This is a genomic window from Streptomyces sp. NPDC091682, from assembly GCF_044756625.1.
Lineage (GTDB): Bacteria > Actinomycetota > Actinomycetes > Streptomycetales > Streptomycetaceae > Streptomyces.
The window spans coordinates 228,991-284,666 of the sequence record NZ_JBIVTH010000007.1; the positions used below are offsets into that span (position 1 = coordinate 228,991).

A 55,676-nucleotide genomic window follows, 5' to 3' on the forward strand; every position below is an offset into this window, starting at 1 on the left:
GAGGGCGACGTCGTCTCCATCGACGGCTCCACCGGCAAGGTCTACCTCGGTGAGGTACCCGTCGTACCGTCCCCGGTCGTCGAGTACTTCGAGGGCCGCATGCACGCCGGCGCCGACGACGCCGACGAGCTCGTCGCCGCCGTGCACCGGATCATGGCCTACGCGGACCGCGTCCGCCGCCTGCGGGTGCGCGCCAACGCCGACAACGCCGAGGACGCGCTGCGCGCCCGCCGCTTCGGCGCCCAGGGCATCGGCCTGTGCCGCACCGAGCACATGTTCCTCGGCGAGCGCCGTGAACTGGTGGAGCGACTGATCCTCGCGGACACCGACGGCGAGCGCGAGGAGGCACTCAGTGCCCTCCTGCCGCTGCAGAAGAAGGACTTCGTCGAGCTGTTCGAGGCGATGGACGGCCTGCCCGTCACCGTCCGCCTCCTGGACCCGCCGCTGCACGAGTTCCTGCCCGACATCACCGAGCTGTCGGTGCGCGTCGCCCTTGCCGAGTCCCGCAAGGACCACAACGAGAACGACCTGCGCCTGCTCCAGGCCGTGCACAAGCTGCACGAGCAGAACCCGATGCTGGGTCTGCGCGGCGTCCGCCTCGGCCTGGTCATCCCCGGCCTGTTCAAGATGCAGGTCCGGGCGATCGCCGAGGCCGCCGCCGAGCGCAAGAACGCCAAGGGCGACCCGCGCGCCGAGATCATGGTCCCGCTCGTGGGCACCGTCCAGGAGCTGGAGATCGTCCGCGACGAGGCCGACGCGGTCATCGCCGAGGTCGAGGCCGCGACCGGCACCAACCTCAAGCTGACCATCGGCACGATGATCGAGCTGCCGCGCGCCGCGCTGACCGCCGACCAGATCGCCGAGGCCGCGCAGTTCTTCTCCTTCGGCACGAACGACCTGACCCAGACGGTGTGGGGCTTCTCCCGCGACGACGTCGAGGCCAGCTTCTTCACCGCCTATCTGGAGAAGGGCATCTTCGGGGTCTCGCCCTTCGAGACCATCGACAAGGACGGCGTCGGCTCGCTGGTCCGGCACGCGGCCAAGCTGGGCCGGGCCACCCGTCCCGACCTCAAGCTCGGCGTCTGCGGCGAGCACGGCGGCGACCCCGAGTCCGTCCACTTCTTCCACGAGGTCGGCCTCGACTACGTCTCCTGCTCGCCCTTCCGGATTCCGGTGGCGCGCCTTGAGGCCGGCCGTGCGGCCGCCGAGGCGAAGGGCAGCGACAGCCGCTGACCCACGGGCCGCCAAGGCCCCATAGACCGCGCCTGTCCCCGGGTTCCCTGACTGCCCGGGGGCGGGCGCGCCTCTTTTTGTTTGTTCAACAAATCTTTACGCCAGCAGGCGGTGGACGGATCCCCACCCGTCCACCGCCGCTGTCATTCTGCCGGGCACGTCGGCGCTTCCCGGTGCGACCGACCGCCAGGCCCCGCAAAGCCCCCCACGGCCTTCGCGGAGCGTTTCGGTCGCACCGGAGTGTGCCCGGCGGAGTACAGGATTTCGGTTGTCACGCCCCCGCCGAAAGGGGTTTCAACTGTGGCCGAAAGGGCGTGGTGACAACGTGTGACGGCGTGCATACTCATGGGGCGGGGGGATTGCGGTTGCACAGGTGGGGGTTCGGTGCTGCGTATCCATTTCACTGGAGTGGACCTGGCACGCGTACGGATGGCAGGGCGTCCCGATGCGTTGTGGGAAACGATTCTGAGCTTTCACCGCTTAAGGGACCGGCGCGATGCCCGGTTGTTCGGTGAATGGCGTACGGAAACCCGGAGCAGGTTGAATAGTGAAACACGCACGCTCGGTATGCTCATACCGAGTCGTGGTTATTTCCCCGATTTCTTGACCCCTGTGGAGGGGCAGTACGGGTGGGACGTGGGCCTCGACGCGCTGCGCGGGATCCGCTCCGAGCGCATGCGGCGCGAGCTGCAGCTGCTGGGCGCCGGTGCGCCGATGACGCCGCGGCTACGGGAGTTCATGGACGGCGGCGACAAGCAGCTGCCACGGCTCATGGGCGAGCTCCGCGCGTACCACCGGGCCGCCGTGGAGCCGTACTGGACGCACATACAGGCCCAGATAGAAGCCGAGCGCGCGGCGCGCGGCCGGGCCCTGCTGGACGGCGGTGCGGACGAACTGCTGGACTCGCTGCCGCCGATGCTGCGCTGGCGGGCTCCGGTGCTGGAGTGCGACTACCCGGTGGACCGCGACGTACGGCTGCGGGGGCGCGGGCTGCTGCTCCAGCCGTCCTTCTTCTGCCGGCGCACCGCGGTGACCCTGCACGATCCGGAGCTACCGCCCGTGCTCGTCTACCCGGCCGCCGCGCAGCTGGCCTCGGCGCCCGCGGGCGGCGAGGCGGCCCGGCCCGTGGAGGAGCAGCGCCAGCGCACCCTGGGCAAGCTGGTCGGGCACACCCGCTCGGTCGTGCTGCGGGCCATAGGGGACGGAGCGACCACCAGCGAGCTGGCCCGCCGGGCCGGGGTCTCGCTGGCCTCCGCGAGCCAGCACGCCTGTGTGATGCGGGAGGCGGGGCTGGTAACCACGCTGCGGCGGGGGAACGCGGTGCTGCACACGGTGACGCCGTTGGGGGCCGCGCTGCTGAAGGGTGGGGCGGTGGCCTCGTGAACGCGGCCGCCGCACCCCTGCGGGGTTGCCCGTGGGGGTGCGGCCGGTCGTGCGGGTGCCGGTCCGTTGCGGGGGCGCTGCCCGGAGGCCCCCGCGCCTCAAACGCCCCCGGCTACCGCCGGGAGGTGCCCCCCTGGCGGGGCTGGAAGGGTGGGGGCTCAGGTGCGGAAGGGGCCCGTCACCTCGTAGGTGATGCCGCCGGACGAGCTGCCGCTCGTACCGCGCTGGCTGGAGAAGTAGAGCCGGTTGCCGGCGGGCGAGAAGGCCGGGCCGGTGATCTCGGAGGAGGACTGGCCGGTGAACCGCAGGAAGGGCGCCACCACGTCGTCCGGCGTGATCACGCAGATCTCCATGTTGCCGCCGTCCTCGGCGACGTACAGGTCGCCGTACGAGGACCCGGTGACGTTGTCGACGCCGGTCAGCGGGGCCGCGCCGCCGGGCACGAGCGAGTCGTCGTAGGCCAGCTCGTAGGTGTTGTTCGTGAGGTTCAGCTGCCAGACCCGGTTGTCGCCCTTGGTGGTGAACCAGACCGTGTCGTTGGCGTAGTGGCAGCCCTCGCCGCCGTTGAACTTCTTCGACCCGGAGACCTGGCTGCGGGTCGCCGTCGGGGAGCCGTCGGGGTCCGGGATGTTCTGCCAGGTGAAGGAGCCGGAGGTGGCGGTGCCGGCCTTGAGGACCTGGAGCGTGCCGGAGGAGAGGTTGCCCCAGGTGGTCGGGACGAAGCGGTAGAAGCAGCCGCTCGTCTCGTCCTCGGTCAGGTAGATCACCTGGCGCACCGGGTCGGCGGCGGCCGCCTCGTGCTTGAACCGGCCCATCGCAGGCCGCTGCACGGCCGCGTTCACCCCGTACGGGTCTGTCTCGTAGACGTAGCCGAGGCTGACCTCCTCGCAGGACAGCCAGGTGTTCCAGGGGGTCTTGCCGCCCGCGCAGTTCTGCCGGGTGTTGGACAGGATGCGGTAGGCGCCGGTGACGGTGCCGGAGGAGTTGAACTTGACGGCGCTCGCACCGCCGGAGGGGTTGATCTCCGAGTTGGACACGTAGATCCAGCCCGAGCCGTCGACGAAACACGCACCGCCGTCGGGGGCGTCGTGCCAGGTGTACGAGGTGCCGCTGACGGTCTGGCCCGAGCGGGCGATGACCCGGCTGGTGAAGCCGCTGGGGAGCATGATGCCGTTGGCGTCGGCCGCGCCGAGCGCCCCGTAGGGTCCGGCACCCGGCTGGGCGGGGGCGGCGTAGGCGGCCCCGTGCATCAACGTGCCGCCGAAGGCGGCGGCCGACGAACCGATCACTGCGCCGCGCAGGAAGGTACGACGTTCCACGGTCACTCCTGTGGGAGGAAGGCCCCGCGGCCGGTCGGACGCGGGGTCGCACGCGTGGAGGAACCTAGGAGGTGCCAGTTGCCGCGGCGCCAACTCCCCGTGACGCACGAGCGACCGCTCAACGTGCAATCCGCCGGCCACGGCGTGGCGCGGCGCACCACGGCACTTTCCGCGAAGAAACTTCCGGGAGAGCGATGAGTTTCCCGGGGACCCGAGGTCTACCTCTCGAAAGCACCGAGCAGCACGCACCGAGCCGCACGCACCGAGCGCTACACACGAGAGAAGAGGGACCTCGATGTCCGCCACCATGATCTTCGTCAACCTGCCGGTCAAGGACCTGGACGCCAGCAAGGCCTTCTGGAGCAAGCTGGGCTACTCCTTCAACGCCCAGTTCACCGACGAGAACTGTGCCTCGATGGTCATCAGCGACACCATCGTCGCGATGCTCCTGACCGAGGCCCGCTACAAGGACTTCACCCACAAGGAGATCGCGGACGCAACGAAGACGTCCGAGGTGCTGCTCTGTCTGAGCGCCGAGAGCCGCACCGCGGTCGACGAGCTGGTGGACGGGGCCCTGGCGGCCGGCGCCACCGAGCCCCGGCCGGCCCAGGACCACGGCGTCATGTACGGCCGTGCCTTCGACGACCTCGACGGTCACACCTGGGAGATCATGTGGATGGACCCGTCGATGGTCCAGGGCTGACGACGTCACCCGCACGGGGTCACGAGGTCACGGCGGTCCGCACCGGGTAGGTCCGGACCACCGTCTCCTCGTCGTCCAGGCAGCGCCCCGACTCCAGGTCGAAGCGCTGCTTCAGCAGCGGCGAAGCCACGAAGGGCCGGCCCCCCGCCGTCCCCACCAGCCCGCGCGAGAGCACGTGCGCCCCGGTGAAGGGGTCCTGGTTGCCGATGGCGTACGGGCGCCCCGCGCGGTCGACGAACACCGCGGCCTGGCTCCCGTCGGGCAGCAGCGCCGCCACCCCGCGCCCGGGGATGAGCGAGGACAGCTCGCACACCGTCAGCCAGCCCTGCGCAACCTGCAGTTCCACGGTCATCGGACGGCTCCTCCTATGGTCAGGACGGCCAGGTCGGGCTTGACCTGGTCGCGCTCGGGAACGAACTTCACGGTCGGGTCGGGGGCGCCGGGCGCATTGACGAAGGACACGAACCGGCGCAGCCGCTCCGGGTCCTGGAGGGTCTCGGCCCATTCGTCCCGGTAGTGCGCCACGTGGTCGGCCATCAGGGCCTCCAGCTCCGCGCACAGCCCCAGCGAGTCGTGCACGACCACGTCCCGCAGGTGGTCCAGGCCCCCCTCCAGCCGCTCCAGCCAGGTGGAGGTCCGCTCCAGCCGGTCGGCGGTGCGGATGTAGAACATCAGGAACCGGTCGATCAGCCGGACCAGTTCCGCGTCCGACAGGTCCTGGGCCAGCAGGTCGGCGTGGCGCGGGGTGGCGCCGCCGTTGCCGCCGACGTACAGGTTCCAGCCACTCGCCGTCGCGATGACGCCAAAGTCCTTGCTCTGCGCCTCCGCGCACTCGCGGGCGCAGCCCGAGACCGCCGACTTGAGTTTGTGCGGGGCGCGCAGCCCCCGGTAGCGGAGCTCCAGGTCGATGGCCATCCGGACGCTGTCCTGGACCCCGTAGCGGCACCAGGTCTGCCCCACGCAGGACTTCACCGTGCGCAGGGCCTTCCCGTAGGCGTGTCCGGACTCGAACCCGGCGTCGACGAGCCGGGCCCAGATCCGCGGGAGCTGGTCCACGCTCGCGCCGAAGAGGTCGATCCGCTGGCCGCCGGTGATCTTCGTGTAGAGGCCGAAGTCGCGGGCCACCTCGCCGATCACGATCAGCTTGTCGGGGGTGATCTCACCGCCGGGGATGCGCGGGACGACCGAGTAGGAGCCGTTGCGCTGCATGTTCGCGAGGAAGTGGTCGTTGGTGTCCTGGAGGGCGGCCTGTTCCCCGTCCAGGACGTAGCCGCTCGCGCCGAGGGTCGGGGCGAGCGAGGCGATGATCGAGCCGATGGTGGGCTTGCAGACCTCGCAGCCGTCGCCGCCGCGGGCCTCCGGGCGGCCGTGGCCGTCGAGGATCTCCTCGTACGAGGTGAGCCGGCGGGTGCGGACGATCTCGTAGAGCTCGGCCCGGGTGAAGGGGAAGCAGCCGCACAGCCCCTTGTCGGTGGCGGCGGGCAGCAGTTGCCCGATCACCTTGACGCAAGAGCCGCAGCCGGTGCCCGCCTTGGTGCACTTCTTGACCTCGGCCAGGGTGGAGCAGGCGGCGATGGCCTTCTTGGTGACGTTGTGGCAGGAGCAGATCACCGCGTGGTCGGGGAGCGCGGACGGGCCGAGCGCGACCGGGGCGCCGACCCCGGCGGGCAGCACCAGCTGCTCGGGGGCCAAGGGCGGGACGCTTCCGGTGAGCGGGCGCAGCAGCCCGTAGGAGTCCGCGTCGCCGACCAACACCCCGCCGAGGAGGACGCCGTCGGGGGAGACGACCAGCTTCTTGTAGACCCCGGAGCGTGAGTCGGACCAGACGACGTCGAGGCTGTCCGGGGCGGCCCCGTGGGCGTCGCCGAAGGAGGCCACGTCCACGCCGAGGAGCTTGAGCTTGGTGGAGAGGTCGGCTCCGGTGAATTCCTTCGCACGGCCCAGCAGGTCGTCGGCGGCCGTCTCGGCCATCTCGTAGCCGGGGGCGACCAGGCCGTAGACCCGGCCGTCGACGGCGAGGGCGCACTCGCCGATGGCGTAGACGTGCGCGTCGGAGGTGCGGCAGCGGGCGTCGACCGCGATGCCGCCGCGCTCGCCGACGTCCAGTCCGGCGTCGCGGGCCAGCTGGTCGCGGGGGCGGACGCCGGCGGAGAAGACGACAAGGTCGGTGTCGACGGTGGAGCCGTCGGAGAGTCGCATTCCGCTGACGTGGCCGTCCGCGCCGGTCACCACCTCCTGGGTGCCGACGCCGGTGTGGACGGTCAGCCCCATGGACTCGATGGTGCGCAGCAGGGCCGCGCCGCCGCCCTCGTCGACCTGTACGGGCATCAGGCGCGGGGCGAACTCGACGATGCGGGTGGCCAGGCCCAGCCCCTGGAGGGCGCCGGCGGCCTCCAGGCCGAGGAGACCGCCGCCGACGACCGCGCCGGAGCTCCTGGTCTTCGCGTACTCCTCGATCGCGAGCAGGTCCTCGATCGTGCGGTAGACGAAGCAGCCGGGGGCGTCCTTGCCCGGGACCGGAGGCACGAAGGGATAGCTGCCGGTGGCCAGCACGAGGACGTCGTACGGGAACACCTGACCGGACCGGGAGGTGACGGTGCGGGCGGCCCGGTCGATGTGCTCGGCGGGGTCGTCGAGGTGGAGGGCGATGCCGTGCTCCGCCATGAACCCGGCGGGCGTCATGGACAGGTCCTCGGCGGTGCTGCCGGAGAAGTACGAGGTCAGGTGCACGCGGTCGTAGGCGGGCCGGGGCTCTTCGCAGAGCACGGTGATCCGGTGCGTGGCGGTGGCCCCGCGCTCGGCGAGTGCCTCGAGGTAACGCTGGCCGACCATGCCGTGCCCGATGAGCACGATCGTGGGCAGGGGCTCGGACATGTCAGTGGCCTCCGTCGTCGGTGAGCAGGTGGAACAGGTCGTGCGGTGGTTCCTCGCCCTCCCAGGTGCGGGCGAGCGCCCCCACGGTGGAGAGCTCGCCGAGCAGGACCCCGCCGACGAGGCGGTCGCCCCGCAGGACGACCTTGCGGTAGGTGCGGCGGGTGGCGTCGGCGAGGCGGACCACGTCGTCGCCGGGCAGGGGGGTGGTCTCGCCGAAGGCGGCGAGATCGAGGGAGCCCTTCGCGCCCGGCAGGGTGAGACGGGTGAGGGCGCGGGTGCCGGTGTAGGGGGTGGGCCGGCCGGTGAGGGTGGCGGCCAAGGCGTCGGCCTGCTCCAGGGCGGGGCCGGCCAGGCCGTACACCTGGCCGGCGTGCTCGGCGCAGTCGCCGATGGCGTGGATGCGGGGGTCGCCGGTACGGAGGTGGTCGTCGACGACGATGCCCTTGCGGACCTCCAGTCCGGCGGCCTGGGCGAGGCCCGTGCGGGGGCGTACGCCGCAGGCCAGCACGACGATGTCGGCTGCCATCCTGTACCCGTCGGCGAGATCGACCCCGGTGACCTTGCGCGGAGTGCCCCCGCCCCGCTGCAGCCCCGGCAGCGGTGCGGACGAGGTCGTAAGCCCGCGGACCCGGCATTCCGTGTGGATCTCGACGCCGAGCGAGGTCAGGTGCGCGTGCAGCAGGGCGGAGGCGTCCGCGTCCAGCTGGCGCTCCATCAGCCGCTCGCCCTGCTGGGCGAGGACCACCTGCGCCCCCCGGGAGGCGAGGGCACGGGCCGCCGAGACGCCCAGCAGGCCCCCGCCGATCACCACCACGCGGACCCCGGGCCGCACGGCCGCCGACAGCGCCAGGCAGTCTTCCATCGTGCGGAAGGCGTGCACCCCGTCCGGGAGGTCCCGCCCCCCGGGTGCGAACAGTCCGCGCAGCGGCGGGAGCACCGCGTTCGAACCGGTGGCCAGCACCAGCGTTTCGTACGGGGCCACCGAGCCGTCGTCACAGTGCACGACCCGCTCCGCACGGTCCACGCGCACCGCCCGCACCCCGCGCCGCAGCGCCGGGCCGGGTGCCGGCAGGGCGGTCACCTCCGGGGCGTACCGGCCCGCGAGGACCTCGGCGAGCAGGACCCGGTTGTACGGCGCGTGGCTCTCCTCGCCGAGGACGGTCACGGCCGCGGCCGGGCCGAGCCGCTGCGCGAGCCGCAGGCCCGCGAGGCCGCCGCCGATCACCACCACACGCTGGTCCGAGGTCATGCCACGAGCGTGCGGGGCCGCTGTTTCCCCACGGCATCGCCTCTGTTACCCGGACGGAACGCCGACCTCAGCGCCCGGGTTAAGGGTCAGTGAGGCCTTCCTCAAGGCGGCCTTAAAGGTCGTCAGGGCCGTCACCTGCGCCCTTAGCGTGATCCGTATGCGGAATGCGGTGGTGCGGGTCAGGGGCGGGATGCTGGGCGGTGCGGGGGTGGTGGTCCTGCTCTGGGCGGCGCAGGTGCGGCCCTCGGCCCGGCCCGACGCACTGTTCGCCACCGCCGCGCACCTGTCCGGTCTGCTCGCCGGGTACGGGGTGCTGGTGCTGGTGTTCCTGATGGCCCGGGTGCCCGCCGTCGAGCACGGGGTCGGCGCCGACCGGCTCGCCCGCTGGCACGCCCTCGGCGGCCGGTACGTCCTGCTGCTCGTCTTCGGGCACGGGCTGTTCGCCCTGCTCGGATACGCCGTGCACGAGGGGATCGACGTGGTCTCCGCCGCCTCGGAGCTGCTCGGCTACCCCGCGCTCGCCGCCGCCGCGACCGGGACCGTCCTCCTGGCCGCGGTCGGCGTGACCTCCGCCCGGGCGGTACGCCGCCGGGTGCCGCACGAAACCTGGCGCGGGGTGCACCTGCTTGTCCACCTCGCCGTCGTCCTCGCCTTCGGGCACCAGCTGGCCGGGCCCGATCTGGCCGCGGTCGCCTGGTTCTGGGCGCTCGCCCACACCGTGGTCGCCGTCCTGCTGCTCTGGTACCGCGCCGTGGTTCCCGTACGGCAGGCCCTGCGGCACGCGCTGCGGGTCGCGGACGTCCGGGGCGAGGGGCCCGGGGTGGTATCCGTCGTCATCTACGGACAGCACCTCGCGGAACTGCGCGCGGAGCCGGGCCAGTTCCTGCGCTGGCGGTTCCTCCAGCGGGGGCTGTGGCACACCGCCCTGCCGTTCTCGCTGTCCGCGCCCGTCCGCGGGAACGCCCTGCGGATCACCGTGAAGGGGCTCGGCGGCCACTCCCGCCGGGTCCGCCGGCTGCGCCCGGGGACGCGGGTGCTGGCCACCGGGCCGTTCGGCGCGCTCACCGCCGCCCGGCGCACCCGCCCCAAGGTGCTGCTGATCGCGGGCGGGGTCGGGATCACCCCGATGCGGGCCCTGTTCGAGACGCTGCCCGGGGGGCCGGGGGACATCACCCTGCTCTACCGGGCCGGGGGCGAGGAGCACCTCGTGCTGCGGGCCGAGCTGGAGGCCATCGCCGCCGAGCGGCAGGCCGGTCTGCACTACCTGCTCGGGCCGTCCGGCGGGGCCTACGATCCGCTGGCCCCGCAGGCGCTGGCCGCGCTGGTGCCCGACCTGGCCGAGCACGACGTGTACCTGTGCGGGCCGCCGGGGATGGCCGAGGCGACCCGGGCCGCGCTGCTGCGGGCCGGGGTGCCGGCCGGCCGCATCCATGCGGAGTGCTTCAGCTTCTGAGCCGGGCGCCCACGGCCCGCGATCCCCGTGTTTCCCCGTGTTCCCCGCGTTCCCCGAGGAGTCACCGCCCCATGCGTCACCCGCTGCACGTCGCCCTGTCCGTACCCGTCGGCGCCGAGGCTCCTGCGGCAGCCGCGGTGGCCGTGGCCCGGCACCGCAAGCCGCGGCGCCCCTCGCCGGTGCGGGCCGCACTGGCCGTGCTGACCTCCGTACCGCCCGCGCAGCGGTTGGCGGCGGGGCTGGGGGCGGTCAGCGTGCTGGCCGCGACCGTGTTGACGGCGGCCGTGGACCCGGCCGCTCCGGTGGCCCCGGACCGGGTCCCGGCCCGGCAAAGCTCAACCTTTGCGCAAGTTTCAGGGAATTGAATGGTCACTGCACCGACAGCTCCATAGGGTCGGTTCGTGCCTGACATATCAACGACGATGATCATCGTCCTGTGCGTGGCCGCGGCTGCGGCCGGCTGGATCGATGCGGTGGTGGGCGGCGGCGGCCTGCTACTCCTGCCCGCGCTCCTCCTCGGCCTGCCGAACGCCCACCCCGCCACCGTCCTCGGTACCAACAAGGCCGTGGCCATCGTCGGCACCGCCGGGGCGGCCGTGACGTACGCCCGCAAGGCCCCGGTCAACGTGAAGCTGGCCGTCCGCATCGGCCTGGCCGCGCTCGCCGGCTCGATGGGCGGCGCGGCGCTCGCGGGCGGCATCAGCAAGGACGCCCTCCGCCCGCTGATCATGGTGGTCCTCGTGATCGTCGCGGGCGTGGTGATCTTCAAGCCGGGCTTCGGCACCGCGCCCTCCGCCGCGCCCGTCAGCCGGCAGCGGGTACTGCTCGCCATCGGGCTCGCGGGCCTGGGCATCGGCTTCTACGACGGCCTCATCGGGCCCGGCACCGGCACCTTCCTGGTGCTCGCGCTCACGGCACTGCTCCACCTCGACCTGGTCACCGCCTCCGCCACCGCCAAGATCGTGAACTGCTGCACCAACGCCGGGGCGCTCGCGATGTTCGCCTACCAGGGCATGGTGCTGTGGCAGCTGGCCGCGCTGATGGCGGTGTTCAACCTGGCCGGCGGCATGATCGGGGCCGGTATGGCGCTCAAGAAGGGCAGCGGCTTCGTCCGCGGCGTGCTGCTGACGGTGGTGGGCGCGCTGGTGCTCAAGCTCGGCTTCGAGCAGTGGGGCTAGGAGCCGCTAGGAACCGTCCCGCCGGCCAGGAACTACCGGGGCCGTACACCTAGTACGTCCCGGTGAGGTGCGCGAAGACCACCACGTTGCCGCGGTAGCCCGTGCGGGGCGAGAAGCCGCCGCCGCAGGTGATCACCCGCAGCTCGGCGCGCGCCGAAGGCCCGTACACGCGGGTGTCGGGGAAGGCCTTGGCGTCGTAGACCTCGACCGCGTGCACCGTGAACACCGCCGTACGGCCGTCCGCGCGCGGGATCTCGATGGCGGCCCCGCGGCGCAGCGCGCCCAGATGGTAGAAGACCCCCGGCCCGGCGGCGTCGTCCACGTGCCCGGCGATGACGGCGGTGCCGGTGGCGCCCGGGGTGGTGCCGTCGCGGTACCAGCCGGCCAGGTCGCGCCGGTCCGGCGGCGGCACTTCGAGACTGCCGCGCGGATCCAGGCCGAGCCCGGTCAGCGGGGCGTCGACCCGGATGGAGGGGATCCGGATCCGGGCCGGCGGGGAACCGGGGAGCGGGGCGATCCCGGGGCCCACCACGCCGGCGGCGGTCAGTGACTCGGCGGGGGAGGGCAGCGGCGGTCCGACGGGCTCACGCGAACCGCTGGTCACGAGCCAGATGCCGACACAGGCGGCGAGCGCGACGAGTCCGCCGTGGCGGGCGGTGGGGGTGCGGGGGAACCGGTTCCGCGCGCCACCGAAATCGCCACCCATGCGTACCCCCTCGGCTTCCGTTTCGGGGTGACTGGCCGTCGCCCGGCCCCGCGAACGGGGGGACCTCGCGGGGCGGGCGACGGGGGACGGTACCGGTCGGACCGCAGCCGGAGCCGCGGTGGGCGTCCGTCAGCTCCGCGTGCCGCTCGCCCGGCGACGCAGGAGCCAGGTACCGCCGACGGCGGCAGCGGCCAGAACGGCCGCCCCCGCCGCGATCTTGGCGGGGTCGGTGGTGGTGGTCGTGCCACCGCCCACCCCGGTGTTGACGTGGCCCTGCGGGCCGCGCTCGGTGACGATCAGGTTGCCGGTGGCGAACTTGCCGTTCGCGCAGGTCGCGCCGATGGCGTAGGTGCCGCCGCGGGTGCCCCGGGCGATCTGGAACTGGCCCACGACGACCTCCTTGTGGGTGCCGGGGACCAGCTTGAACCGGCCGCCGCCCACCGTGGTGGCATCGCCGTCCGCATGGCTGCCACTGCCGCAGGCGGTGGTGTTCACGGTGACGGTGGCGCCGGGGGCGGCGGACTTGGGCCACACCTCCAGCGGCGCGAAGTCCCCGGGTGCGAAGCCCGCCACGCCGAGGTCCGCGGCGGCGACCGCGCCGGCGACCGGCCCGGTGAACGCGGCGGCGGTCAGCGCGGTCGCGGTCAACAGGTGTGCGGTACGTCGGCGCATGGGGACTCTCCTGGAGACACGGGGTCGTGCTTCCGAGGAAACCCGGCCCGCCCGCCGCGCGCCTGCTGATGCTCCGTCAGGTGTGCCTGTCTGAGGCCCGACCGGGGGTCGTCTTCGCAGCTCAACGCATGTACCGCGGTCATCGGAGGACCCCGCGCCGTCCGGGTGACTCCGGTGGTGCGTACGGTGGTGGGCGCGGGGAGGCCGGGGCGTCCGGCCCGGCCCGCGCACCGTCGCGCCATTGCTGAGGGAGGGCCCCGTGACATCGGTCGAACGGCTACCGGACCCGAGCGATCCGCTCCCGTTCTTCGTCTACGGGACCCTGCGCCCGGGCGAGGTCAACCACGACCTCTTCCTGCGCGGCCGCACGGCCTCGGAGGAGCCGGCCGTCCTCCCGGACGCCGCGCTCTTCGACGGCCCCGGCTATCCGTACGCGGTCCACCGTCCTGGCGCGGCGGTCGTCGGCGAGCTGATCACGGCGGCGCCGGGCGCGTACGGGAAGCTGCTGGCCGCGCTGGACCAGCTGGAGGAGTACGGGGGCCCGGGCCGCCCGGGGAACGTCTACGACCGGATCGCCCGCCCGGCCCTGCGCCCCGACGGCACCACGGTCCGGGCCTGGGTCTACCTGGCGGCCCCGCTGATCGCCCGCGACCTGCGGGAATCGGGCACCGAGATCCCCGGTGGCGACTGGTTCAAGCGCCGGTGACCTGCGGCTACGGCTACAGGCCCTCGGCGCCGCGGTTGCGCAGCCGCTGGCCGTACTGCTGGAGCACCCACAGCTCCTCCTGGACGGCCGCCAGTTGTTCCGGTGGAGCCTGCGGGCCCAGCCGTGACAGCGTGCCCTGGATCTCGTGGACCCGGCGGTCGACGGCGCGCAGCCGCACCTGGACCAGCTGGACCCCCGCGTACATCTCGTCCACCGTCTTCGCGTGGATGGCCTCGACCGCCAGCTCCGTGACGAGCGCGCGCACGGTGTCGTTCGGGGCGGCCTCGCGGACGCGCGCCAGGTAGTCCTCCGTGCCGAGCGAGGCGCCGCCCGCGTCCAGGATCGCCTGGCGCACGGCCGCGTAGGGCGGGGCGGTGAACTCGTCCATCCCGTACGCGTCGAAGGCGGGGGAGACCAGGGCGGGCCGTTGGAGGGCGAGCTTCAGCAGCTCGCGCTCGGTGCGGTGGGCCGGGCTGCGCAGGTTCAGCGCGGGGCCCCCGGCCGGCTGGGCCGGGGGCGCGGGGACGTCCTCGTAGGACGGGCGGCCCCGCTGCGGCTTCCCGCCGGGCCGGCCGCCCTGCGGTCCGTCGCCCTGGCCGCGCTCGCGGGCCCAGCGCGCCAGCTGTGCGACCCGCTTGACCACGAACTGCTCGTCGCGGATGCCCAGCATGCCCGCCAGCTGGACCGCCGACTCGTGCTGGATCGCGATGTTCTTGATGTTGGCGACGACGGGCGCGGCCTCGTCCAGGGCGGCCGCCCGGCCCGCCGGGTTCTCCAGGTTGTGCCGGGCGACGATGTGCCGCAGCGCGAACTCGAACAGCGGCGTACGGGCCTCCACCAGGCCGGCCACGGCCGCGTCGCCCTGCGCGAGGCGCAGGTCGCAGGGGTCCATGCCGCCGGGGGCGATGGTGATCGAGGTCTCCGCGGCGAACTTCTGGTCGTCCTCGAAGGCCCGCAGGGCGGCCTTCTGGCCGGCCGCGTCGCCGTCGAAGGTGAAGATCACCTCGGCGGTGGCGTTGTCCATCAGCAGCCGGCGCAGGATCTTGATGTGGTCCCCGCCGAAGGCGGTGCCGCAGGTCGCGATCGCGGTGGTGACCCCGGCCAGGTGGCAGGCCATCACGTCCGTGTAGCCCTCGACGACCACGGCCCGGGAGGTCTTCGCGATCTCCTTCTTCGCCAGGTCGATGCCGTACAGCACCTGGGACTTCTTGTAGATCGCGGTCTCGGGGGTGTTCAGGTACTTCGGGCCGTTGTCGTCGTCGCGCAGCTTGCGCGCGCCGAAGCCGACCACCTCGCCGCTGATGTCGCGGATCGGCCACATCAGCCGGCCGCGGAAGCGGTCGATCGGCTTGCCGCTGCGGCTGTCCTGGGCGAGCCCGGAGGTGATCAGCTCCTTGTCGGTGAAGCCCTTGCCGCGCAGGAAGCGGGTCAGGTGGTCCCACCCGGCCGGGCTGTAGCCCACGCTGAAGTGCGCGGCCGCGGCCTGGTCGAAGCCGCGCTCCGCCAGGAACTTGCGGCCGATCTCGGCCTCGGGGCCGCCCAGCTGCTCGACGTAGAACTGGGCGGCGGCCTTGTGCGCCTCGACCAACCGGATGCGGTCGCCGCGGCCGCTGGTGCCTGCGGTGTAGCCGCCCTCCTCGTACCGCAGGGTGATGCCGGCCAGGCCGGCCAGGCGCTCGACCGCCTCCGAGAAGGAGAGGTGGTCGATCTTCATGACGAAGTCGAGGGTGTCCCCGCCCGCCTGGCAGCCGAAGCAGTGGTAGAGCCCCTTGCTGGGGCTGACCTGGAAGGACGGGGACTTCTCGTCGTGGAAGGGGCACAGGCCCTTGAGGTTGCCGCCGCCCGCGTTCCGTAGCTGGAGGTACTCGGAGACCACGGCGTCGATCGGGACCGCGTCCCGTACCGCCTTCACGTCGTCGTCGTTGATCCGTCCTGCCACCCGTGAAGTCTACGGCCGGGCGCCGGCAATCCGGTCAGGCCCCCTCGGCCCGCACCAGGGAGTCAAGCGGAATGGATGGGTCCGCCAAGGCTTCGCGGTCGACCGGGGTCTTCGACCTGATCAGGGCCTGGATGTGCTCGGTGACGTCCCACACGTTCACGTTCATCCCGGCCAGGACCCGCCCCTGTGACAGCCAGAAGGCGATGAACTCCCGCTTGCCCACGTCACCGCGGATCAGCACCTGGTCGTAGCCGCCGGCCGGCGCGTACCCCGAGTACTCCAGGCCCACGTCGTACTGGTCCGAGAAGAAGTACGGCACCCGGTCGTAGCCGACCTCCTGGCCCAGCATGGCCCGCGCGGCGGCCGGCCCGCCGTTCAGCGCGTTGGCCCAGTGCTCCACCCGCAGCCGGGTCCCGAGCACCGGGTGGTGGGCGGCGGCCACGTCCCCGACCGCGTAGACGTCCGGGTCGGAGGTGCGCAGGGAGGAGTCCACCGCGATCCCGCCGCCGTGCTCCCGGTCGACCAGGGCCAGCCCGGCGGTCTCGGCGAGCGCGGTCCGCGGGGCGGCCCCGATCGCGGAGAGCACCGCGTGCGCCGGGTGCTCCTCCCCGTCGTCCGTACGGGCGGCCAGCACCATCCCGTCGTGGCCCACGATCTCGGTCAGCCGCGCCCCGAAGTGGAACCGCACCCCGTGATCGGCGTGCAGGTCCGCGAAGAGCCGGCCGATCTCCGGGCCGAGCACCGCGTGCAGCGGGGTGGCCTCCGGCTCGACGACGGTGACCTCGGCACCGTAGCCGCGGGCCGCGGCGGCCACCTCCAGCCCGATCCATCCGGCGCCGGCGATGAGCAGGTGCCCGTTGTCCCGGCCGAGCCCGGCCAGTACGCCCTTCAGCCGTTCGGCGTGCGCGAGGCGCCGCAGGTGGTGCACCCCGGCCAGGCCGGTTCCGGGGACGTCCAGGCGGCGCGGCTCGGCGCCGGTGGCCAGCAGCAGCTTGTCGTAGTGCAGGACGGCGCCGTCGCCGAGGACCACCTTCTTGGCGTCCCGGTCGAGGTGGACGGCGGGTTGGCCGAGGTGCAACTCGATGTCGGCGGCCGCGTACCAGGACGGCTCGTGGACGAAGACGCTCTCCCGGTCGTCCTTGCCGGTCAGGTAGCCCTTGGACAGCGGGGGGCGTTCGTAGGGATGGTCGCGCTCGTCGCCGATCAGGATCACCCGCCCCGTGAACCCCTCAGACCTCAGCGTTTCGGCCGCCTTCGCCCCGGCGAGCCCTGCTCCGACGATGACGAACGTCCGGTGTGCGTCGACCACCTGATGCCTCCTCATAACCTCGCCGCCACATGCGAGCACATGCGAGCGTCCCGCACCGAGCCTGCCGCGTGAAGGGGGAGTGGCTCGATCAGCTCACCTTTCGGCGCGTCGGCCGCGCCGGGTGAGGCGTGCGTGAAGGGAACGGGCGGATGCGTCCGTGAGGCACGCGATCTGGTCGATGACCGCCCTCTTCCTGGCCTTGTCGTCCGGGGCCGCGTCGAAGATCGCCCGGAACTGCGGGTCCAGCCCCTCGGGCGCGCGGGCGCTCAGCGCCTCCGCGAGTTCGGCCAGGACGATGCGCTGGTCGGCGCGGATCCGTTCCTGCTCGTCGCGCTGCATCACGTACAGATTGGCGACGGCCTTGAGGACCGCGCACTCGTTGCGCGCCTCGCGCGGGATCACCAGTTCGGCACCGTACCGGGTGAGGCGGCCGGAGCCGTACGCCTCACGGGTGGCACCCTCTGCGGCCAGGCAGAACCGGCCGATTAGCTGGCTCGTCGCGTCCTTCAACCGGGACTGGGCGAGCGCCGAACCGTCGTACCCGTGCGGCCACCAATCCTGCTCCATCAAACGGTCGAGGGCGGCCCGCAGCTCCTCGGGCGCGGTGTCGGCGGGGACGTACCGGCCGATGGCCACCTGCCAGATCGCCGTGCGCTCGGGTTCGGCGTAGAGCATGTTGGGGTCGAGGTGGCCGGCGTGCAGGCCGTCCTCGAAGTCGTGGACGGAGTACGCGACGTCGTCCGCCCAGTCCATGACCTGGGCCTCGAAGCACTTGCGGTCCGCGGGCGCGCCGCGGCGCAGCCAGGCGAAGACCGGTAGGTCGTCCTCGTACGCGCCGAACTTCACCGAGTCGGGGTCGGTGGGGTGGTCCCCGCGCGCCCACGGGTACTTGGTGGCGGCGTCCAGGCAGGCCCGGGTGAGGTTGAGGCCGACGCTGACGAGCTCCCCGCTCGCCGGATCGGGCACGAACCGCTTGGGCTCCAGACGGGTCAGCAGGCGCAGCGACTGGGCGTTGCCCTCGAAGCCGCCGCAGTCCTTGGCGAACTCGTTGAGCGCCTCCTCGCCGTTGTGGCCGAAGGGCGGGTGGCCCATGTCGTGGGAGAGGCAGGCGGCTTCGACGAGGTCGGGGTCGCAGCCGAGCGCGGCGCCGAGCTCCCGTCCGACCTGGGCGCACTCCAACGAGTGGGTGAGGCGGGTGCGGGGGCTCGCGTCCCAGTCGTAGGAACGGCTGCCGGGCGTGACGACCTGGGTCTTCCCGGCGAGGCGGCGCAGCGCCGCCGAGTGCAGCACTCGGGCGCGGTCGCGCTGGAAGGCGGTCCGACCGGGCCGTTTGTCGGGCTCGGCGGCCCAGCGTTCGGTGTCGGCCGCGTCGTAGCGGCCGTGGTGGTCGTCGGTGAGGGCGTGCGTGGTGCCTTCCATGCAAAGACGGTAACCGGAACAACTGACAAACCGGGATCAGGCGGAGACGAGTTCCGGCCGCACCAGGTCGAGGGGGAGCGCGCGGGCCTCGTCGTACCGGTGCAGCAGCAGCCGGGCCAGCGCCGGGTGATCGCCCAGCGGGGCGGCGGCGGGGCCGGGCGCGGCCGCGGCGGCCTGGGTGGCGAACCGGCCGGGCGCGGCGAAGTACGAGGCCACGGCGATCCGGTGGTGACCACGGGCGGCGAGGGCCCGGACCGCCTCGGGCGCGTTCGGCGCGGCGGCGGAGGCGTAGGCGGGGGTCACCGGGACGCCGCCGAGGCGTTCGCTGAGCAGGGCGGCGGTGCGGCGGGTGTCGGCCGCCGAGTCGGGGTCGCGGGAACCGGCGGCGGCCAGCACGACGGCCGAACCGGGGGCCGGGGTCCAGCCGGTCTCCAGGAGCCGCTCGTAAAGGGCCTCGACGAGCAGCGGGTGCGGGCCCAGCGGGGCGGCGACGCGGGTGAGCAGGTGGCCGGCACGGGCGGCGGCCGCGGGGAGGTCACGCTTGACGTGGTACCCGCGGCCGAGCAGCAGCGGGACGAGCACGGCCGAGCCGGACAGCCCGCTCAGGGTGTCGTCGAGCAGCGGCTCGTTCAGCTCGACGTGGCCGAGCCGGACGTCGAGCCGGGGGCGGAGTTCGCGGACCCGTTCGAGGAGGGCGAGGGCGGTGTGCAGGGCGCGCGGGTCACGACTGCCGTGGGCCACGGCGACGAGGGTGGGCTGCATGGGCGGACTCCGGGTCGGCGCAGGCCGCTGAGCTGGGTGCCCAGCTGGAGGGTGATGCGGCCGAGCAGCTCGGCCGTACTGTCGAAGGGGAGGGCGGGAAACTCGGGAGGGTGCACCGGCTCCGTCATGAACCGATCCTCCGCGCCGGAGGTTGCCGGTGCGTTGCGCGGGGATGACGGGTCTTTGCCGTGTGCTCACATCGCGGCCGGCGCGACTGTTCGGAGCCGGCGCGGCCGGCGGCGTACCTGCCGCAGATCGGGTTCCGGGCGAACCGCGCGGCCCCGGTACGCGTCCTGACCAGCGGACGAGCAGTCGAGACACCAGGGGATGGATGATGCGCCGACCGCGCCTGCCGAGAGTCGAGTGGAGCCGGGCGGTGGCGGCGCTGCGCAGCGTACGGACCCGGCGGCGGGCGGTGCAGGCCGTCATGGCGGGCTGCGTACTGGCGCTGCTGCCCTCGGCGTGGATGCACGCGGTGGCCGCCGACCGGCTGCGGACCACGGCGGGCGCGCCCTCCGCCGAGGTGGCCGTGGTGTTCGGCGCGGGCCTCCTCGGGAGCAGGCCCACCCCCTACCTGGCCGACCGGCTCGATGCCGCGGCCGAGCTGTACCGCACCGGCAAGGTCAAGGTCGTCCTCGTCACCGGGGACAACGGCCGGCACGACTACGACGAGCCCGACGCGATGCGCAGCTACCTCACCGCGCACGGGGTGCCGGACGAGCGGATCGTCAGCGACTACGCGGGCTTCGATACCTGGGACTCCTGCGTGCGGGCCAAGGAGATCTTCGGCGTGGAACGGGCCCTGCTGGTCACCCAGGGCTTCCACATCCGCCGTGCCGTCGCCCTGTGCCAGGCGGCGGGCCTGGAGTCGTACGGCGTCGGGGTGGCCGACGTGCACGACGCCACCTGGTACTACGGCGAGACCCGCGAGGTCTTCGCGGCGGGCAAGGCGGCGCTGGACGCGGCCTTCAAGCCCGCACCGCGCTTCCTGGGACCGAAGGAGGAGGGGGTGTCGCGGGCGCTGGCCGCTCTGGCAGACTGACGACCCCGCCGCATATGCCGATTAGTCATATGCCGTTCCGTCCGTACGAGAGCATCAGGGGTGTGGAACCGTGGCTGTTGTGGATCTGAGCGGCAAGGTCGTCGTCATCACCGGGGGAGCCCGGGGCCTGGGCGCCGCGGCCGCGCAAGCCGTCGTGGACGGTGGCGGCCGGGTACTGATCACCGACGCCGAACTCGCCGTCGACGGCGGCTGGACCGCGGGCCTGACGGTGAAGCACCTGACCGGCCAGTGACCCGCCCCGCCCCCCGGCCGCGCCGGGCCTCACCGCAGCCGTCCGGCGGCGCTGAGGCGGAGCACCCGGACCCGTAACGCGCCGCGGCGGCCGACGTAACACCGGCGACCCACCCTGGACCGCATGCACACCGCCGGCTCCGCCACCGACACGCACTGCCCGTACTGCGCCCTGCAGTGCGGGATGAGGCTGCGCCCCGAACCGGGCGGCGCCACCGTGGCGGTGGAGGAGCGGGCCGACTTCCCCGTCAACCGGGGCGCGCTGTGCGGCAAGGGCCGCACCGCCCCCGCCGTGCTCTCCTCCCGGGTACGCCTGACCGAGCCGCTCGTCCGCACCCACGCCGGGCGGCTGGAGCCGGCCACCTGGGAGGAGGCCCTCGACGCCGTCGCCGAGGGCCTCGCCCGCACCGGCCGCACGCACGGCCCCGACGCCGTCGGGGTGTTCGGCGGCGGCGGGCTCACCAACGAGAAGGCCTACGCGCTCGGCAAGTTCGCCCGCATCGCCCTGCGCACCTCGCAGATCGACTACAACGGCCGCTTCTGCATGTCCTCGGCCGCCGCCGCCCACCAGCGGGCCTTCGGACTCGACCGCGGCCTGCCCTTCCCGCTGGCGGACGTCCCGCGCACCGGTTGCGTGATCCTCGTCGGCTCGAACCTGGCCGAGACTATGCCGCCCGCCCTGCGCTACCTCACCGAGCTCAAGGCGAACGGCGGCACCCTCATCGTCATCGATCCGCGCCGCACCCGCACCGCCGAACAGGCCGACCTGCACCTCGCCCCGCGCCCCGGCACCGACCTCGCCCTCGCGCTCGGCCTGCTGCACCTGATCGTCGCGGAAGGCCGGACCGACGAGGAGTTCATCGCCGCCCGCACCACCGGCTGGCAGGAGGCCCGGGCCGCCGCGATGGCCCACTGGCCGGAGCTGGTGGAACGCATCACCGGGATACCGGTCCCCAGGCTCCGCGAGGCCGTGGCGATGTTCTGCGCCCCGGAATCCGCCATGGTCCTCACCGCCCGGGGCCCCGAGCAGCAGTCCAAGGGCACCGACACCGTCGGCGCCTGGATCAACCTGTGCCTGGCCACCGGCCGGGCCGGCCGACCGCTGTCCGGCTACGGCTGCCTCACCGGGCAGGGCAACGGCCAGGGCGGCCGCGAGCACGGCCAGAAGGCCGACCAGCTCCCCGGCTACCGCAAGCTCACCGACCCGGCCGCCCGTGCCCACGTCGCCGGGGTCTGGGGCGTCGACCCCGACGGCCTCCCCGGCCCGGGCCGCAGTGCCTACGAACTCCTCGACGCCCTCGGCAGGGACGTGAAGGCCCTGCTGCTGATGGGCTCGAACCCGGTGGTGTCCGCCCCCGGCGCCGCCCACGTCGAGGACCGCATCCGCTCCCTGGACTTCCTCGCGGTCGCCGACGTCGTCCTCTCCGAGACCGCGGCCCTCGCGGACGTGGTCCTCCCGGTCACCCAGTGGGCGGAGGAGACCGGCACCACCACCAACCTGGAGGGCCGCGTCCTGCTGCGCCGCCGGGCACTGACCCCACCGCCGGGGGTCCGCAGCGACCTGGACGTGCTGCACGGACTCGCCGCCCGCCTGGGCGTGGAGAAGGGCTTCCCCACCGAGCCGGAGGAGGTCTTCGAGGAACTGCGCCGCGCCTCGGCCGGCGGCCCCGCGGACTACTCGGGCATCACCTACGCCCGGATCGAGGCCGAACAGGGCGTCTTCTGGCCCTGCCCCGCAAGCCCTGAAGGCGGCGAAGGCTCCGGCGGCGAAGGCTCCCCGGGCACCAAACGCCTCTTCCTGGACCGCTTCGCCACCGACGACGGCCGGGCCCGCTTCGTCCCCGTCTCCCACCGGGACGCCGCCGAGGTCCCCGACGCGGACTACCCGCTGCTGCTCACCACCGGCCGGGTCGTCGCCCAGTACCAGTCCGGAGCCCAGACCCGCCGGGTGGACGAGCTCAACGCGGCGGCCCCCGGCCCCTTCGTGGAACTCCATCCGCGGCTGGCCGCCCGGATCGGCGCGGTCGACGGCAGCCCCCTCGCCGTGACCTCCCGCCGCGGCCGGGCCGTCGCCCCGGCCCGCATCACCGACACCATCCGGGCGGACACGGTCTTCATGCCCTTCCACTGGCCGGGCGAGGGCCGCGCCAACACCCTCACCAACCCGGCCCTGGACCCCACGTCCCGCATGCCGGAGTTCAAGGTCTGCGCGGTCCGCGTCGAGCCGGCCTGATCAGGCACCGTTCGCGAAGGTCGGGCGCAGGGCCTCCACCAGCCGGGCCAGGAACACCTCTTCGCCCGGGGCGGCCAGCTCGGGGTACTCCGCCTCGAAGTGCTCCCACTCGGCGCCCACGTAGCCCTCGGGGGCGATGTGCACGATGTCCAGCAGCTCCACGTCCCGGTTCGGCTGCGGGTTTTCGCCCGCCTGCCGGAACACCTCCTGGAGCAGGGCGTTCGGCAGTCGGTGCCGTTCGGCGAGCAGGACCGCGTCGTACAGGTCCTTGCCCTGCGGGTGCCGGTCGCTGATGAGCCACAGCACCTTCCAGGCCAGCGACAGCGCCGCAGTCGCGGCGAGGACCACCGCCCCGCAGGCGAGTTCGGCCGGCTCCGGCGGTACCGGGAGGCGCTCGTTGAAGACGAAGTCCAGCTGGACCTGCCCGTCCGGCAAGCCGGGTACGGACCACGGCAGCACCATGCGCCGCCCCGGCACCCGGTCGTACGTCCAGATCTCCTCCGACACCGCTCCCGAGGCCTTGATCCCGGCCCGCCCGTCGGCCGCCGCCGCGATGCCGTCCAGCATCCGGCCGGTCCGGCCGTCCTCCATCCGCCACGTTTCGGGGACCACCACGAAGTCCAGGTCGCCGGGCTCCCGGGCCTGCTCCCCGAACCAGTCGGCGAGCAGCACGCTGCCCCGCAGCACCAGCGAGTCCGCCCACTCGGACTCCGAGACCGCCAGCAGGACCGCTTCCATGGCCGCGCGCCGCGCCCGCACCCAGGCGAGGGTCCGCTCGGGGGAGTCGAAGACCGGGTCACCGGCCCGGTAGCCCTGGAAGTTGTGCCGCAGCGACGGGTCGAAGACCGCCCGCTGACGCACGTCGTCCCCGACGACCGGACGCAGCGTCCGCGGTAGGTGCCGGGCCGCGCGCGTCTCCTCGTCCAGGGGCTCGCTCGGCAGGTGCGTGCTGTTGATGCCGAACTCCCGCCACGAGCTCATCGCGCACCTTCCCCGAGGCTCTTCTCCAGCAGCGCCAGCTTACGGTCCTCGTACCGGCGCCCGGTCGGTGTCGGCGGCGCCGGGTCCCGGACGTCCCGCTCCCCGGTCATGCCGTCACCCCTTCGTCGATCCACCCGTCGTCCACCGACAGGTCGCTGTCGTACAGCACGAACTCCCGCTCCTGCGAACGGATCCTGTACCCGGCGGCGCCGAGCGCCGCGACCAGCGCGTCGCACGCCGCCCCCGCCTGCGCCGCCGTGCCGCGCCACCGCTGGGTCACGAACCGCTCGTGCACGCCCCCGGCCAGGACCCGGCGGGCGTTCCAGGACAGGTGGGCCCCGTGCGGGACGACCAGGGCCTCCAAGGCCGCGCGGTCGAAGTCCGCGGGCAGCAGCAGCTTCAGATGGTGCTCGAAGTAGCCGCCGCCCGGTCCGGGCGGGTCCGCGGTCCACGGGACCGTCTCCACCTTGACCCGGACCGGGTCGAAGCCGGCCGCCCGTAGTCGCGGCACCAGCAGCTCGTGGCCCGTGCGGTCCGGCAGGGTCAGCATCGGCTGGGACACCATCCGGCCGCGGGCCAGCAGGATGTGCGTGACCTTCAACTCCCGTGCCCCGGCCCACGCGTCGAGGCGCGCCAACTCCGCTGCGTCCGCGCAGCGCACCGTCACATGGGTCTCGTACTCCGACATGGAGTCGATCATCTCGGACATGCGTCCGATCCGCATCGGGGTTCCCGCCGGGGGGTAACCATCGGTCACGCACCGGACTCAGAAAGTGCTCGCACGCCCCTCGTGGCCGCGATGTGTCGTACCCCACACTGGGGTGCGGTGCCCCCGTCCTCGGAGCCCTGGAGGTCGCCCCCGTGCAGACCCGGACCCTGACCGTGAACGTGAGCGAGTCCTCGGAGGCCAAGGCCGTGGACGAAGAGCCCGAGGTACTGGAGCTGATCGAGCCGGTGCCCGTGCAGCGCAGGCGCAGCAGCGGCGACAGCGGAGGCGGAGCGGGCCCGTCCGCCGACTTGTTCCGGCAGTACCTCCGCGAAATAGGCAGGATTCCGCTGCTCACCGCCGCCGAGGAGGTGGACCTCGCGCGCCGCGTCGAAGCCGGCCTGTTCGCCGAGGAGAAACTCGGCAACACCCCCGATCTCGACTCCCAGCTCGCCCTCGACCTCGACAAGCTCGTCGTCATGGGGCGGATGGCCAAGCGCCGGCTCATCGAGTCGAACCTGCGGCTCGTCGTCTCCGTCGCCAAGCGGTACGTGGGCCGCGGACTCACCATGCTCGACCTCGTGCAGGAGGGGAACCTCGGGCTGATCCGCGCCGTCGAGAAGTTCGACTACGCCCGCGGGTACAAGTTCTCCACCTACGCCACCTGGTGGATCCGGCAGGCGATGTCACGGGCCCTCGCCGACCAGGCCCGGACCATTCGGGTGCCCGTCCACGTCGTCGAACTGATCAACCGGGTCGTCCGCGTACAGCGTCGGATGCTCCAGGAGCGCGGGTACGAGCCCACGGCCGAAGAGGTCGCCGTCCAGCTGGAGTTGACCCCCGAACGGGTCCTGGAGGTGCTCCGCCTCGCGCAAGAGCCGGTCTCCCTGCACGCCCCGGTGGGCGAGGAGGACGACGTCGCGCTCGGCGACCTCATCGAGGACGGGGACGCCGCCTCCCCCGTGGAATCGGCCGCCTTCTTCCTGCTGCGCGAGCACCTGGAAGCCGTCCTGTCGACCCTCGGCGAGCGCGAGCGCAAGGTCGTGCAGCTGCGGTACGGCCTCGCCGACGGGCGGCCCCGTACCCTGGAGGAAATCGGGCGGATCTTCGGCGTGACGCGCGAGCGGATCCGCCAGATCGAGTCCAAGACCCTCAACAAACTGCGCGACCACGCCTTCGCCGACCAGCTCCGCGGCTACCTGGACTGACGGACCAACGGAAAAGGGGGCGCCCCGCCAGGCGCCCCCACCCGTTGCCCCGGCTCCGGCTACGGCTGCGCGGGTTCGTGCGGGTCGGCCAGGCTCCGGCTCATCCAGACGTCGTCGACGTAGGCCCCGTCCAGCAGGAACTCCTCGGGCAGGACTCCGACCACCGCGAACCCGCACCGCCGGTAGAGCTGCTGGGCCGGCTCGTTGTGGCCGAGCACGCGCAGGTTCATCCGGCGGGCGCCACCGGCCCGCGCGGCGGCGCAGGCGGCCTCGACGAGGGCCTGCCCGACCCCGCTGCCGCGGGCGGACTCGCGGACCGCCAGTCCCTGGACGTGACGGACGTGCCGATTGGTTTCGAGGGGGCTCGCCGGGGCCTGGGCGACGTACCCGACGATCTCCTGCCCGCGTTCCGCGACGAGGAAGCCCTCCACCGGGTGCCGCTCGTCGAAGACGGCCGCGTCGGCCGCGCGCTCGGGGCCGGGTTCGCTCACGCGCGACCACACCGAGCGGGCCAGCTCCAGTATTTCGGGTTCGTCCTCCGCCCGAGCGGGGCGTACCACCACGTCCGTTGCCATGCCGTCATGCTAACGACGGCGCAGGGGCACCCGAGTGCGTCCCGCACCCGAATGCCCCTCGCCGCCGCCGTCCCCCGGGCCGCCTAGTCGACCTCGGCCACCGCCTGCGCGAACTGCGCCGCGTACAGCCGTGCGTACGCGCCGCCCGAGGCCAACAGCTCCTCGTGCGTGCCCTGCTCCACGATCGATCCGCTCTCCATCACCAGGATCACGTCCGCGTCGCGGATCGTGGACAGCCGGTGCGCGATCACGAAGGACGTGCGGCCGCGCGCGAGGCGCGCCATCGCCTTCTGGATCAGCACCTCGGTACGGGTGTCCACCGAGCTCGTGGCCTCGTCGAGCACCAGGATCACCGGCTCCGACAAGAACGCCCGGGCGATGGTGATCAGCTGCTTCTCGCCCGCGCTGACCCCCGCGCCCTCGTCGTCCAGCACGGTGTCGTAACCGTCCGGCAGGGTGCGGACGAACCGGTCCGCGTGGGCGGCCCGCGCCGCCTCCTCGATCTCGGCGCGCGTGACCTCGCGCGAAGCGCCGTAGGCGATGTTCTCCGCGATGGTGCCGCCGAACAGCCAGGTGTCCTGCAGCACCATGCCGATGCCGTCGCGCAGTTCCTCGCGGGTCATCTTCGCGATGTCCACCCCGTCGAGGGCGATCTCCCCGCCCGTGACCTCGTAGAACCGCATCAGCAGATTGACCAGCGTGGTCTTGCCGGCGCCGGTCGGGCCGACGATCGCGACCGTCTGGCCCGGCTCGACCGTGAGCGAGAGGTTCTCGATCAGCGGCTTGTCCGGCTCGTATCGGAAGGCCACCTTGTCGAAGGTGACCTGACCGCGCAGCTCCTGCGGACGCTCCGGAACCACCGCGTCCGGCTCCTGCTCCGGCGCGTCGAGCAGCTCGTACACCCGCTCCGCCGAGGCGACACCGGACTGCACGAGGTTCGCCATCGAGGCGACCTGCGTCAGCGGCATCGAGAACTGCCGCGAGTACTGGATGAAGGCCTGCACGTCACCGATCGACAGGGTGCCGGAGGCGACCCGGAGCCCGCCGACGACGGCTATCAGCACGTAGTTGATGTTCGAGATGAAGAACATCACCGGCTGCATGATGCCGCTGACCAGCTGCGACGTGAAGGAGGCCCGGTAGAGCGCCTCGTTCTGCTCGGCGAAGACGGCAGCGGACTCCTTCTGCCGGCCGAAGACCTTGACCAGGCTGTGGCCCGAGTACATCTCCTCGATGTGGGCGTTGAGCGCGCCGGTCGCCTTCCACTGCGCCACGAACTGCGGCTGCGACTTCTTGCCGATCTTCGCGGCGACGAAGACCGACAGCGGTACGGTCACCAGCGCGACGAGCGCCAGCAGCGGAGAGATCCAGAACATCATCACGAGCACGCCGACGATGGTCAGCAGCGAGTTCAGCAACTGGCCCATCGTCTGCTGGAGCGTCTGGCCGATGTTGTCGATGTCGTTCGTGGCCCGGCTCAGCACCTCGCCGCGCTTCTGCTGGTCGAAGTAGGACAGCGGCAGCCGCGACAGCTTCGCCTGGAGCTCCTCGCGCATCCGGTAGACGGTGCCGTTCATGACGTGGTTCGACAGCCGGGTCGCGACCAGCATCAGCAGGCCGGCCAGGGTGAAGACCACCAGCGCCCAGATCGCGACGACCCCGACGGCGCCGAAGTCGATGCCCTGCCCCGGGGTGAAGTCGGTACCGGCGAGCATGTCCGCCATGCCGTCCTGGCCCCGGGCGCGCAGCCCGTCCAGCGCCTGCTGCTTGGTGGTCCCGGCCGGCATCTGGCGGCCGACGATCCCCGCGAACACCAGGTCGGTGGCCTCGCCCAGGATCTTCGGGCCCACCACCGCGCAGCCGACGCTGCCGACGACGGCCGCGACCATGCCCCAGATCTTGGCCCGGTCGTACGCGAGCTGGCGCAGCAGCCGCTTGCCCGAACCCTTGAAGTCCATGGACCGCTGGGCCGGCCCCATCATCATCCGTCCTCCGGGCCCGCTCATGCGGCCTCCGCCTCCGTCAGCTGGGAGAGCACGATCTCCCGGTAGGTCTCGTTGCCGGCCATCAGCTCGTGGTGGCGCCCCTCGCCCACGACCTGGCCCTCGTCCAGGACGATGATCCGGTCGGCGTCGCGGATCGTGGAGACCCGCTGGGCGACGATGACCACGGTCGCGTCCTCGGTCTCGCGGGCGAGCGCCGCGCGCAGCGCCGCGTCCGTCGCGTAGTCCAGGGCCGAGAAGGAGTCGTCGAAGAGGTAGATCTCCGGGCGCTGCACGAGCGTGCGGGCGATGGCCAGACGCTGGCGCTGGCCGCCGGAGACATTGGTTCCGCCCTGACTGACGGGGGCCTCCAGGCCGCCCTCCAGCGCGGAGACGAACTCCTTGGCCTGGGCCACCTCCAGCGCCTGCCAGAGCTCTTCGTCACTCGCGTCCGGGCGCCCGTAGCGCAGGTTGGAGGCGATGGTCCCGGAGAACAGGTACGGCTTCTGCGGCACCATGCCGACCGTCTTGGCCAGCAGCTCCGGGTCGAGCGCGCGGACGTCCTCCCCGTCGACGAGGACCTCGCCGCCGGTCGCGTCGAACAGGCGCGGGACCAGGCCCAGCAGGGTGGACTTGCCGCTTCCGGTGGAGCCGATGACCGCCGTGGTCTCGCCGGGTCGGGCCACCAGGTCCACGCCGCGCAGGACCGGAGCCTCGGCGCCCGGGTAGCGGAAGTCGGCGCCGCGCAGCTCCAGGCGGCCGCGGCGGGCGAGTTCGCGCACCGGGTCCTCGGGCGGGACCACGCTGGACTCGGTGTCCAGGACCTCCTGGATGCGTTCCCCGCAGACCTCGGCGCGCGGCACCATCATGAACATGAAGGTGGCCATCATCACGGCCATGACGATCTGCATCAGGTAGGCCAGGAAGGCCGTCAGCTGGCCGATCTCCATGCCGCCGCTGTCGACGCGCATCGCACCGAACCAGATGACGGCGACGCTGGAGATGTTCACGACCACGATGACCGTGGGGAACATGTACGCGAGGAGCTTGCCGGCGGACAGCGAGACGCCGGTCAGGTCGGCGTTGGCCTCGCGGAAGCGGTCCTTCTCGTAGTCGTCGCGGACGAAGGCGCGGATCACCCGGTTGCCGGTGATCTGCTCGCGCAGGACCCGGTTCACGGTGTCCAGGCGCACCTGCATCTGGCGGAACAGCGGCCGCGTCTTGAAGACGATCGCGCCGACCGAGATCCCGAGCACCGGGACGACGGCGAGCAGTACGCCCGACAGCTTCACGTCGAGCGAGAGCGCCATGGCGATGCCGCCGACGCACATGATCGGGGCCGAGACCATCAGGGTGAAGGTCATGAGCACCAGCATCTGGACCTGTTGGACGTCATTCGTCGTACGGGTGATCAGCGACGGGGCGCCGAACTGGCCCAGCTCCCGCGCCGAGAAGCTCTGCACGCGGTCGAAGATCGCGGCGCGGACGTCCCGGCCGAAGGCCGCGGCCGTGCGGGCGCCGTAGTAGACGGCCCCGACGTTGCAGACGAGCTGGACGAGGGAGACACCGAGCATCAGCGCGCCGAAGCGCAGGATGTAGCCGGTGTCACCGTTGACGACACCGTTGTCGATGATGTCGGCGTTGAGCGTGGGCAGGTAGAGGCTGGCGCTGGTCTGCAGCAGTTGCAGCAGGACCAGCACCGCGATGGGTTTCCGGTACGTACCCAGATGGGTCCGCAGAAGTCGTATGAGCACGCGTAGGCTCCGGTCGGCATGATCGAGGGGGTTCAACCCATCTTGGGCCAACCGGCCCCGTGATCCCCACCGGATTTCGCAAAGGCCGGTCAAAAGGACCAGCCCGCCCCGACCCGCGTACTAGGACACCTCTAGGACACCCCTAGAACGCCCCGGGGTGGATCTGCTCCCGCGTCGCGACGTACTGCTGGCGCACTCCCTGCCACGCCGGGAACTCCTCGCCCGGCTCGAAGACCTGGGCCGCGGGGGCCGGCCAGACCGGCGGGGTGTGCGGGGCCAGGGTGCCCTGCGCCACACCGAGCGTCCAGGCCGCCTGGCGCGCCGCGCCCAGCGCCGCGTAGTCGGCCGGCGCCGGTACGACGACCTGCGTGCCGAACAGTCCCGGGGCCGCGGCCTGCACGGCGGGCAGCTCGGCCGCCGCGCCCAGCAGGAACACCCGGCGGATCTCGACCCCGCGCGAGCGCAGCACGTCCAGCGCGTCCACCAGCCCGCACAGCATGCCCTCGAAGGCGGCCCGGGCCAGGTGCTCCGGCTTCATCGAGTCCCGGCGCAGCCCGGACAGGGTGCCGGCGGCGTGCGGCAGGTTCGGGGTCCGCTCACCCTCCAGGTACGGCAGGAGCACGAGGCCGTGCGCGCCCGGCGTCGACTTCAGCGCGAGCTCGGACAGCCCCTCCAGATCGGTGCCGAGCAGTTCGGCGGTGCCGCGCAGCGCCCGCACGGCATTGGAGGTGTTCACCACGGGCAGGTGCATGCCGCTGGCGTCGGCCAGCGAGGTGACCAGTCCGCCCGGCTCCGACACCGCCTCGTGGTGCACGGCCATCACCGAACCGGAGGCACCGAGGGAGACCACCGCGTCGCCGGGGCCCAGCCCCAGCCCGAGCGCGGCGGCCATCGTTTCGCCGGTGCCGGCGGAGATCAGCAGCCCCTCGGGCGTGGTCCCGGCGGCATCGGCCGGGCCGAGCACCTCGGGCAGCAGGGCCCGGTGCCCGAGCGCCAGCTCGACCAGGTCGGGGCGCCAGGTGCCGGTGGCCGCCGACCAGTACCCGGTACCGGAGGCGCCGCCGCGGTCGGTGGTCCGCCGGGCCGGGCGGCCCAGCAGCTGCCAGACGAGCCAGTCGTGCGGGGACATCAGCACGGCGATCCGGCGGGCGGCCTCGGGCTCGTTGCGGGCCAGCCAGGCCAGCTTCGCGACCGGCTGCGCGGAGTGCGGGACCGAGCCCACCGCCTCGACCCAGCCGTGCCGACCGCCGTAGGCGTCGATGAGGTCGGCGGCGGCGACCTGGCCGCGCTTGTCGTTGCCGACGAGCGCGGGCCGCACCAGAGCGCCCTGCGGGTCCAGCGGCAGCAGGCCGTGCTGCTGGGCGGAGACCCCTATGGCCTGGACCCCTTCGAGGAGCCCGCCGCCGGCGGCCTCGCCGAGCGAGAGCAGCCAGGCCTGCGGGTCGGTCTCGTAGGGATTCGCGCCGTCCGGTTCACCCGAGGGCTGTGGGTGGGGTGCGTACCCCTGGCGCAGCACGGCGCCGGTCTCGGTGTCACAGACGACGATGCGTGTGAACGCGGAAGAGCTGTCCAGCCCGGCGACTATCCCCATGCCGTGAATTCTGCCGCACGCGGGGCCGGACTCGACCGGTCCGGAGCCCCCGGAACCTCATGGATCCCGTGAGCCCCGGCGCGCGGACCCGTGGTGCTCAGGTGTTGCTGGTGCCCCAGTCGTCCTCGCCGGCGCCGCCGGCCCGGCCGCGCAGCCCCCGTACCCGCCCGGAGAGCGAGTCCGGGACGGCGTCGCCGACCTTCTGACTCACCGCGGTGAAGGCCTTCCCGGCGAACTCGCGCCCGGTCTGACCCGCGGTTTCGGCGGCGTTGCGCACCGCGGGGTTCTGCGCGAGCTGCCGCGCGGACTTTCGCATCTGCTCGTAGCGCTCGCGTCCGGCCCGGGTTCCGAGCACGTACCCGAGGGCCAGTCCGACCACGAACGTGACCTTGTACCGCATGCCTGTCACCCTTCGTCGTGTGGTGCCCGGCCCGCTGTCGATACCGATTGGCGGAGCACCCCCCTGCTTGCGCTAATCTATGACTCGCAACGGGCACTCGCCCCCCGGCAACGCCGGAGGTGGGCTGTTCGATGCACCGCAGCAATCCCCTGTAGCTCAATTGGCAGAGCAGCCGGCTGTTAACCGGCAGGTTACTGGTTCGAGTCCAGTCGGGGGAGCGCGGTCCCCTGTAGCTCAATTGGCAGAGCATTCGGCTGTTAACCGGAGGGTTGCTGGTTCGAGTCCAGCCGGGGGAGCAAGGAAGAGGAAGAGGACCCCGAGGGGTCCTCTTCTTTTCTTTGTCGCCCCGTTCGGGAACCGGACAGCCCTCAGAACGGTCTCTCTGAGCAGGCGAAGCCGATCATGCGGGGCATCCGAGGCAGGAGATCGTATGAGCGGCTATGCTGCGGCAGACGGCGCGCACACGTGTACGCGCCACGCCGTGAAGGGGCGGTAGCTCAGCCGGTTAGAGCAGCGGACTCATAATCCGTCGGCCGTGGGTTCGAGTCCCACCCGCCCCACTGCGAGCCGCAGGTGCAGAAACGATCGCACCTGCGGCTTCGGTGTTTCCGGCGCCGTTGTGCCCTCAGGCGGGCCGGGCGCACGCCTGTGGCGGGGAACCGCCCGGGAGCGAGTCCCCCGGGTGACCTGCTCGCGCCGTCGGCGCGGCACGCGGAACGCCGCCTCCTCTGCCGCGTCGCGCCCGCCCGTACAGGACCGTGGCGGTCGTCGCCCTGGAACGGCGACCCCGGCGGCGCGCATCAGCGGCGCCCGGCCGCGCCGCGGCCCGTTCCGGCGGCCGGCTCAAGGCCTTGCCCCGGGAAGACCACGCCGCTCGCGGAAGGTCCTTGCGGCCGGGTGGACGGAGCCGGGAGATGGCCCGCTCGCGTGGCCCGCCATCACGGCGACTGCTCCTCGCACGGCCGGATTTCTCGCGCCGGGAATTGTCGCCGCCGATCCCATCATGTGACGAGGAGCTGACCATCCTGTCGTTCATACGCTGACGCCGTGACGGAACAGCTGGTGGTTGACGGTCTCGGAGCGGGTTGGACCTCTGTGGTCAGCGGGCATCTGCGGTGGATCGAGGGGCAACTCGACGGCCTCGGCCTGCCGACCGAACGGTCCGACGAGCTGCGGGCCCGGCTTCTCGCGGTCCAGGCACGGGCAGCCGACCCGCAGTTGCGGGTGGCCGTCTTCGGTGAGGCGTCCAGTGGCAAGAGCACCCTGCTCAACGCCTTCCTGCGGCGCCGGTTGCTGCCCTCCTCCGCCCGCGTGACGACGCGTACGACCACGGTGCTGGAATACCGCGAGGGCGCCGAGGGACTGACGGTGAGGACCGCGGACGACTCCTACCTGGAGTGGCCGTCCGCGCCGTTCGCCGGGTGGGCGGGGCGGGGGCGGGAGGCCGGGCCGGACACGTTGGAGCGGGCGCTGCAGCGGGTGCTGACCACGGCACTGGCGGACGAGGTGGCCAGTTTGCGGGTGCTCTCGCCGGTCCGGCTGCTGGGCGGCGGAGTCACGGTGATCGACACCCCGGGGTTCAACGTGACCGAGCGGGGGCACCGGGAACTGGCCGAGGCCGCGGCGCGGCACGCGGACGTGGCGCTCGTGGTGGTGCCCGCCGTCGCGGCGATGTCGTTGACCCTGGTGGACTTCCTCACCGGTCCGCTGCGTGATCACCACGACCGGTGCGCGTTCGTCCTCACCAAGCTCGACCTCCTCGACGAAGACGAACGCTCCGAAGCCGTCGCGGTGGTCGAGCGCCGGCTCAGCGAACTGGGATGCGCGGATCCACTGCTGCTGCCCTGCGCCCCGGGCAAGGCGTTGGGCGAGATCGAGGCCGTCGGCGTCCGCGGGCCGGGCCATCTCGCGTCCTTCCTTGAAGTGGAGGCGAGCATCGCGCAATTCGCCGCGGACAGCCGCCGGTCGGCCGTCGCCGCCACGACGCTCGGGCTGCTCTCGGAACTGCTGGCGGCGGTGGATGAGACGGCCGAGGCCCGGCGGGCCGCGCTCGGCCGGGGAGAGCGCGAGCTGGCGGCCCTGACGCTGCCGGACTTCCCCGCCTTCCTCGACACCTGGGCCGCGCGCACGCGGCACCGGGCCGCGACCGAGCTGACTCCCGCCCTGAACCGGGCGTCACCGCATTCCCGTACGACGCTAGAAGTGAAAGTCGGCAACGCGGTGGCGGGCGAGAAGATCAACGACTTGGCCGGCGCCGCGGAAGAGGTGTCCCGTCTGGTCCGGAACCACTTGCGGCAAGACGCCCAGCAAGCCGCCCGCAGGACGGCGAACCGGGCCGGCCAGGTGCTGAGCGCCGCCGCCGCGGAACTCGCCCGTGACTTCGAAGCCCAGTACAGCGCGCTGGTCGACCTGGCCGGCGAGACCAGGACGGCTCCCCCCGTGCCACCGGTGGTGTGGCCGGACCCGCCCGCCCCGGACATGTCCGACATCGACCGCGCGCTCAGCGCGATCGGCACCCAGCTGACCGCCAGCGGCAAATGGCGTACCGGCGGCGGGGCGATGGCCGGCGCCCTGGCCGGCGGTCTCGTCGTCCCGGGCATCGGCGCCGTCGTCGGTGGCGTGCTCGGCGCGCTCATCGGGCGCCGCGGCCCCGATGCGACCCGGGAGCAGTTCCTGCAGCAGGTCAGCCCGGTCATCGCGGCCGCGCACGAGGAGATCGGCGCCCTCGCCTCCTGCCTGCCGCGCGTCGCGGACAGCCTTGCAGAGAGCGTCGCCGCGCTGCGTCGGCAGTACGACGACGAGTGGCGCGAGGAGATCGCCGGGCTCACCGCAGCCCATGACAGGCGGCGGGCGGAACTGGCCGCCGGGATCGCTCACGCCGAGGAAACCGCGGTGGCCGCCCGACGGCGCCGTGACGAAGTCGCCGCCCTGCGGCGCCGCACCAGCCGGAACGTCCCCATCCCGAGGAGCCGTGACCAGTGACCACTACACCCCCGCCCACGGCGGACTCACCGCCGGAAGACGAACCCGCCACCCCCGTGGCCGATGTCGCCAGCGCCGCCCCCGGCTGGCTGCGACAGGCCCGCCAGCTCGCCGAGGACCACGGCCAGCACTCCATCCGGGAGGCGCTGGACCTGCTGGCCGCCGGGCGCGGCCGGCCCGCGTTCCGGATCGCGGTGGTGGGCGAGTTCAACCGCGGCAAGTCCACGGTGATCAACCGGCTCCTGGACCGTGACCTGCTGCCGACGGGGCCCCTTCCGGCCACGTGGGCACCCGTGGTGATCCGGGCCTCCGACGAGGAGGGACTGACCCTCGGCTGGCCGGACGGCCGCCGTGAACGGCGCAAGCTCGACGACGACATCCTCTGGGACGGGCTGATCGGGCCCCCGACGGAACGCGAGCCGGGCGCTCCCGCAGCGCCCCCGGAGCCCGCCGTGACCGTGACCGTGGCGCATGACTGGCTCGCCGGTCTGGACGCAGAACTGGTGGACACGCCGGGGGTCAACTCCGGGACGGAGGAGCAGTTCGAGCAGGTGCGCCGGACCGCGGCCGGCAGCGACGCCGTGCTGTTCGTCGTCTCGGCCCTCTCCCCGGTGAGCATCACCGAGCGGCGCCTCCTCGAAGAGGAGGTCCTCTGTCGGCACGTACCCTTCGTGGCCGTCGTCGTGACCATGCTGGACCTGGTGGACGGTGACGACCGCGAGGAGGCCGTGCGAGACCTCAGGGCACGACTGTCCGGCCTGCCCGTGCTGATCGCCCCGGCGCCCGGCGGAGGCGAGTCCGAGCTCGCCTCTCTGCGCTCGCTGTTGGAGGGGTTCGCGCGGGACAGCGAACGGGCGCTGTGGCGTGACAGGGCGATCGCCGCCCAAGTGGCGGACCACTGCGAGGTGATGGCCCAGATCGCCGCCGAGGCCGACGCGGCGGGTCGGCTGTCGAAAGAGGAGGTCGCGGAACGGGCCGAGCTGGCGCAAGCGCTGCGGGAGAGCGAAGACAGGGAGTGGGACCGAATCCAAGGCAATTTGACGGCACGTCAACTCCAGCTCGGTACCCGTCTGCGTGAACACGTCCAGAAGGGGCGCGACGGCATCATCGAAAGGCTGCGCTGGGACCTGGAGCGGGCCTCCGACCCGGGCACCTGGTGGGAACGCGACCTGCCGGTCCGGCTGGGGCACGAACTGTCTCTGCTGGCCCGAAGCTCCGAACGCACGGTCCTGCTGCCGGCCATGGCCGCGGACACCGACTGGCTGGACCGGGAAGTGGCGCACAGGCTGCCGGGTGCGGCGCGCAGCCCACTGCCCGGGGCGTTGGAGCTGTCCGCCGAGGCGGACGTCGCCGGCGAGGTCTCCAGCCTGTCCAAGACCCGCTTGGCCACCCGGTTGGGCGCCCAGGGCGGTTCGATCCTCGGTTTTCTGATCGCCTACGCCCGCCAGCGCCAGCGATCAGGCTCCGGCCGGTCCGGAGCGCCACCGATGCTCTACAGCGGCGTCCTGAGCCTGGTCGGCGGTCTGCTGGCCGAGACGCACATCAGGAACGCCACCGAGGAGCGGCGCCGCCAGGTCGACGCCGTCCTCGTGCGGGCGGTCGACGAAAGTGCGGGGGCCTTCCAGCGGCGGGCCGTCGACGCACTCGGTGAGGTCTACGCGGACGTGTTCGCCCGACTCCGCGAGTCCCACGGGGCCTGGGCGGACGCCCGGCGGGCGGCGGCCGAAGCACCATCGGCATCCGGTACGGACTGGCCGCGCCTGGCGAGCGCCGCGACGGAGCTGGCCGGCCGCATCCGTTCCGCACTCGCCAGCGGCGTGCGGGTCGGGGAGGAAAACGAATGAACCAAGGAGAGGACGGCCTACCCATGACGACCGAAGAAGGCGGTTACGCTGCCGCCGACGCACAGCGGGAGCGGCTGGCCGAGATGTGCCGCGGGGCGCAGAAGGCCGCCGAGCAGATCGGCAACAACGGTGCCGTCAACGACGTGGCGGCGCTGCTCGAACGGATCGAGAACCAAGTCTTCCACGTGATGGTGGTCGGGGACTTCAACCGGGGGAAGTCCACCTTCGTCAACGCCCTGCTGGGAGACCGGGTGCTGCCGGTCAAGGCGGTGCCCGCCACGGCCGTGATCACCGAGGTCAGGTTCGGCGAATCGCCGGCCGCACTGCTGTGGACCGAGGACGCGGACGAGCCCGAGGCGGTCGACCCGGCCCGGCTCATCGAACTCATCACGGTGAACAACGCGACGGGCGCCGAGCGCAGCCCGTACGTCATGGCCGAAGTGTCCTGGCCGCTGGAGCTGTGCCGCCACAACGTCGTACTGATCGACTCGCCCGGCCTCAACGCGTACGCGACCCACGACGGCATCACCCTCACTCACCTCAGCAAAGCGGATGCGGTGATCTTCCTGCAGCACGCGATCGCCCCGATGAGCATCAGCGAGTCCGATTTCCTGGAGAAGTACCTGAGTGCGTACGACCCGTTCTTCGTGTTCACCTACTTCGACGCCATCGACGATCACGAGCGCGACGACGTCGTCCACTCGGCCCGGCGACGCATCACCACGCTGCGGGGCGAGGACAGGGACGAGGGCCGGTTCTTCTTCGTCGACGCCAAGTCGGCGCTGCGCGCCCGCATGGCCGAGGACGACGGGGCGTTCCGCCGCACCGGCATGGACGCGGTGGAGAGGCAGCTGGAGCGGTACCTCGTGACCGATCGCCACAAGGTCAAGTTGCTCGCCCCGGCCCGTACCCTGTGCGACGTCGCCCAGGAACTGCGCCACAACATCCCCTCCGAGCTGAAGATGCTCGAGTCGGAGAAAGCTGACCTCGAACGGAACTGGACCGCTGCCCAGCAGCCCGTCAAGGAGCTGGAGGCGCTGGCCCGCCAGATCTCCTTGGACATCCGCAACCAGACCCGTGAGCTGCAGGACCGGGTGGAGAGCCTGCTCGGGGGCTTCCTCACGGGCATCGCCGACGAGGCGCTCCCCATCGCACAGAGCGTCGACATCACGACCAAGCTCGGCATGAACCCCCTGAAGGCCAAGGAACGCGCCGGGCAGGTGGCGGACGAGATCGCCAACGGCACGGTGAAGGCCATGGAGGAGAAGGTCGCCCTCTGGGTGACCGGGTCGCTGAAACTGGTGATCGAGCAGGAGCGGGAGCGGCTCGCCAAGCGGCTGAACGCCGAACTCGTCGCTTTCGACGAGTCACTGGCCAAGCTGCGGATCGAACTGCAGGGGGCGTCCGGCGCGGCCGTCGGGGGAGATCTGGAAGCCCAACCCCTGACCCGGTTCCTGGCGGGCGTGGGCGGGTGGGCGATCGGCGGGCCGGCGGGTGTTCTGGTCGGGACGCAGTTCGGGGCGAAGGAGGCGTTGCGTACGGTCCTGCCCTCTCTTGGCGTCGCCCTGGCCTGGTTGTTCACCCCGTTCGGATTGCCGACGTTGGTTGCGGCCTGGATCGCTCAAGGCTTCTTCCAGGTCAATTTCGCCGGTGACCGCGTGGAGAAGAAGATGCGGGAGGAGATCGGTCGCGCGATGGCCACCCAGCTGCGGATTGCGGCACCCACGCAGGCGCGGGAGGCCGCACGGGCCTTCGCAGCGGAGACGATGGAGCCCTTGGAGAGGCAGATCAGCCACGCCATGTCCTCCCGGATCGAGGAACTCACCCGCAGTGTGGTCTCCGCCCGGGCGGCCCTGGACCAGGGCGAGGAGGCGGTCGAACAGCGCCGCACCGAACTGAGCCGGCTGGACGACCTCCTGAGCCGGGTCGACGAAGAGACCGGTGACCTCATCGCCGAGTTGACGAGGATGTGATGGCCCGGTACCGCAGACGGCTGTGCTTGGCCGTGGACCTGCGCAAGTACAGCCGTCACGGCTATCGCGCGCAGGAGGACGCGCAGTACCGGCTCCGGCTCGTGGTCGAGCACGCGCTGCGTCGGTCCCGGGTGCTGCGCGTCCGTGCCCAGCAGCAGGTGCAGGGAGACGGCCAACTCGTCGTCTTCCCCGCCAGGATCGATGCCGTACGCGTGATTCCCGCCCTGGTCCACGGCCTGCGGGACGGTCTCTACCAGGCGAACCGCACGCCCGGCGCCTTCGGCCGGATGCGGATGCGGGCCGCCCTCGCGATGGGGGAGGTCTCCCGGGCCGACCGCGGGTACCTGGGCGACTCCGTCGTCCTGGTCAACCGGCTGGTCGACTCGGACGGACTGCGCGGCGCCCTCGAGGACGCAGAGGGGAGCGACCTGGCGCTGGCCGTGCCGGACGACATGTACCGGGACGTGATCCTGCCCGACGGGCGGGGGCTGGCCGCCGAGTTCCGCCGGATCGAGGTGGCCGTCGAGAAGAAGGAGTTCGCCAGCGGTGCTTGGCTCCACGTGCCGCCCTCGGCTCCCGTCCGGGATCCCAGGCCGGAGCCGGTGATCTGGGGTCATTCGCCGACCCGTACGGCGATGCGCGAGTTCGTCGTCCCGGCGCTGGGTGCCGCCCACCTGGCGGCCACGGCGCTCTCGCACGGTTCGCCGCTGCGGGAGTGGGTGCTGGGGGGCTCCGGCACCGGTGTCTCGTACGGGGGCGGGGAGCGGGACTTCGAGGACACGGACGGTACGGACGGCACGGACGTGCACGAGGACGGTCTGGTCGACGGCCACCCCCCGGGGCGGCACCGGTCGGGCGCCCACCACGGGAGCGGGCCTCACGCGAGCGGCCACGCCGGAGCCCCCCGGCCCCCGGGCCCGCACCACGCCCCTGCGCACCACGCCCCCGGGCACGACGGAGATCCGCACCACCACGATCCCCATCACACCGATCCGCACCACCAGGACCCGCACCACGGAGATCCGCACCACCACGATCCCCATCACACCGATCCGCACCACCAGGACCCGCATCACGACGATCCGTACCACCAGGACGGGCACCACACCGATCCGTACCACCCGGACCCGCATCACGACGATCCGGGCCACCACGACCCGTACCACGACGATCCGGGGCACCACGACCCCGGTCACCACGACCTCGGCCACCACTTCCACCACGGCGGGCACTGACCGACGGCCGAACGCGGCCCGGTTGTACGAGAACTGGGCTGGGGGACGTCTACACCGGCCGCGGTGTCGGGCGGGTGGGGGTGGTGGGCGCCGCGGCGACCCCGTGGCCGATGCCCGCGGGGACGTTCCGTTGAGGGGCGTCCCCGTCGGCGACGAGCGTCAGTACCGATAGGTCCCTGACCAGGACCCGGCGGTAGCCGGTCTCGACGACGCCCCGCTCGCGCAGGGAACGCAGTTCCCGGTGCACGCTCGGTTCGGAGGCGCCGACCAGCTCCGCCAACTCGGGCTGCGTGAGCGAAACCCCGATCGAGACGCCGGTCGCGCAGGGGTGCCCGTACGCCCGGGCCAACTCGAGCAGGACCCGGGCCACCCGTGTCCCCACCGGGCAACCGCCGAAGTCCTGCCGTCGCCGCGTCGCCCAGCGCAGCTTCCCGGCCACCGTGCACATCACGGCCTGCGCCGCCTCCTCGTACGTCGCGAGGAGGTCCAGGAACGGCTGCCGGCCTATCAGTTTCGCGCTGCCCGTTCCGGCGGCCACCACCGTGGCGACCCGGGGCTGGGCATCGAAACAGGCCAGCTCGCCGACGAGGTCCCCGCCGGCCCGGACCGCCAACAGACCCTCGCGATCGTCCTGCGTCCGGGCCAGCACCTTGTACCAGCCGCTGAGGAGGAGGAACACGTACGAGCCGTACTCGCCCTCCCGCAGTAATCGTTCGCCCCGCTCGAATCGCACGTCCCGCCCGAGCCTGACCAGCTGTTCGCGGGGTTCCTCGGAGAGTCGGCCGAGAAGACTCGCCGCTGGCCAGTGACCGTGCCCCGGCCGTTGAGCGGATCCGCCGACCCCCATAGGTAACGTCATGTACGGGACCCCTCGAATCACTGTTCGTTTTAGGTGGAGATGCCTCCTGCTGGCCCATTGTGTGCCGACCCGATGGTTCGGGCCATGAGAATGACTGTTTTGTTGTTGCGTTCGGTGTTTTCGTCGTCGCACTCGGTCGGAGCTGGTGGCGCCGAAGCGGCCCCCGCGGACCCGTACCCCCGGCCGAGGGGCGCCGGGGGTGCGGGAGTCGGAGCCGGGTCGGTCAGAAGTCCTCCGTCTCGTCCGTGAGGTGGCGCAGTACGTCCGTCAGGTCCTGTCGGCGGGCGAACGCCACCCGCTGGCGGTGGGCGCCCGAGCCGTCGCGCAGGAGGCCCGCCAGGGTCTTGGCGGCGTGGTCGAGGTCGCCGGCGGCGGCCAGTTCCGGGGCGACCAGGTCCAGCAGGGCCTCCGCGAGGTCCGCCGCGGGGAGTTCCGTTCCCGAGTACGGGTCGAGGCCGAAGCCCTCCAGGCCGTCGTGGGCCGCCCGCCAGCGCGCGAGGCGCAGTACGTCGTCCCGCACGGCCGGTTCGGGCCGGCGCTCCGCGATCTCGCGCAGCGCCGTGGAGACCAGCGCGCGGGCCAGTTCGGCCTGGAGGACGGCCGAGTCGATGTCCGGGGACATGTCGGGCGCCCGGATCTCGAGCGTCGGCCAGTGTCCGGAGGGGCGGAGGTCCCAGTAGACCATCTTGGTGTCCAGGGCCGCCCCGGAGCCGAGCAGGGTCTGCACCGAGCGCCGGAAGTGCGCCGTGGACGTGAAGTGCGGGGGCAGGCCCGCCGAGGGCCAGCCGGACCAGGCCATGGCCCGCCAGCTGGCATGACCGGTGTCACGGCCGCCCCAGAACGGCGAGTTGGCGGCCAGCGCGATCAGCGTGGGCAGCCAGGGTCTGATCCGGTTGGACACGGCCACCGCCGTGTCCACGTCGAGCGTGCCGATGTGAATGTGGCGGCCGCAGCTGACCAGCGTGTCGGTGAGCGCGCCGAAGCGGCGGTGCTGCTCGCGCTGGCGCGGCAGGTCGTCGGTCAGGTGCAGCGGTCCCTCCACGGCGACGACCGGCGAGGGGGCGGCCAGCAGCCGGCAGCCGTGGGCGCGGGCGGCCCGGCCGACGGTGCGCCGCAGCGCGGCGAGCTCGGCGCGCAGCGAAGCCGCCGAGTGGGCTATCGGGGTCGATATCTCCACCTGGTAGCGGGTGCCTTCGGGGTGGAGTTCGCCGGGCAGCCCGCCGGCCGTCGCCAGGACCAGCGGGGCGGCGGGAACCACCCGGAAGCTGCGGGCGTCGACGAGCAGGAACTCCTCCTCGACGCCGACGGTGAGGGGGACGGCGGGGCGTCCCGTGTTCTGCGTCGTGCCGGTGCTCGCGGTGCTGTTGCCAGGTTCGATCACTACGCCTCCCTGGACATACGAGTCTTTTCATCATGAGCTGAACCCGAGGTGAGGAGCGCACGTCGATTCGGTCAAATGTCCGGTGATAATGGCGAGTTACCGGTAAAACGCCGCCCGGTCCGGGAATCCGGAGCAGGGTGTGGCGACTGTTGCCGGTGTGTGAAAGGGCCGAAATTCCAGGAGGGCGCCGGACGGTCGGTGATTATCATCCGATGTGACTCCGACGACCGCCCCACCCCGGCTCTGGCAGCGCATATTCGCCGACCTCACGCCGCTGAGCGCATCCGCCGACTACCGGCGGCTGTGGTTCGGCGGAACCATCTCGTGGGTCGGGCAAGCGATGACCACCCTCGCCATCTCGCTCCAGGTCTACGACATCACCCGGTCCAGCTTCTCCGTCGGGCTCGTCGGTCTCTTCTCGCTCGTCCCGCTCGTCGTCTTCGGCCTCTACGGCGGCGCGATCGCCGACACCGTGGACCGGCGCAAACTCGGCCTCTACAGCTCGATGGGCGCCGCCGCACTCTCGGTCGTGCTCGCCGTCGCCGCGCTGCTCGACTTCCACCGCGTCTGGTTCCTGTACGCCGTCGTCGCACTCCAGGCGGTCTGCGGGGCGCTCACCGGGCCCGCGCGGTCCGCCATGATCCCGAGGCTGCTCCCGGTCGAACAGCTGCCCGCCGCCAATGCCCTGAACTCGATGACCATGACCTTCGGGTCGATGGTCGGCCCGGCCCTCGGCGGGGTCATCGTCACGGTCGCGGGCTACGGGACGGCCTACCTGATCGACGTCGTCACCTTCGGCGCCGCGCTCTACGCGATGTGGAAGCTGCCGTCGATGAAGCCGGACCGGGCCGAGGGCGCCCGGGGGCGGGCTTCCGTGCTCGACGGACTGCGCTTCCTCGGCACCCGGCCGAACATTCGGATGACCTTCTTCTCCGACCTGGCCGCCATGGTGCTCGCCCAGCCCAAGGCACTGTTCCCGGCCATCGCCGTGCTCTGGTACGGCGGCGGCCCCGGTACGGTCGGCCTGCTGGTCGCCGCGCTGGCCGCCGGAGCGCTGCTCGGCGGGCTGTTCTCCGGCTGGCAGGGCCGCATCCGCCGGCACGGGCTGGCGATCCTGCTGGCCGTCGCCGGCTGGGGGTTGGCCGTAGCGGCGTTCGGGCTCAGCCGGAACCTGTGGCTCGGCATGTTCTTCCTGGCCCTGGCCGGGTACGCGGACACCGCCTCGATGGTGTTCCGCACGACCATGCTCCAGGCCGCCACCCCCGACGACATGCGGGGCCGCTTGCAGGGCGTCTTCATCATCGTCGTCGCGGGCGGGCCCCGGCTCGGTGACTTCCTCGCCGGGACCGCCGCCGACTTGATCTCCCCGGGCGTGGCCGTCACGGGCGGCGGGCTGGCCTGTGTGCTGGTGCTGGGTCTGCTCGCGCTGCGGTGGCGCAACTTCGCCCGGTACGACGCCCGGTCCCCACAGGCCTGACAGCTGGGACTGCCGGGACTGCTGGGGCCGCCGGGTGGGCTGCCGCCTGCTGCCCGTCGGTGGGTACCGACCTGCGTGCCGACCCGTGCCGACCCGTGCCGACCCGTGCCGACCCGTGCCGACCCGTGCCGACGCGTGCCGGCCCCCGGCGCGACCGGCCGGACTACGCGTCCACCGGTTCCCGGGTCCGGTCGCCGCCTCCGCTACCGGTGTTGACGGTGCCGACCGGTTCGAAGAGCAGGATCTGTGCCTCCTCCGCCGCCGCCGGGCAGTGTTCGACCCCGCGCGGGACCACGTACATCTCGCCGGGTCCCAGGACCACCTCCCCGTCGCGCAGGCGGATCGTCAGGGTGCCCCCGACCACCAGGAACAGCTCGTCGGTGTCCTCGTGGGTGTGCCAGACGAACTCCCCCTGGAGCCGGGCGGCCTTGACCTCGTAGTCGTTGACGCGGGCGATGCGCCGCGGGGCCCACTGCTCGGTGAAACCCGCCAGCTTTTCGGCGATGTTGACCTTCTGTGTCGTCATGCGGACAGTCTGTCGGCACGCCCGCGGACGGTCTTGTACGTTCCTGACATGGCCGCGATACGTCCGCCCAGCACCGTGTCCGCCTGGCAGCCGCCGGTGCCCGGCATCGCCGAGGTCTTCCACGCCCGCTTCACCGAGCACGCGTACCCGGCCCACGTGCACGACACCTGGGCGCTGATGATCCTCGACGGCGGACGGGTGGACTTCGCCCTCGACGGGGAACGGCACGGCCTCGGGGTGTCGGACGCGGTGGTCCTGCTGCCGCCCGGGGTGAGCCACGACGGGCGGACCGTGACCGAGACCGGTTTCCGCAAGCGCGTGTTGTACCTGGACACTTCGGTGCTCCCGGAGCGGCTGACCGGGGCCGCCGTCGACACCCCGCTGTTGGCCGACCCCGCGCTCCGTGCGCGCGTGCACGGGCTGCACCTGGCGCTCGCGGAACGGGACCCCTTCGAGGCCCAGTCGCGCCTGGCCTTCCTACGGGAGCGGCTGCACCGCCGGCTGGCGGGGCGCGCGGCCGAAGGGCGGGGGCCCGTGCCGGGCGCGCGGGTCGCCGTACGGCTGCGCGAGCTGCTCGACGCGCGGGTGGTCGAGGGGATCACCCTGGAGGAGGCCTCGGTCGAGCTCGGACACCTGCACCCCACGTACCTGATCCGGACCTTCAAGTCGGCGTACGGGCTGCCGCCGCACGCGTATCTGACTGCGCGACGGGTGGCGTTGGCGCGGCGGCTGCTGCTGGCGGGGGTGCGGCCGGCCGAGGCGGCGGTGGCGGCTGGGTTCTACGACCAGGCGCACCTGACGCGGCACTTCGGGCGGCACGTCGGGATCAGCCCGGCGCGGTTCGCCCGATCCGGCCGGTCGTGAGGGGAAGCCGGCCGGTCGTCCGGCTGTCGCAGCGCCGGGTCGGGCGGCGTCAGGCCCCGTCGGCCGGGCCGACGATGCCGCGGGCGACCCCCAGGGCGACCAGGTCCTGGGGGCGGACGCGGAGTTGGTCCGCCGTGGCGGGCGCGGCCGCCGGGGGCCGCTTGAGGATGGCCGCCGCCAGTTCCGGGGCGATCACCGAGAAGTAGCTGTCCGGTGTGGCCCAGGTGTTCCCCGGCGCGGCCAGCGCGAGGGCGCCGCCCGAGCCGCCCTCGCCGATCAGCAGGGTGGTGATGGGGACGGTGGCCGCGGCCACCGCCGCGAAGGTGTCCGCGATGGCCGCGCCCGCGCCCGCGTGTTCGGCGGCGGCGTCGTTGGCCGCGCCCGGGGTGTCCACCAGGGTGAGCACCGGGATGCCCAGCCGGTCCGCGAGGCGGATGACGCGGGCGGCCGTACGGTAGCCCGCCGGGCGGGTGGCGGTGCCGCACTGGGCGGCGTAGGCGACGGCGCGGCCCTCGCGCAGCCCGAATCCGCACAGCATGCCGGGGTCGGTGCCGCCCGCCCGGTCCCCGGAGAGGGGCAGGCGGAGCTCGAAGTACGCGTCCAGGTACGCGGCGGCGTGCGGCCGGTCGGGGTGCCTGGCCTGCAGGACGGCGTCCCATCCGGTCCGCGGCGGGCTCGCGTCCGCCAGCGCGCCAGGCGGCTCCACCGGCGCTGCGGGGCGGGGCGCGGCCAGGATGCGGAGCCAGTCGGCGAGGGTGCCCGGCAGCTCGGCGGCGGGCACCACGGCGTCCACGTGACCGGCGGCGTACTGCCCTTCGGCTCCGTAGGCCGTGGGATCGGCGTCCGCCGGACGCACCCGGGACCCGGCGAAGCCGACCTGGGCCCCGGGGAGCGCGAGGACCACATCGGCCCCGGCCCCCAGGGTGGCCCAGCCGCCGCCCGTGGTCGGATCGCGCAGGACGGCGAGCTGCGGGAGCCCCGCGGCCCGGGTCAGGACGCACTGGCGGGCCACGCGCTGGAGCTGGGTGAGGGCGAGCATGCCCTCCTGCATCCGGGAGCCGCCGGTGGCGATCAGCGAGACGAGGGGGAGCCGGTGTTCGCGGGCGTGGGCGTACGCGGCTTCGAGCCGGTCCCCGGTGCGCTGCCCCAGCGAGCCGCCGAGGAAGCCGAACTCGAAGGAGATGACGGTGGCTTCGCGGCCGCCGACCCGGGCGGTGCCGGTGACCACGGACTCCTGTTCGCCGGTGCGCTCGGCGGCGCGGGCGCGGGAGTCGTCGTAGCCGGTCCACTCCAGGGGGCCGTCGGCGGGCGACTCCCGCCGGGGCGCCGGGAGTTCGGTGAAGCTGCCGGCGTCGGTCACGGAGGCGATGGCCGCGCGGGCCGAGAGGCGGGTCGTCACGGGGTCACCCCAGGTCGGGTCGTCGGTTGACGGTTGACGGTTGACGGTCGTCGAAGTCGTGTACGGACGACAGTACTTGGACCGGGTGGCGCCGGGGCGCCCGGCGGTGGATCCGGACGGCGTCGGTGGACGGTGGCGACCGGTGCGGCGCGGGCGGGACTCGCCGGTCACGGGAGCGGGAGGGCGATCTTCACCGCGTACGCGGCGACCAGGCCGTAGCCGAGGCGGAAGGTCCAGACGCGGGCGCCGTCCGGGACGCGGGTGCCGGCGAGGGCGCCGAGCGTCACGAGCGCCTGCTGCCAGAGGAGGGAGGCGGCGCCGACACCGAGGAGGAAGGCGGCGCCGGCCGCTCCGGCGCCGAGGGCGGCGCCCTGGGCGGTGGTGAGGGCGGCGAAGTAGAGGGCGGTGGTGGGGTTGAGGGCGGTGAGGCCGACGTACCGGGCGAAGGCCTTGGCCGGCCGGGCCGCGGGCCGGGCGGACACGGTGTCGGATGCCGCGGCGGAGTCCGAGACCCGGACGGGGGCCGAGGCCCGGGCGGGGGAGGCCCCGTAGAGGCCGCGCGCCGCAATGACCAGCAGGATCACCGCCGAGGCCAGCCGTACCCAGGCCTCGACCGGGGCGACGTGGGAGGCCACCCAGGGCCCCAGGGCGGTGGCGAGGGCTGCGTAGCCGAGGTCGACGGCCGCGATTCCCGCGGCCGCGGCCACGGCAGTGCGGCGGTCGCGCATGGCCTCTTGCAGCAGCAGCACGCTCATCGCCCCCATGGGCATCGCCACGCCCAGCCCCGCGGCCGCGCCCGCCAGCGTCGGTGTCATCAGTTCGCTCATGGGGCGAGCGTCGGGCCCGGCCTTCGGGGGGCGAGCGCGCATACCGGGCCCGGCTGCGAGAATCGCGGTATGGACCGCCTCGACAGGGAAATCCTCGGCATCTTGCAGCAGGATGCGCGGATCTCGTACCGGGACCTGGGAGTCCGTGTCGGCCTCAGCGCCAATGCCACCGCCGACCGGGTCCGACGGATGCGCCGCGAAGGGGTGATCCGCGGGTTCACCACGATCGTGGACCCGGCGGCCGACACCGCCGGCGGGCTCGTCGTCTTCATCGACGTCACCCTGCGCCAGGACACCACCAACGAGGAGTTCGAGCGGCAGGTCGCCAAGCTCTCCGGGATCACCGAGGTCGTACACGTGACCGGCGAGCACGACTACCTCGTACGCGCCCGGGCCGCCGACCCCGCCGCCCTCGACGGGCTGCTCCGCCGCATGAAACGGGAGGCGGGGGTGGCCCAGTCCAACACCCGGATCGCACTGCGCGCGGCCACCCGACCGGGCCAGTACTAGGCCGTCCCTTCCGGATCTTGCCGGGCCCGCGACGCCCGGCCCGGCACGCCGCGGGCCCTACCGACGTCAGGTCACCCCGCGGCCGCGTAGCAGTGCACGGTCACCGTCCGCTCCGGGCTCCACCGCTGCTCGACCGTGGCCAGCAACTCCCAGCCCAGACGCTCGTAGAGGGCCACCGCCGAGGCGTCGGAGGCCACGACGTCGAGCACGGGATGCAGATCGCGCTCCCGCGCCTCCCGCGTCGCCCGGGCCATCAGGAGCGCACCGATCCCGTGGCCCCGGGCCGCCGGAGCGACGAACAGACGGCCGACCACGGCGGCCCCCGCACGGCTCGCGCCCTCGCGGCTGCTCCACAGCGCGGGCGCCGCATCGCCTTCCGCACTGCGGGCCAGGCCGACGTGACCGACGATCCGCCCGTCGAGCTCCGCCACCCAGGCGGCGAGCAGTGCCGGCCCGGACAGCCAGCCGCCGGGGTTGTCCGGCCAGTTCACCGGATAGCCGTCCTGCTCGTGGACCTCGGCGAGTACCCGGACGCACGCACCGAGGTCGGCGTCCGTCCGACTCCGGACGTGCCGGACCGCGGGTTCGCCGGCTGCTGGAGCACCCTCGTCGTTCATCGGATCATGGAAGCACAGCCGCGGAGCAGGGGTCCGTGGTCGACCGTTTCCGAAGCGCGCCCGCGGCCGCTACAGCGCCGACTCCCACGTCACCGTCGTACCCCGCGCACCCGACTCCGTACGGCCGTCGTCCGCCACCGTCAGACGGACCCGGGACGGGCCCGCTTCCACCTGCACGTCGATGAAGGTGATCCCGCCGCGCCGGTGCGCCGCGGCCAGGGCGCCGCGCAGGGCGCCGAGCAGCTCGACCGCCACCGGATCCGGCAGGAGGGCGTCCACCGCGCCCGCGAAGTGCACCGACGGTTGGAAGCCGAGCACGGCCGCCGCCCCGCCCGTCTCGCGCAGCACCCGCCCCCGGAAGGTCGTCGGGGCGTCGGTCGGCGGCTGCTGGAGGGCGAAGATGGCCGTCCGGACCTCCTGGATGGTGGAGTCGAGCTCGTCCACCGCCCGGCCGAGCTCGTCGCCCACCGTGTCCCCCGACGGGGCGTTCGCGGCCCGCCGCCGGGTGCTTTCGAGCATCATCTCGGTGGCGAAGAGCCGCTGGACCACCAGGTCGTGCAGGTCCCGCGCGATCCGGTCGCGGTCCTCGTACACCGCCAGCTGCTCCCGGTCGTGCTGGGCGTCCGCCAGTACGAGGGCCAGCGCGGCCTGGGAGGCGAACTGCGAGGCGAGCAGCCGGTCCACCGCGTCGTACGCGGGGCCGCCCCGGGCGCGGGGCAGGGCCAGGGTGCCGATCAGCTGGCCGCCGCTCTGCAGCGGAAGCATCATGCTCGGCCCGAACCGCTCCCGCACGTGCGTGGTCATCCGGGGATCCGTCGCCGAGTCGTCGATGAAGACGGGCTCGCCGCCGAGGAGTTGTACCAGCACCGGCGAACCGGGGGCGATCGCCGTCCCCACCAGGTCCCCGGGGTCCCCCTGCGTGGAGGCGGCCACGATCTCCATGCCGCCCTCGGGGGTCGGCTGGAGCACCACCCCGGCCGCTGCGTCCGCCAACAGCCGGGCCCGTTCGGCCACGCACTTCAGGGCGTCGGCCGCGGGGCGTCCGGCGAGCAGGGTCGTGGTCACGGCGGCGGCGCCGTCGATCCAGCGCTCCCGGCGGCGCGCGGTCTCGTAGAGCCGGGCGTTGCCGATCGCTATGCCCGCCTGTGAGGCCAGGACGCGCAGCAGGGCGAGGTCCTCGTCCGTGAAGGGGCCGCCGCCCCGCTTCTCGGTGAGGTAGAGGCTGCCGAAGACCTCCGTGTGCACCCGGATCGGGACGCCCAGGAGGCTGTGCATGGGCGGGTGGCCCGGCGGGAACCCGGCGGCCCGCGGGTCTTGGGTGACGTCGTCCAGGAGCAGTGGACGCGGGTCGCCGACGAGGGCTCCGAGCACGCCGGAGCGGGCGTCCGGCAGGTGCGGGATCGCGGCCCGCTCCTCCTCGGTGAGCCCCGCCGTGAACAGCCGGGTCAGCAGGACGCGCTCGGGGTCGACGACCCCGAGCGCTCCGTACCGGGCTGCGCACAGTTCGGTCGCGGAGTCCACGATGTGCTGGAGGGTGGTGTGCAGCTCCAGCTCGGACCCGACGTTGAGGACGGCTTCCAGCAGCACCGGAAGCCTGGCCGCCTCCTCGTCCGTCTCCCTGGGCTCCTGGGGCTCCTGGGGCTCTTGGGGCTCCTGGGGCCTCATTCGGCCAGCGGGTTGAGGACCATGGGGGCGATCTTCCCTTCGAGCATCGCGCCGAGACCGAGGACGGCGCACACGTCCGGCCGTTCCGCGATGGCGACGGGCATTCCGGTGGCGTCCCGCAGCATCTGGTCCAGGCCCGGCAGCAGGGCGCTGCCGCCCACCATCATGATCCCCCGGTCCGTCAGGTCGGCCACCAGGTCCGGCGGGCAGTCCCGCAGCACCTTGCCGATGCCGTCGAGGACGGCGGTCAGCGGGGTGTAGATGGCGTCGCGCACGGCCGCGGTGTCGACCTGCACGGAGCGGGCGAGGCCGGTGGCCACGTCGCGGCCGTGGATCAGGGTGGAGGCCGGGCCGCCGACGGTGAGGCCGTTGCCGTGGAGGGCCAGTTGCAGCGGCCGGACGGCCTGGCTGGGCAGCATCAGCTCGTGCGCGTGACGCAGGTGCTGGACGACCGCGTGGTCGATGGCCTCGCCGCCGACCGGGATCCGCTGGGCGGTGACGATGGATCCGAGGGAGAGGACGGCCACCTGGGTGGCCGCGGCCCCGCACACCATGATCATCGTCGCGGTCGGCTGCTCCACGGGGAGTCCACAGCCGACGGCCGCCGCGATCAGGGTGTCGACCAGTTCGACGCGCCGGGCGCCGAGCCCGACGAGGGTCTCCACGGTGGCCCGCTGGGCGAGCGGGTCCGCGTCGTGCGGGGTGCACGCGGCGGCCCGCAGTCGGGGCTTGCGGCGCAGGGCGCGCCGCAGCTTCTCGCCGAGGAGGTGACGCAGCATCCGCTGGGCCATCTCGATGTCGACGACGGTGCCGCCGGAGACGGGGCGCACGACCCGGATGTAGTCGGGCGTGCGGCCGGTCATCCGTTCGGCGAAGGAGCCGACGGCGATGAGGGCGCCGGTGCGCGTGTTGACCGCGGCGACGCTGGGTTCGTCGACCACGAGGCCGGCGCCCTTGACGTACACGCGGGTTCTTGCCGCCCCCAGGTCGACGGCGACGTGGCAGCGGCGCAACTGCTCAAGACTGACGGTCATGGCAGATCCTCCCGAGAGCACTGACGCAAGGACCGACGGAAGTGTCGATCGCTTTTCATATCATCGCGGGCAATTCGGGCTAACGGCCCGTTGGGCTGCTCCGGCCGGGGGTGTGTCGCGGCTGCATGGGGGTGGATTTCTGTACCGACAGGCAGCACCATGCGCCCACCGCACGCGCTACTCGCGCGTAACGAGGTAAAGGAGGCCAGATGCTGACGGCCCGACAGGGGATGCAGGCCCTCCCGGTGCTCCTGACGCTCCTCGCGCTGTGCGTCGCGCTGCCGACGGCTCCCCCCGCCCGGGCCGCCGCCGCCCGTCACCCGGTGGTCCTCGTGCACGGCTACAACGCGGGTCCGGGCGTGTGGGGAGCGCTGCGCGCGGACCTGCGCGCCGCCGGGTACACCGATGCGGAGCTCTTCTCCTTCGGCTACGACACCCACCGGTCCGTCAACGAAGTCCTCGCCGGGCGGCTCGGCGCCTACGTCGACCAGGTCCGCCGGGAGACCGGCGCCGCCCGGGTCGACGTCGTCTCGCACTCCCTCGGCTCGCTGGTCAGCCGCTGGTACGTGAAGTTCGGCGGCGGCGCGGCCGCCGTGGACCACTGGATCTCGCTGGCCGGACCCAACCGCGGCACCTCCACCGCCTGGGCGTGCGCGCTGTGGGACCAGGCGTGCCGGGACATGACCCCCGGGTCGTACGTGGTGAAGAACCTGAACAGCGGGGACGAGACCCCGGGCACGGTGAAGTACGCGACCTTCTGGTCGAACTGCGACGAGGTCGTCAACCCGGACGACAGCGTCCCGCTGACCGGAGCCGCCAACACCCCGGTCGGCTGCCTGGGCCACAACGACCTGCTCGGCGACGACGCGACCTCGGCCGGGGTCCGCGCCTTCCTCTCCTCCTAGGAGGTGCCTTCCCCCGCGGCCAGGGCGAACCGCTGGAGCAGGCCGTAGGTGAACTCCGCCACGCAGGGCCGCCCCTGCGCGGCGAAGGCCAGGCGCCAGCGGGTCGGCGCGGTGCCCTCCATCGGCCGGACCGGGGCGAAGGCCCGCGCGACCTCGTCCACCGTCGCCGACCAGGGCCGCAGGTCGTCCGGCGATTCCAGTGCGGGCCCGCGCGCGCCCGGAGCCCGCACCAGCCACTCGTTCCACACGGCCCCGTCCGGCGCGGCCAGCACCTCGAAGCGCAGGTCCGGCCAGAGCGGCAGCGGCCACAGCAGGGCCTCGCACTCCAGATCGCCGATCGTGCGGTGCTCGGCGCGCTCCGGCGGACCGAGCACCGAGCGGTACCGGGCCAGGGCCCCGCGGGACCGCGGCGACCGGACCATCGCCTGCCAGCGCTTGTTCGCCTCCCGCTGGTCCGCGAGCGAGGCGCCCAGTCGGCGGCGGGCCTCGTCGGCAAGGTCCGGCTGGAAGTCGGCCATCCGCCGCAAGAGCACCAACTGGAATCCGGTCGGCCCGAAAGATGTCATGGAAGCAACGATTCCACACAGGATCCTTACGTTCTCGGGATCCGGATGTTGCCGCAGACCACGTAGCCTGCGGGCGCCATGAACTATTGCCACGCCTGCCGGAGGCACCTCAACGGCGCACTGGCGTGCGCCGGATGCGGAACCCCCGCCGAGTACCTGATACCCACCCCCTCCGCCGCCCCTGCGGCGCCGGCCGCCGAGGCGCCCGTCCCCGGACCGTCGCCCGCACGGGGCGAGGTCCACGCCGACTCGCTCGTCGTGCTGTCCGCGTCGAACGAGCGGCGCGCCGGTGCCCGCCGCCGGGTCACGCACCGGCGCCGCCGCCGGACCGTGCTGTCGCTCTCGCTCGGCCTGCTGCTCGCGGTCGGGGGCTCCATGGCGGTGGCCCGCATGGTCACCGACGGGGAGCGCACCGACCGGGCCGCGACCGTGGTGCTGACCGACGACGGGCCGCAGCAGCCCGCCCCGCTGCCCGACGTTCCGACGGCCGGTGCGCCCACGGGGCCCGGAAAGGCCACGACGAAGGCCGCCGTTGCGGGCACGAAGAAGGCCGGTACCGCGGCGCCTTCCGGGAGCGTTGCGCAGTCGGGTCCGGCCTCGCCCGCCCCCGAGTTCGCGACGTCGGGCCCGACGTCCCGCACTCCCGGTCCGGGGCGGTCCGTAGGGGGAACCGCGTCGGGGAAGCCCTCGCCGAGCGGCTCCACGGGAACGCGGGCGCCGTCGCCCCCGCCGTCCCCGTCGCCGACGCCCTCGCCGACCAAGGACTGCTGGATCTTCTGCGGCTGGTTCTAGCCAATCCTGGATTCCTGCCGCCGCAGGGGCCCGTCGTAGCGGCCCCGTCGTGTGCGGGCCCGTCGTGTGCGGGCCCGTCGTGTGCGGGCCCGGCCCGGCCGGGCTGAGCGCGACGGCGCCGTCAGGCCAGCATGCGCTTGAGGAGGTCCCGCAGGACCGTCCGTTCCTCCGTGGACAGCCCGGCCAGCGGTTCGCGGGCGAAGTCCAGCGATTCGCGCAGCCGCTCCGCGGTCAGCGCGCCCTCCTCGGTGGGGGCGGCCAGCTTCACCCGGCGGTCCGCCGGGTCCGGGCGGCGTTCGACCAGGCCGCGGGTCTCCAGGCGGTCGACGATGCCGGTCACGTTCGAGGGCTCGCACCGCAGCTTCAGTGCGATGCGCCGCATCGGCATGGGCTCCAGGGAGAGCATGTTCAGCACCTTGGCCTGGGCGCCGGTGAGCTGGTGGCTGGCGGCCGCGTGCTCGTACTCCATGTGGTACCTGGCCACGACGTCGCCGATGAGCTCGACTACTTCGATGGTTACTGGGTCTGCGCGACGACTGGGCATGGAACCAGCGTACCCATTTACTTGACAACATGAAATATCTAGGAGCATGGTTGTTTCACCTAGTGAAGTAATTCGTTCTGACCAGGAGCGCCGCATGTCTCAGATCCCCGCCGTCAGCCGCGAGTGGCACCTCGTCCGTCGCCCGCAGGGCTGGCCCGTCGCCGAGGACTTCGCCCTGCGCGAGGTGCCCGTGTCCGCCGAGCCCGCCGCCGGCCGGATCCTCGTGCGCAACCTGCACATGTCCGTGGACCCCTACATGCGCGGCCGGATGAACGACGTGAAGTCGTACATCCCGCCCTTCCAGCTCGACGAGCCGATGCAGGGCGGCGCGGTCGGCGAGATCGTCGCCTCCGCCGCCGAGGGCTTCGCCGTCGGCGACCACGTCCTGCACCCCTTCGGCTGGCGGGAGTACGCGGACCTCGACGCCGCGCACGCCGTCAAGGTGGACGCCTCGCTCGCCCCGCTCTCCGCCTACCTCGGCGTCCTCGGCATGCCGGGCCTGACCGCCTACGCTGGACTCTTCGAGGTCGCCTCCTTCAAGGAGGGCGACTCCGTCTTCGTCTCCGGCGCCGCCGGTGCCGTCGGTAGCCTCGTCGGCCAGTTCGCCAAGATCAAGGGCGCGTCCCGGGTGATCGGCTCGGCCGGCTCGGACGAGAAGGTGAAGGTGCTCACGGAGAAGTACGGCTTCGACGCCGCCTTCAACTACAAGAACGGCCCCGTCGCCGAGCAGCTGCCGGCCGCCGCCCCCGAGGGCATCGACGTCTACTTCGACAACGTCGGGGGCGACCACCTGGAGGCCGCCATCTCCTCGATGAAGGTGCACGGTAGGGCCACCCTGTGCGGCGCGATCGCCGGCTACAACGACACCGAGGCCGCCCCCGGTCCGCGGAACCTGATGCAGGTCATCGGCAAGCGCCTGCGCCTGCAGGGCATCCTCGTCAACGACCACAACGGACTGCAGCAGCAGTTCGTCCAGGACGTCGCCGGATGGCTGAGTTCCGGCCAGCTGCGGTACGACGAGACGGTCGTCGAGGGTGTGGAGAACGCCACCTCCGCCTTCCTCGGCATGCTGCGCGGCGAGAACACCGGAAAGATGATCGTTTCCTTCACCGGTTAGGCTCACTGCACACCGTCGTGATCGTGGGCGCGACTCACGGCGATTACCAGGAGGATCTTCCTTTATGTCCATCCAGCAGTCCGACGTCGCCTACACCGCTGTCGCCACCGCCGAGAACGGCCGTGATGGTCGCGTCGCCACCAACGACGGCCAGCTCGACGTCGTCGTGAACCCGCCGAAGGAGCTCGGTGGCAGCGGCGCCGGTACCAACCCGGAGCAGCTGTTCGCCGCCGGCTACAGCGCCTGCTTCCAGGGCGCCCTGGGCGTCGTCGCGAAGAACGTGAACGCCGACATCTCCGGTTCCACGGTCACCGCCGAGGTCGGCATCGGCAAGAACGACGAGGGCTTCGGCCTGATCGTCAAGATCTCCGCCGTGATACCGAACGTGGATGCCGCCACCGCCAAGGACCTCATCGAGAAGGCCCACGAGGTCTGCCCGTACTCCAAGGCCACCCGCGGCAACATCACCGTCGAGCTCGCCGTCTGATCCGGCGCTCGTAGCGCGAAGGCCGCACCCCACCGGGGTGCGGCCTTCGCCGTAAACTGGCCCCATGCGTGATCTTGCGGGGGGTTTCCGGTATCTGCTGGCCGGACAGCGATGGGTGTTCCGCCACGGCCGGTGGCTGGGCTTCGGGCTGCTGCCCGGGCTCGTGGCGCTCGTCCTCTACGTCGGCGCCCTGATCGGGCTCGGCTACGGAGCCGATGACCTGACCGCCTGGGCCACCCCGTTCGCGGATGACTGGTCCGCGCCCTGGCTCTCGCTCTTCCGCGGCCTCCTGACCGCCTTGTTCTTCGGCCTCGGGCTGTTCCTCGCGGTGATCACCTTCACCGCCGTGACCCTGTTGATCGGCCAGCCGTTCTACGAGTCCCTCTCGGAGCAGGTCGACCGCAGCGAGGGCGGCGAGGTGCCGCAGTCGGGACTCCCGCTCT

Annotated in this window: 49 protein-coding genes, 3 tRNA genes and 1 pseudogene (2 of these 53 only partly in view); 26 read left to right on the plus strand and 27 right to left on the minus strand. The window is 72.7% G+C overall.

The annotated features are described in order from the left end of the window. Together ppdK and ACIQK6_RS18400 are read left to right on the plus strand one after the other, a co-directional pair. Window positions 1-1,233, plus strand: partial view of a pyruvate, phosphate dikinase gene (gene ppdK, locus ACIQK6_RS18395; RefSeq protein WP_402695091.1) — the 3' portion only. Its footprint begins 1,476 nt before the window's first position; only the last 1,233 of its 2,709 coding nucleotides appear in the window; its start codon lies off the left edge, out of view; it ends in the stop codon at window positions 1,231-1,233. 384 nt (window positions 1,234-1,617) lie between these two features. Continuing rightward, window positions 1,618-2,616 carry a winged helix-turn-helix domain-containing protein gene (locus ACIQK6_RS18400; RefSeq protein WP_329102216.1) on the plus strand — a complete coding sequence of 333 codons (999 nt, stop codon included), beginning with the start codon at window positions 1,618-1,620 and terminating at the stop codon, window positions 2,614-2,616. Between the two features lie 158 nt (window positions 2,617-2,774). On the opposite strand, the gene ACIQK6_RS18405 is transcribed toward ACIQK6_RS18400, so the two are convergent. Then, entirely contained in the window at window positions 2,775-3,935 is a 1,161-nt protein-coding gene (locus tag ACIQK6_RS18405) for an alkaline phosphatase PhoX (protein WP_402695092.1), read from the minus strand. A 295-nt stretch (window positions 3,936-4,230) separates the two neighbouring features. On the opposite strand from ACIQK6_RS18405, the gene ACIQK6_RS18410 reads away from it, so the two are divergent. Beyond that, complete coding sequence (locus ACIQK6_RS18410) at window positions 4,231-4,638, plus strand: VOC family protein (protein ID WP_030010766.1); 408 nt, start codon at window positions 4,231-4,233, stop codon at window positions 4,636-4,638. A 19-nt stretch (window positions 4,639-4,657) separates the two neighbouring features. On the opposite strand, the gene nirD is transcribed toward ACIQK6_RS18410, so the two are convergent. Genes nirD through ACIQK6_RS18425 form a run of 3 tightly spaced genes read right to left on the minus strand, consistent with a single transcriptional unit; the run spans window position 4,658 to window position 8,761 of the window. After that, entirely contained in the window at window positions 4,658-4,990 is a 333-nt protein-coding gene (gene nirD, locus ACIQK6_RS18415) for a nitrite reductase small subunit NirD (protein ID WP_327385484.1), read from the minus strand. Then, the gene (nirB, locus tag ACIQK6_RS18420; protein WP_402695093.1) at window positions 4,987-7,512 is read right to left on the minus strand and encodes a nitrite reductase large subunit NirB; all 2,526 of its coding nucleotides are present in this window, start codon (window positions 7,510-7,512) and stop codon (window positions 4,987-4,989) included. The genes nirD and nirB overlap by 4 nt, the downstream gene beginning before the upstream one ends. 1 nt (window position 7,513) lies before the next feature. Then, entirely contained in the window at window positions 7,514-8,761 is a 1,248-nt protein-coding gene (locus tag ACIQK6_RS18425) for an FAD-dependent oxidoreductase (protein ID WP_329102224.1), read from the minus strand. 157 nt (window positions 8,762-8,918) lie between these two features. Between ACIQK6_RS18425 and ACIQK6_RS18430 the strand changes: the two genes are divergently transcribed. The 3 genes from ACIQK6_RS18430 to ACIQK6_RS18440 all read left to right on the plus strand — a co-directional run bounded on the left by ACIQK6_RS18430 (window position 8,919) and on the right by ACIQK6_RS18440 (window position 11,392). After that, window positions 8,919-10,214, plus strand: a complete 1,296-nt coding sequence (locus ACIQK6_RS18430) for a ferric reductase-like transmembrane domain-containing protein (protein ID WP_402695094.1) — start codon at window positions 8,919-8,921, stop codon at window positions 10,212-10,214. Window positions 10,215-10,285: 71 nt separating this feature from the next. After that, window positions 10,286-10,579 (plus strand): hypothetical protein, encoded by a 294-nt coding sequence (locus tag ACIQK6_RS18435; protein WP_329102229.1) that lies wholly within the window; start codon window positions 10,286-10,288, stop codon window positions 10,577-10,579. A gap of 36 nt (window positions 10,580-10,615) precedes the next feature. Continuing rightward, on the plus strand, window positions 10,616-11,392 hold the full coding sequence (locus ACIQK6_RS18440; protein ID WP_202201645.1) for a TSUP family transporter: 777 nt from the start codon (window positions 10,616-10,618) through the stop codon (window positions 11,390-11,392). Window positions 11,393-11,441: 49 nt separating this feature from the next. Here ACIQK6_RS18440 and ACIQK6_RS18445 read toward each other — a convergent pair whose 3' ends face one another. Beyond that, complete coding sequence (locus tag ACIQK6_RS18445; RefSeq protein WP_329102232.1) at window positions 11,442-12,098, minus strand: class F sortase; 657 nt, start codon at window positions 12,096-12,098, stop codon at window positions 11,442-11,444. 129 nt (window positions 12,099-12,227) lie between these two features. Beyond that, window positions 12,228-12,770, minus strand: a complete 543-nt coding sequence (locus ACIQK6_RS18450; protein ID WP_329102234.1) for a hypothetical protein — start codon at window positions 12,768-12,770, stop codon at window positions 12,228-12,230. Between the two features lie 259 nt (window positions 12,771-13,029). On the opposite strand from ACIQK6_RS18450, the gene ACIQK6_RS18455 reads away from it, so the two are divergent. Beyond that, window positions 13,030-13,476, plus strand: a complete 447-nt coding sequence (locus ACIQK6_RS18455) for a gamma-glutamylcyclotransferase family protein (protein ID WP_329102236.1) — start codon at window positions 13,030-13,032, stop codon at window positions 13,474-13,476. A gap of 13 nt (window positions 13,477-13,489) precedes the next feature. On the opposite strand, the gene dnaG is transcribed toward ACIQK6_RS18455, so the two are convergent. The 4 genes and pseudogenes from dnaG to ACIQK6_RS18475 all read right to left on the minus strand — a co-directional run bounded on the left by dnaG (window position 13,490) and on the right by ACIQK6_RS18475 (window position 19,033). Continuing rightward, entirely contained in the window at window positions 13,490-15,415 is a 1,926-nt protein-coding gene (gene dnaG, locus ACIQK6_RS18460; protein WP_329102238.1) for a DNA primase, read from the minus strand. A gap of 34 nt (window positions 15,416-15,449) precedes the next feature. Further along, a complete protein-coding gene (locus ACIQK6_RS18465; RefSeq protein ID WP_329102241.1) occupies window positions 15,450-16,724 on the minus strand; it encodes an FAD-dependent oxidoreductase in 1,275 nt (424 codons plus the stop codon). A gap of 93 nt (window positions 16,725-16,817) precedes the next feature. Next, window positions 16,818-18,143 carry a deoxyguanosinetriphosphate triphosphohydrolase gene (locus ACIQK6_RS18470; protein ID WP_329102242.1) on the minus strand — a complete coding sequence of 442 codons (1,326 nt, stop codon included), beginning with the start codon at window positions 18,141-18,143 and terminating at the stop codon, window positions 16,818-16,820. A gap of 36 nt (window positions 18,144-18,179) precedes the next feature. After that, window positions 18,180-19,033: pseudogene (locus tag ACIQK6_RS18475) on the minus strand (sirohydrochlorin chelatase). A 206-nt stretch (window positions 19,034-19,239) separates the two neighbouring features. Here ACIQK6_RS18475 and ACIQK6_RS18480 point away from each other — a divergent pair. From ACIQK6_RS18480 to ACIQK6_RS18490, 3 genes are all read left to right on the plus strand, one after another. Then, window positions 19,240-19,947, plus strand: a complete 708-nt coding sequence (locus ACIQK6_RS18480) for a vancomycin high temperature exclusion protein (RefSeq protein ID WP_402695142.1) — start codon at window positions 19,240-19,242, stop codon at window positions 19,945-19,947. A gap of 70 nt (window positions 19,948-20,017) precedes the next feature. Then, complete coding sequence (locus tag ACIQK6_RS18485; protein WP_329102246.1) at window positions 20,018-20,200, plus strand: hypothetical protein; 183 nt, start codon at window positions 20,018-20,020, stop codon at window positions 20,198-20,200. 123 nt (window positions 20,201-20,323) lie between these two features. Then, complete coding sequence (locus ACIQK6_RS18490) at window positions 20,324-22,432, plus strand: molybdopterin oxidoreductase family protein (protein WP_329102248.1); 2,109 nt, start codon at window positions 20,324-20,326, stop codon at window positions 22,430-22,432. On the opposite strand, the gene ACIQK6_RS18495 is transcribed toward ACIQK6_RS18490, so the two are convergent. Further along, window positions 22,433-23,413 (minus strand): nucleotidyl transferase AbiEii/AbiGii toxin family protein, encoded by a 981-nt coding sequence (locus ACIQK6_RS18495; protein WP_329102250.1) that lies wholly within the window; start codon window positions 23,411-23,413, stop codon window positions 22,433-22,435. A gap of 106 nt (window positions 23,414-23,519) precedes the next feature. Further along, window positions 23,520-24,122, minus strand: coding sequence for a hypothetical protein (locus tag ACIQK6_RS18500; protein WP_329102252.1), 603 nt, complete (start codon window positions 24,120-24,122; stop codon window positions 23,520-23,522). A 92-nt stretch (window positions 24,123-24,214) separates the two neighbouring features. Between ACIQK6_RS18500 and ACIQK6_RS18505 the strand changes: the two genes are divergently transcribed. Continuing rightward, a complete protein-coding gene (locus ACIQK6_RS18505; RefSeq protein WP_402695095.1) occupies window positions 24,215-25,327 on the plus strand; it encodes an RNA polymerase sigma factor in 1,113 nt (370 codons plus the stop codon). A 59-nt stretch (window positions 25,328-25,386) separates the two neighbouring features. Here ACIQK6_RS18505 and ACIQK6_RS18510 read toward each other — a convergent pair whose 3' ends face one another. The 5 genes from ACIQK6_RS18510 to ACIQK6_RS18530 form a co-directional block, all read right to left on the minus strand. Next, the gene (locus ACIQK6_RS18510) at window positions 25,387-25,902 is read right to left on the minus strand and encodes a GNAT family N-acetyltransferase (protein ID WP_329102256.1); all 516 of its coding nucleotides are present in this window, start codon (window positions 25,900-25,902) and stop codon (window positions 25,387-25,389) included. An 83-nt stretch (window positions 25,903-25,985) separates the two neighbouring features. Continuing rightward, entirely contained in the window at window positions 25,986-27,908 is a 1,923-nt protein-coding gene (locus tag ACIQK6_RS18515) for an ABC transporter ATP-binding protein (protein ID WP_402695096.1), read from the minus strand. Continuing rightward, the gene (locus ACIQK6_RS18520) at window positions 27,905-29,638 is read right to left on the minus strand and encodes an ABC transporter ATP-binding protein (protein ID WP_402695097.1); all 1,734 of its coding nucleotides are present in this window, start codon (window positions 29,636-29,638) and stop codon (window positions 27,905-27,907) included. The genes ACIQK6_RS18515 and ACIQK6_RS18520 overlap by 4 nt, the downstream gene beginning before the upstream one ends. Window positions 29,639-29,780: 142 nt before the next feature. Beyond that, a complete protein-coding gene (locus tag ACIQK6_RS18525; RefSeq protein ID WP_329102261.1) occupies window positions 29,781-31,229 on the minus strand; it encodes an FGGY family carbohydrate kinase in 1,449 nt (482 codons plus the stop codon). A gap of 97 nt (window positions 31,230-31,326) precedes the next feature. Continuing rightward, entirely contained in the window at window positions 31,327-31,629 is a 303-nt protein-coding gene (locus ACIQK6_RS18530; protein WP_329102263.1) for a YtxH domain-containing protein, read from the minus strand. Between the two features lie 145 nt (window positions 31,630-31,774). On the opposite strand from ACIQK6_RS18530, the gene ACIQK6_RS18535 reads away from it, so the two are divergent. The 7 genes from ACIQK6_RS18535 to ACIQK6_RS18565 all read left to right on the plus strand — a co-directional run bounded on the left by ACIQK6_RS18535 (window position 31,775) and on the right by ACIQK6_RS18565 (window position 39,663). Beyond that, window positions 31,775-31,847: transfer RNA gene (locus ACIQK6_RS18535), tRNA-Asn, on the plus strand. Between the two features lie 5 nt (window positions 31,848-31,852). After that, a tRNA-Asn gene (locus ACIQK6_RS18540) sits at window positions 31,853-31,925 on the plus strand. Between the two features lie 190 nt (window positions 31,926-32,115). Then, window positions 32,116-32,189: transfer RNA gene (locus tag ACIQK6_RS18545), tRNA-Ile, on the plus strand. Between the two features lie 487 nt (window positions 32,190-32,676). Then, on the plus strand, window positions 32,677-34,611 hold the full coding sequence (locus ACIQK6_RS18550) for a dynamin family protein (protein WP_402695098.1): 1,935 nt from the start codon (window positions 32,677-32,679) through the stop codon (window positions 34,609-34,611). Further along, window positions 34,608-36,455 (plus strand): dynamin family protein, encoded by a 1,848-nt coding sequence (locus tag ACIQK6_RS18555; RefSeq protein ID WP_402695099.1) that lies wholly within the window; start codon window positions 34,608-34,610, stop codon window positions 36,453-36,455. Before ACIQK6_RS18550 ends, ACIQK6_RS18555 begins: the two co-directional genes overlap by 4 nt. Window positions 36,456-36,478: 23 nt before the next feature. Beyond that, window positions 36,479-38,428, plus strand: a complete 1,950-nt coding sequence (locus ACIQK6_RS18560) for a dynamin family protein (protein ID WP_329102306.1) — start codon at window positions 36,479-36,481, stop codon at window positions 38,426-38,428. Continuing rightward, window positions 38,428-39,663, plus strand: coding sequence for a hypothetical protein (locus ACIQK6_RS18565; RefSeq protein ID WP_402695100.1), 1,236 nt, complete (start codon window positions 38,428-38,430; stop codon window positions 39,661-39,663). Before ACIQK6_RS18560 ends, ACIQK6_RS18565 begins: the two co-directional genes overlap by 1 nt. 49 nt (window positions 39,664-39,712) lie before the next feature. On the opposite strand, the gene ACIQK6_RS18570 is transcribed toward ACIQK6_RS18565, so the two are convergent. Together ACIQK6_RS18570 and ACIQK6_RS18575 are read right to left on the minus strand one after the other, a co-directional pair. After that, window positions 39,713-40,396: a Crp/Fnr family transcriptional regulator gene (locus ACIQK6_RS18570; protein WP_329102310.1), complete on the minus strand. Its 684-nt coding sequence runs from the start codon at window positions 40,394-40,396 to the stop codon at window positions 39,713-39,715. Between the two features lie 349 nt (window positions 40,397-40,745). Beyond that, window positions 40,746-41,903 (minus strand): glutamate--cysteine ligase, encoded by a 1,158-nt coding sequence (locus tag ACIQK6_RS18575; protein ID WP_329102311.1) that lies wholly within the window; start codon window positions 41,901-41,903, stop codon window positions 40,746-40,748. 214 nt (window positions 41,904-42,117) lie between these two features. On the opposite strand from ACIQK6_RS18575, the gene ACIQK6_RS18580 reads away from it, so the two are divergent. Beyond that, a complete protein-coding gene (locus tag ACIQK6_RS18580) occupies window positions 42,118-43,380 on the plus strand; it encodes an MFS transporter (RefSeq protein ID WP_329102313.1) in 1,263 nt (420 codons plus the stop codon). Between the two features lie 163 nt (window positions 43,381-43,543). Here ACIQK6_RS18580 and ACIQK6_RS18585 read toward each other — a convergent pair whose 3' ends face one another. Next, window positions 43,544-43,906, minus strand: coding sequence for a cupin domain-containing protein (locus tag ACIQK6_RS18585; protein WP_402695101.1), 363 nt, complete (start codon window positions 43,904-43,906; stop codon window positions 43,544-43,546). A gap of 48 nt (window positions 43,907-43,954) precedes the next feature. Between ACIQK6_RS18585 and ACIQK6_RS18590 the strand changes: the two genes are divergently transcribed. Continuing rightward, window positions 43,955-44,770: a helix-turn-helix domain-containing protein gene (locus ACIQK6_RS18590; RefSeq protein ID WP_402695102.1), complete on the plus strand. Its 816-nt coding sequence runs from the start codon at window positions 43,955-43,957 to the stop codon at window positions 44,768-44,770. Between the two features lie 49 nt (window positions 44,771-44,819). Here ACIQK6_RS18590 and ACIQK6_RS18595 read toward each other — a convergent pair whose 3' ends face one another. Together ACIQK6_RS18595 and ACIQK6_RS18600 are read right to left on the minus strand one after the other, a co-directional pair. Then, window positions 44,820-46,169 carry a carboxyl transferase domain-containing protein gene (locus ACIQK6_RS18595; protein WP_402695103.1) on the minus strand — a complete coding sequence of 450 codons (1,350 nt, stop codon included), beginning with the start codon at window positions 46,167-46,169 and terminating at the stop codon, window positions 44,820-44,822. A 167-nt stretch (window positions 46,170-46,336) separates the two neighbouring features. Continuing rightward, window positions 46,337-46,996, minus strand: coding sequence for a LysE family transporter (locus tag ACIQK6_RS18600; protein ID WP_329102323.1), 660 nt, complete (start codon window positions 46,994-46,996; stop codon window positions 46,337-46,339). A gap of 69 nt (window positions 46,997-47,065) precedes the next feature. On the opposite strand from ACIQK6_RS18600, the gene ACIQK6_RS18605 reads away from it, so the two are divergent. After that, entirely contained in the window at window positions 47,066-47,506 is a 441-nt protein-coding gene (locus ACIQK6_RS18605) for an Lrp/AsnC family transcriptional regulator (RefSeq protein ID WP_030012642.1), read from the plus strand. 71 nt (window positions 47,507-47,577) lie between these two features. On the opposite strand, the gene ACIQK6_RS18610 is transcribed toward ACIQK6_RS18605, so the two are convergent. From ACIQK6_RS18610 to ACIQK6_RS18620, 3 genes are all read right to left on the minus strand, one after another. Continuing rightward, on the minus strand, window positions 47,578-48,123 hold the full coding sequence (locus ACIQK6_RS18610) for a GNAT family N-acetyltransferase (RefSeq protein ID WP_402695104.1): 546 nt from the start codon (window positions 48,121-48,123) through the stop codon (window positions 47,578-47,580). 69 nt (window positions 48,124-48,192) lie between these two features. Next, window positions 48,193-49,788 (minus strand): GAF domain-containing protein, encoded by a 1,596-nt coding sequence (locus ACIQK6_RS18615; RefSeq protein ID WP_402695105.1) that lies wholly within the window; start codon window positions 49,786-49,788, stop codon window positions 48,193-48,195. Then, window positions 49,785-50,822: a rod shape-determining protein gene (locus ACIQK6_RS18620; RefSeq protein WP_030757608.1), complete on the minus strand. Its 1,038-nt coding sequence runs from the start codon at window positions 50,820-50,822 to the stop codon at window positions 49,785-49,787. The genes ACIQK6_RS18615 and ACIQK6_RS18620 overlap by 4 nt, the downstream gene beginning before the upstream one ends. Before the next feature lie 209 nt (window positions 50,823-51,031). On the opposite strand from ACIQK6_RS18620, the gene ACIQK6_RS18625 reads away from it, so the two are divergent. Next, window positions 51,032-51,727 (plus strand): esterase/lipase family protein, encoded by a 696-nt coding sequence (locus ACIQK6_RS18625; RefSeq protein ID WP_402695106.1) that lies wholly within the window; start codon window positions 51,032-51,034, stop codon window positions 51,725-51,727. Here ACIQK6_RS18625 and ACIQK6_RS18630 read toward each other — a convergent pair. Next, a complete protein-coding gene (locus ACIQK6_RS18630; protein WP_329102331.1) occupies window positions 51,724-52,293 on the minus strand; it encodes a hypothetical protein in 570 nt (189 codons plus the stop codon). The two genes, ACIQK6_RS18625 and ACIQK6_RS18630, sit on opposite strands and share 4 nt — an antisense overlap. Window positions 52,294-52,371: 78 nt before the next feature. Between ACIQK6_RS18630 and ACIQK6_RS18635 the strand changes: the two genes are divergently transcribed. Next, window positions 52,372-53,085, plus strand: coding sequence for a hypothetical protein (locus ACIQK6_RS18635; RefSeq protein WP_402695107.1), 714 nt, complete (start codon window positions 52,372-52,374; stop codon window positions 53,083-53,085). A 121-nt stretch (window positions 53,086-53,206) separates the two neighbouring features. On the opposite strand, the gene ACIQK6_RS18640 is transcribed toward ACIQK6_RS18635, so the two are convergent. After that, a complete protein-coding gene (locus tag ACIQK6_RS18640; RefSeq protein ID WP_329102335.1) occupies window positions 53,207-53,629 on the minus strand; it encodes a MarR family transcriptional regulator in 423 nt (140 codons plus the stop codon). 94 nt (window positions 53,630-53,723) lie between these two features. Here ACIQK6_RS18640 and ACIQK6_RS18645 point away from each other — a divergent pair, with 94 nt between their 5' ends. The 3 genes from ACIQK6_RS18645 to ACIQK6_RS18655 form a co-directional block, all read left to right on the plus strand. Further along, window positions 53,724-54,746 carry an NADP-dependent oxidoreductase gene (locus ACIQK6_RS18645; RefSeq protein ID WP_329102338.1) on the plus strand — a complete coding sequence of 341 codons (1,023 nt, stop codon included), beginning with the start codon at window positions 53,724-53,726 and terminating at the stop codon, window positions 54,744-54,746. Between the two features lie 64 nt (window positions 54,747-54,810). Next, window positions 54,811-55,233: an organic hydroperoxide resistance protein gene (locus tag ACIQK6_RS18650; protein WP_030011104.1), complete on the plus strand. Its 423-nt coding sequence runs from the start codon at window positions 54,811-54,813 to the stop codon at window positions 55,231-55,233. A 64-nt stretch (window positions 55,234-55,297) separates the two neighbouring features. Next, window positions 55,298-55,676, plus strand: the 5' portion of a protein-coding gene (locus tag ACIQK6_RS18655; protein WP_329102341.1) for an EI24 domain-containing protein. It continues 422 nt past the right edge of the window; only the first 379 of its 801 coding nucleotides appear in the window; it begins with the start codon at window positions 55,298-55,300; the stop codon falls past the right edge of the window.

Excerpts from the sequence above, each read along its gene's own strand:
- ACIQK6_RS18410 (WP_030010766.1), top strand. The coding sequence starts at position 4,231 with ATGTCCGCCACCATGATCTTCGTCAACCTGCCGGTCAAGGACCTGGAC.
- nirD (WP_327385484.1), bottom strand. The coding sequence starts at position 4,990 with ATGACCGTGGAACTGCAGGTTGCGCAGGGCTGGCTGACGGTGTGCGAG.
- nirB (WP_402695093.1), bottom strand. The coding sequence starts at position 7,512 with ATGTCCGAGCCCCTGCCCACGATCGTGCTCATCGGGCACGGCATGGTC.
- ACIQK6_RS18425 (WP_329102224.1), bottom strand. The coding sequence starts at position 8,761 with ATGACCTCGGACCAGCGTGTGGTGGTGATCGGCGGCGGCCTCGCGGGC.
- ACIQK6_RS18430 (WP_402695094.1), top strand. The coding sequence starts at position 8,919 with ATGCGGAATGCGGTGGTGCGGGTCAGGGGCGGGATGCTGGGCGGTGCG.
- ACIQK6_RS18435 (WP_329102229.1), top strand. The coding sequence starts at position 10,286 with ATGCGTCACCCGCTGCACGTCGCCCTGTCCGTACCCGTCGGCGCCGAG.
- ACIQK6_RS18445 (WP_329102232.1), bottom strand. The coding sequence starts at position 12,098 with ATGGGTGGCGATTTCGGTGGCGCGCGGAACCGGTTCCCCCGCACCCCC.
- ACIQK6_RS18450 (WP_329102234.1), bottom strand. The coding sequence starts at position 12,770 with ATGCGCCGACGTACCGCACACCTGTTGACCGCGACCGCGCTGACCGCC.
- ACIQK6_RS18470 (WP_329102242.1), bottom strand. The coding sequence starts at position 18,143 with ATGGAAGGCACCACGCACGCCCTCACCGACGACCACCACGGCCGCTAC.
- ACIQK6_RS18480 (WP_402695142.1), top strand. The coding sequence starts at position 19,240 with ATGCGCCGACCGCGCCTGCCGAGAGTCGAGTGGAGCCGGGCGGTGGCG.
- ACIQK6_RS18490 (WP_329102248.1), top strand. The coding sequence starts at position 20,324 with ATGCACACCGCCGGCTCCGCCACCGACACGCACTGCCCGTACTGCGCC.
- ACIQK6_RS18495 (WP_329102250.1), bottom strand. The coding sequence starts at position 23,413 with ATGAGCTCGTGGCGGGAGTTCGGCATCAACAGCACGCACCTGCCGAGC.
- ACIQK6_RS18500 (WP_329102252.1), bottom strand. The coding sequence starts at position 24,122 with ATGTCCGAGATGATCGACTCCATGTCGGAGTACGAGACCCATGTGACG.
- ACIQK6_RS18510 (WP_329102256.1), bottom strand. The coding sequence starts at position 25,902 with ATGGCAACGGACGTGGTGGTACGCCCCGCTCGGGCGGAGGACGAACCC.
- ACIQK6_RS18515 (WP_402695096.1), bottom strand. The coding sequence starts at position 27,908 with ATGAGCGGGCCCGGAGGACGGATGATGATGGGGCCGGCCCAGCGGTCC.
- ACIQK6_RS18525 (WP_329102261.1), bottom strand. The coding sequence starts at position 31,229 with ATGGGGATAGTCGCCGGGCTGGACAGCTCTTCCGCGTTCACACGCATC.
- ACIQK6_RS18530 (WP_329102263.1), bottom strand. The coding sequence starts at position 31,629 with ATGCGGTACAAGGTCACGTTCGTGGTCGGACTGGCCCTCGGGTACGTG.
- ACIQK6_RS18560 (WP_329102306.1), top strand. The coding sequence starts at position 36,479 with ATGACGACCGAAGAAGGCGGTTACGCTGCCGCCGACGCACAGCGGGAG.
- ACIQK6_RS18565 (WP_402695100.1), top strand. The coding sequence starts at position 38,428 with ATGGCCCGGTACCGCAGACGGCTGTGCTTGGCCGTGGACCTGCGCAAG.
- ACIQK6_RS18585 (WP_402695101.1), bottom strand. The coding sequence starts at position 43,906 with ATGACGACACAGAAGGTCAACATCGCCGAAAAGCTGGCGGGTTTCACC.
- ACIQK6_RS18590 (WP_402695102.1), top strand. The coding sequence starts at position 43,955 with ATGGCCGCGATACGTCCGCCCAGCACCGTGTCCGCCTGGCAGCCGCCG.
- ACIQK6_RS18600 (WP_329102323.1), bottom strand. The coding sequence starts at position 46,996 with ATGAGCGAACTGATGACACCGACGCTGGCGGGCGCGGCCGCGGGGCTG.
- ACIQK6_RS18605 (WP_030012642.1), top strand. The coding sequence starts at position 47,066 with ATGGACCGCCTCGACAGGGAAATCCTCGGCATCTTGCAGCAGGATGCG.
- ACIQK6_RS18610 (WP_402695104.1), bottom strand. The coding sequence starts at position 48,123 with ATGAACGACGAGGGTGCTCCAGCAGCCGGCGAACCCGCGGTCCGGCAC.
- ACIQK6_RS18615 (WP_402695105.1), bottom strand. The coding sequence starts at position 49,788 with ATGAGGCCCCAGGAGCCCCAAGAGCCCCAGGAGCCCCAGGAGCCCAGG.
- ACIQK6_RS18620 (WP_030757608.1), bottom strand. The coding sequence starts at position 50,822 with ATGACCGTCAGTCTTGAGCAGTTGCGCCGCTGCCACGTCGCCGTCGAC.
- ACIQK6_RS18625 (WP_402695106.1), top strand. The coding sequence starts at position 51,032 with ATGCTGACGGCCCGACAGGGGATGCAGGCCCTCCCGGTGCTCCTGACG.
- ACIQK6_RS18630 (WP_329102331.1), bottom strand. The coding sequence starts at position 52,293 with ATGACATCTTTCGGGCCGACCGGATTCCAGTTGGTGCTCTTGCGGCGG.
- ACIQK6_RS18635 (WP_402695107.1), top strand. The coding sequence starts at position 52,372 with ATGAACTATTGCCACGCCTGCCGGAGGCACCTCAACGGCGCACTGGCG.
- ACIQK6_RS18640 (WP_329102335.1), bottom strand. The coding sequence starts at position 53,629 with ATGCCCAGTCGTCGCGCAGACCCAGTAACCATCGAAGTAGTCGAGCTC.
- ACIQK6_RS18645 (WP_329102338.1), top strand. The coding sequence starts at position 53,724 with ATGTCTCAGATCCCCGCCGTCAGCCGCGAGTGGCACCTCGTCCGTCGC.
- ACIQK6_RS18650 (WP_030011104.1), top strand. The coding sequence starts at position 54,811 with ATGTCCATCCAGCAGTCCGACGTCGCCTACACCGCTGTCGCCACCGCC.